Raw genomic sequence first — 57671 nt, 5'->3', positions numbered from 1 at the left:
CAATGTCGGACATGACCCTGCTGCGGATCGGAATCCTGATCGCCGGCCTGATCCTGATTGGCGCGATCGTATTCTTCGGTCGTCCACGCAAACCCGGACAGGGCAGGCGGGTTCCCCGCGATGCCAAAACGACGGGCGAGCGTCGCGAGCCCACCTTGGGCGAGCAACTGGAGGATGAGCTGGCTGGTGAGCCGCCCGCCACCGGTGATGCCACCAGCCAGGCCGAACTGGAGCTGTTTGAGCGCAGCCTGGACGGCACGGCCGATATCGCCAGCGCCGAGCTGGGGCGCCGTGTCAGCGACGAGTTCGACAAGATCGTGACCGTTTACCTGGCGGCCCGCGCCGGCCACAAGCTCCGTGGTCCCGACATCGTGGTGGCGGCCGAGAAGGCCGGCCTGGTGTACGGCCACATGAGCGTGTTCCACCGGCTGCTTGATCAACGACCCGAGCGCGGGCCGGTGTTCAGCGTTGCCAATATCACCAAGTCCGGCAACTTCGACATGGCGAACATCCAGGAGCTGGAAACTCCGGCGATCGCGTTTTTCCTGACCCTGCCGGCACCGATTGCCGCGCTGGACGCCTGGGAGACCATGCTGCCGACCGCGGAGCGCATGGCCGAGTTGCTCGACGGCATCGTGCTGGATGAGCAACGCAACAACCTCGGGCGCCAGCGTATCGGCCATATCCGCGACGAGTTGCGCGCCTACGATCGCCAGCGCGAAGCCCCGCCATTGAGCAAGCCGACGCGCTGGTAAGCCGTGTCCCGGCACCGCCGTCCCGTGCATGAAAGTCATGTCCGCAGCCGCCACCGCTGAAGCCCGAAGCCGCGTCGACGAACTGCGCCGTCAGCTCGATGACGCCAATTTCCGCTACCACGTGCTTGACGATGCGGTGCTGGCGGATGCGCAGTACGACCGGCTGCTGCGCGAGCTGGAGGCATTGGAAGCGGAGTTTCCGGCGCTGGCGAGCGAGGATTCGCCCACCCAGCGTGTCGGGGCGGCACCGTCAGGCGCCTTTGCGCCGGTACGACACGCCGTGCCGATGTTGTCGCTGGCCAATGCCTTTACCGAACAGGAAGTGGCGGACTTCGTGCGCCGGATCGAGCACAAGACCGGCCGGGACAATCCGCTGTTTTCGGTCGAGCCAAAGCTCGATGGCCTGGCAATCAGCTTGCGCTACGAGCACGGCCGCTTCGTCCAGGGCGCGACCCGCGGCGACGGTGCCACCGGCGAGGATGTCACCGCCAACCTGCGCACGGTGAAGGCGATCGCGTTGCAGCTGCGTGGCGCGGGCTGGCCCGACGTGCTGGAAGTGCGCGGTGAGGTCTACATGCCACTGGAAGGCTTCAAGCGCTACAACGAACGCGCACTGGCAGAGGGCGGCAAGGTGCTCGCCAACCCGCGCAATGGCGCTGCCGGCTCGCTGCGCCAGCTGGATCCACGCATCACGGCGCGCCGCCCGCTGGCGTTCTATGCCTATGCGGTGGGCGTGGTGGAAGGCGGCGAACTGCCCGAAACCCACTCGGCGACACTGCAACGATTGCGCGAATGGGGCCTGCCGGTCAGTGCTGAAAGCGCGGTGGTGGCCGGCACCAGCGGCTTGCTCGACTACTACCAGCGACTGGGTGAGCGTCGTGCCGGATTGCCGTTCGATATCGACGGAGTGGTCTACAAACTCGACGATTACGCGGGACAGCGCGAGTTGGGCTTTGTCTCGCGCGCACCACGTTGGGCGATCGCGCACAAGTTCCCCGCCCAGGAGCAGTCGACCGTGCTTGAGGCGATCGATATCAATATCGGCCGCACCGGTGCGGCTACGCCACTGGCGCGCTTGCGGCCGGTGCAGGTCGCCGGCGTGGTGGTCAGCAAGGCGACCTTGCATAACGCCGACCAGATCGCGCGACTGGACGTGCGCATCGGCGATACGGTGATCGTGCGCCGCGCCGGTGATGTGATCCCGGAGATCGTCCGGGTCGTGCCTGACCAGCGCGCGCCCGGTGCGCCGGTATGGGTGATGCCAACCGAGTGCCCGGTCTGCGGCTCGCGGATCGTCCGCGAGGAGGGCGGTGTGGTTTGGCGCTGCTCGGGCGAGTTGACCTGCGCGGCCCAGCGCAAGGAAGCCATCGGGCATTTCGCCTCGCGCCGGGCGATGGACATCGATGGTCTCGGCGAGCGCTACATCGAGTATCTGTCGGATCTGGATTACGTCACGACCGTCGCCGATCTGTACAAGTTGACCCTCGATGACCTGCTGGAGATGAAAAGCCGCGGTGATGCCGCGCAGGACGCGCTGCCGGAAGCGCCGGCGGATGTGTCCGCGGCAAGCAACGGCAAGCCGGCCAAGGTCGCGACCAAATGGGCCGAGAACCTGATCGAGGCGATTGACCGCAGCCGCGACACCACGCTGGAGCGTTTTCTGTTCGGCCTGGGTATCCAGCATGTCGGCGAGAGCACCGCGAAGGCGTTGGCGACCTGGTTCGGCGACCTGGAAATAATCCGTCACTTGCCGTGGCCGTTATTCAAGCGGGTGCCTGATATCGGCGGGGAAGTCGCCCGCTCCATCGGGAACTTCATGGACCAGCCGGGCAACCAGCAGGTCATCGACGAGTTGCTGGCGCGCGGCGTCACCATCAACGATGCCCATGACCCGTCGCCGAAGCTGCGCGATGACCTGGGTTTGGCGACCCTGCTGGTCGACCTGGATATCCCGAAGATCACCCGCATTCGCGCCGAACAGGTGGCAGCGGCATTTCCGCTCGCGGATCAGCCCGCCGCTGCGGTGGCGCGTCTGCTGAAGGCGCCGCAACATGATTTTGTTACCGCCGGTTTGCCGAACGATACCGCGACGGCGCTGTTCGACTGGTTGCAGGATGTCGGCAACGCCGGGCTGCTGTCCGCGTCGGCTGCTGCGGTGGAACGATTGGAGGCGCGGGTTCCGCAGGACGAGACACGCGTTGCCGGTGCGCTGGACGGCCAGACCGTGGTGCTGACGGGGACCTTGTCGTCGATGACCCGCGATGAGGCCAAGGCCCGGCTGGAAGCCCTGGGCGCAAAGTCCGCTGGCAGCGTGTCGAAGAAAACCGGCTTTGTCGTCGCCGGCGAGGCTGCCGGCTCCAAGCTTGCCAAGGCCGAGGAGCTGGGCGTCGCAATCTGGGACGAGGCGAAGCTCATCGCCTTCCTGGCTGCACACGAATGAGATCGACATGACGTCGGACTGGCAGCCGACGGCGAGCTTCGATGCGCTGCGCCTGCGCGCCGCCCTCAACGCCTGCATCCGAACGTTCTTCGCCGAGCGTGACGTCACCGAGGTCGAGACGCCGATGATGTCGGTGGCCGGCAACACCGAGCCCAATATCGCCTCGTTCTCGCTGCAGTTCAGCGGACGCACCGATGGCGCGCCGCGAACGCGATGGTTGCGTACGTCCCCCGAGTACCCGCTCAAGCGCCTGTTGGCGGCCGGCTTTGGTGATTGCTACGAACTGGGCCGGGTGTTTCGCGATGGAGAGGCCGGTGTTCGCCACAATCCGGAATTCACCATGCTGGAGTGGTATCGCCTGGGCTGGGGCCATCGTGCGCTGATTGTGGAAACCGCCGAGGTGATCAATGCCGCACTCGCGCTGGTCGGCCGACAGGTTCCACTGGTCCAGGTTCGCTACCGTGACCTCTACCGCGACCGGCTGGGCCTGGACCCGATGACCGCCAGCGAAGACGAGCTGCGCCAAGCGCTGGGTGAGGCTGTTGTCGATCCGCGCGGGCTGGTGCGTGACGATTGGCTGGACCTGTTGATGACCCACCGGTTGCAGCCGGATTTCCGCGACGACCAGATGCTGGCGATCCACGACTACCCGGCCAGCCAATGCGCGTTGGCGCGGCTGCGCGATGATGGCACTGGCGAGCCACCGGTCGCCGAACGTTTCGAGTTGTATCTGGGGCCGCTGGAGCTTGCCAATGGCTATCACGAGCTGGCCGATGCGGTGGAGCAGACGGCGCGTTTCCAGCGCGACCGGCAGGTGCGTGCGAGTCGTGGGGATATCCTGCCGCAACTGGACCAGCGCTTCCTTGCATCGTTGGCCGCCGGCTTTCCACATTGCGCCGGGGTCGCCCTCGGTGTCGACCGGCTGATGATGGCGATACTGGGCACCGACCGGATCGCCGACGTGCTGGCATTTGACTTCTTCCGAGCTTGAGAACGCCATGACCGATACCCTCGATTTCGACCGTTATGACCGGGTCCGGCCCATCCGCTGGACCAGTGACGCGCTGGAGCTGCTGGACCAGCGCAAGCTTCCCTTCCAGGTGGAATACGTCACCTGCCGCACCAGTGACGAGGTGTTCGACGCGATCCGAACGCTGGTCGTTCGTGGTGCTCCTGCCATTGGAATCGCCGCCGCCTGGGGCCTGGTGCTGGCGGCCCGTGAGATCACCGCGGCCGATGGCTCCGAGGCGGCCGCCAAGCTCACTCCGACCATCGCCCACCTCAATGCGGCCAGGCCCACGGCGGTCAACCTTGCCTGGGCATTGGCGCGGATGCGGCGCGTCCTCACCGGTGCCGGTGAGCAGTGGCGCGGGGCCCTCGCCGCCGAGGCCGAGGCAATCACCCGCGAGGATCTGGCGGCCAATCGCCAGATGGGCGTGCTTGGTGCGGCCCTGATCGCACCCGGCAGCAGTGTCTTGACCCATTGCAACACCGGCTCGCTGGCAACCGCCGGTTTTGGTACCGCGCTGGGGGTGATTCGCGCCGGCGTCGCCCAGGGGCGGGTCGAGCAGGTGTATGCGGGCGAGACCCGTCCGTGGCTGCAAGGCGCACGACTGACTGCGTGGGAGCTGCAGCAGGACGGTATTGCCCCGACCCTGATCGCCGACGCGGCGGCCGCGCACCTGATGAAAACCGGCAAGGTGCAATGGGTCGTGGTGGGGGCGGACCGCATCTGCGCCAACGGCGATGTCGCCAACAAGATCGGTACCTGCCAGCTCGCTATCTCGGCATGGCATTACGGAGTCGGGTTCATGGTGGTGGCACCGTCATCGACAGTGGATATGGACACGGCGTCGGGCGATTTCATCCATATCGAGGAGCGCGACCCCGAAGAGTTGTTCGGCGTCGCCGGGACCCGTACGGCGGCCGATGGTATCCGTGCCTGGAACCCGGTCTTCGACGTCACGGCGCATGATCTGATCACCGCCATCGTTACCGAGCGTGGGGTGATCGAGCGTCCAGACGAGGCCGCGATGCGGCTCGCATTTCCCGATTGAGAGGCGCGAGTCTCCGTCAGCGTCCGATTCGACCGTAAAACCGCGCTAAGTCATTGTTTCCGGGGAAAATAGCGGGGCGTCAGAGCGCGTTTTGTGCTATGATTCAGTGTCTTTTTCATCTGCTTGTCGCGGATCGAGAAATCGCCGCGCAGGAAGAATTGCCTGGGTGGTTTCCGATAGGCGCGGGCAGCGATCGATATCGCTCTAACCCCTGTCAAAACACGGAAACCCGATGGCCGAATTTGCCAAGGAAATCATCCCGGTAAACCTCGAAGACGAGATGCGTCGCAGCTACCTCGATTACGCCATGAGCGTGATCGTCGGACGCGCGCTTCCGGACGTTCGGGACGGGCTCAAGCCGGTGCACCGACGCGTTCTGTACGCGATGAGCGTGTTGGGTGCCCACTCCAACAAGCCGTACTTCAAGTCGGCGCGAATCGTCGGTGACGTGATCGGTAAATACCATCCGCACGGCGACCAGTCGGTCTACGACACGCTGGTGCGCATGGCGCAGCCGTTCTCGCTGCGCTACATGCTGGTGGATGGCCAGGGCAACTTCGGTTCAGTGGATGGCGACTCCGCCGCGGCGATGCGCTACACCGAAGCGCGCATGTCCAAACTCACCCATGAGTTGATGGCGGACATCGAGAAAGACACCGTCGACTTCCAGCCGAACTATGACGAGAAGGAATTCGAGCCGACGGTCATGCCGACCCGGGTCCCGAACCTGCTCATCAATGGTTCGGCCGGTATCGCGGTTGGCATGGCGACCAACATCCCGCCGCACAACCTGTCGGAAATCATCGACGCGACGATCGCGTTGATCGAGAACCCCGAGATCGACATCGATGGGCTGATGGTGCACGTGCCCGGTCCGGATTTCCCGACTGCCGGCATCATCAATGGCACCTCCGGCATCATCAACGCGTACCACACCGGTCGCGGTCGCGTGCGCATGCGCGCGAAGGCGGATATCGAGGTGGCCGACAACGGTCGCGAAGCGATCGCTGTCACCGAAATTCCGTACCAGGTCAACAAGGCGCGGCTGATCGAGAAGATCGCCGAGCTGGTCAAGGAAAAGAAGCTCGAAGGCATCAGCGAGTTGCGAGACGAGTCCGACAAGGACGGCATGCGCATCTACATCGAGATCAAGCGTGGCGACTCGGCCGATGTGGTGCTCAACAACCTCTACCAGCAGACCCAGCTGGAGTCGTCGTTCAGCATCAACATGGTGGCGCTGGTCGATGGCCGGCCGCAGCTGCTGAACCTCAAGCAGATCCTGCAGTCGTTCGTTCGCCATCGCCGCGAAGTGGTGACCCGTCGCACCATCTTCGAGCTGCGCAAGGCTCGCGCACGCGCACATATATTGGAAGGCCTGACTGTCGCGCTGGCCAACATCGACGAGATGATCGAGCTGATCAAGACCTCGGCCAATCCCAACGAAGCCCGCGAGCGCATGCTGGCCAAGACGTGGGAGCCGGGGCTGGTCGGTGCGCTGCTGGGCGCGGTCGGGGCGGAAGACTCGCGTCCGGACGACTTGCCCAAGGGCGTCGGCCTGGTTGACGGCCGATACCAGCTGACTGAAATCCAGGCCCAGCAGATCCTGGAGATGCGCCTGCACCGCCTGACCGGGCTGGAGCAGGAGAAGCTGACCGACGAGTACAAGCTGCTGCTGGAGGCCATCCGTGGCCTGATCGAGATCCTGGTAGACCCCAACGTGCTGCTGGCGGTGATCCGCACCGAGCTGGACAACGTCAAGGTCGAGTTCGGCGATGAGCGCCGCACCGAGATCCGCGAGAGTGAGGAAGACCTCGATATCCTCGACCTGATCGCACCGGAGGACGTGGTAGTGACGCTGTCCCATTCGGGCTATGCCAAGCGCCAGCCGGTCAGCAGTTACCGCGCGCAGAAGCGCGGTGGCCGGGGGCGCAACGCGGCGGCGACCAAGGATGAGGACTTCATCGACAGCCTGTGGCTGGTGAACACCCACGACACCTTGCTGACGTTCACCAGTGCCGGCCGGGTGTTCTGGCTGCCGGTGTACCAACTGCCGGACGCGGGCCCCAACGCCCGCGGGCGGCCGATCATCAACTGGATCCCGCTGGAACCTGACGAGCAGGTCCAGGCGGTAGTTCCGGTGCGTGATTACGATGGTGGCCGGTATGTTTTCTTTGCGACCCGCAATGGCGTCGTCAAGAAGACGCCGCTGACGGAATATGCCTATCGCCTGCAACGCGGCAAGATCGCGATCAACCTTGACGAGGGCGATGCGTTGATCGGTGTCGGCCTTTCCGATGGCAGCTGCGACATCATGCTGTTCTCCAGTGCGGGCAAGGCGGTTCGTTTCGCTGGCAGCAACGTGCGCTCCATGGGGCGTACCGCCCGGGGCGTTCGCGGCATGCGCCTGGGTGAGGATGCCAAGGTGGTCAGTCTGATCGTGGTCGACGGCGATGGCGATATCCTGACCGCCAGTGAGCGTGGCTACGGCAAGCGCACCGAGCTGGAACAGTACCCTTGCAAGGGGCGCGGCACCCAGGGCGTGATTGCACTCAAGACCAGTGAGCGCAACGGCAAACTGGTCGGTGCGATCCAGCTCAGCGAAGACCACGAGGTATTGCTGATATCCGACGGCGGCACCCTGGTGCGTACCCACGCATCGGAGATATCCCAGGTCAGCCGGAACACCCAAGGGGTGACTTTGATGAAGCTGGCGGCCAACGAGACCTTGCAGGCCGTTGAACGTCTGGATGCATCACTGGACGACGAACTCGGTGACGGGACGGTCGACGACGAGGGGATTGCGGCGGCGGTCGACCCATCGTTGGCGGCTGGCGCGCGTGTAGACGATGCGCCTACCCCGGAGTCGCCGGACGGATCGTCGGCTGACTGACCGGCCACGCCGCACGGGTACATTCGCTGCGCGAGCGTGACAAAAAGTAACGCCGCCCCTTGAGGGCGGCGTTATTTTGTGGGTCTACCTACCGGCGCTCACGACTTCGTGCGTTTCAGGCCAGTTGGGAAAGCATGTGCTCGGCGGTGGATACCCGGTACTCACCCGGTGCCTCCACATACAGCTGCTTCACCACGCCGTCTTCGGCATATAGCGCGAAGCGCTTGGAACGCACGCCCATGCCGTAGGAGCTGGCATCGAGTTCCAGACCCAGGGCGCGAGTGAACTCGGCGTTGCCATCGGCCAGCATCATCAGTCCTTCTGGCACGTCCTGGCTTTTTCCCCAGGCTTGCATCACGAACGGGTCGTTGACCGACACACAGGCCACATCGATCCCCTTGTCGCGGAACTGCTGGTAATGCGCGACAAATCCCGGGAGGTGCTTCTCCGAGCAAGTCGGGGTGAAAGCGCCGGGGACGGCGAATATCACCACCTTTTTCTGGTTGAACAGTACCGAGGCATCAACGGTTTCAACGCCATCGGCAATACGTTGCAGCGGAGCTTCCGGGAGGTGTTCTCCCACCTGGATGGTCATCTTGTTTCCTTGTCTGGCGCGCGGATTGGCGCATGTACGCAGTGACAGTGTAGGGCTACGCTTCTAGAATGCACGTCAACGCTCATTGAAATTCATACGCCCCGCAACGCTGCGATCAAGGGCATTTCCGGAGTATTCATGCATTTCAAGGACTATTACCAAACCCTCGGCGTGGAACCCAGCGCGGGCGATGCCGAGATCAAGACCGCCTACCGCAGGATGGCGCGAAAATACCATCCGGACGTCAGCAAGGAGGCGGGTGCGGAGGATACGTTCAAAGCCGTCAACGAAGCTTACGAGGCCTTGCGTGATCCGCAGAAGCGGGCGGCTTACGACCAGTTGCGCACGCGGGGGTATCGTCCGGGCGATGAGGTGCATCAGCCAGCCGGCGGCTTTGGCGGGCAGGGCGGCTCGGGGGTCGATTTCGAGGAGATATTTGCCGGCGGCGGCGCGGGCGGTGGTTTCAGCGACTTCTTCGAGACACTGTTCGGACGCGGTCGTGGACCGGGAGGCCCGGCGGGCGGCAATGGCGGATTCGCCCCGCACCCTGGTGCAAATTCACACGCCGATACCCGTGCCAAGCTCTCGGTTCCACTGGAGACGGTGTACTCCGGTGCAAGCGTCAGGGTCGGTATCAACGGCAAGACCCTGGATGTGCGCGTGCCCAAGGGCATCCGCGAAGGGCAATCGATCCGGTTGGGTGGCCAGGGCAGCAACGGTGGTGCGCTGCTGCTGGAAATCGATTACGCGGCCCATCCACAGTTCGAGGTCGACGGCCGCAATGTGATTCATGTCCTGCCGATCGCGCCGTGGGAGGCGGCGTTGGGCGCGACGATCAGCGTGCCGACCCTGGGTGGGTCAGTGGAATTGAAGATCCCGGCCAACTCCGAAGCCGGCAGCAAGCTTCGGCTGCGCGGCCGCGGCCTGCCGGCCAAGCCGGATGCCGGAGACCAGATCGTGGAGCTGGAAGTGCTGGCGCCGCGACCACATACCGATGCACAGACCGACGCTTATCAGACCATGCGCGACGCGTTCGGCGAGGATTGGCGCCGGGAGTAGCGCTCGGCGCGGGGCTTGCTGCAACCGGGCTTGGTTCAACCCGGCTTGCTTCAACCTGGCTTGCTTCAACCCGGCAATAGCTGGCCGAGCACTTCGGCCAGGTCGGCCTCGCTGAACGGCTTGGTGATGTAGGCCTTCGCTCCCTGGCGCATGCCCCAGACGCGGTCGGTTTGCTGATCCTTGGTGGTAACCAGGATGACCGGGATATGTTTGGTGTCGGCGTCCCTGCAAATCGCCCGGGTTGCCTGGAAACCATTGAGGTTGGGCATCACCACATCCATCAGCACCAGGTCGGGCAGTTCCTGCTTGGCCGCGGCGACCCCGGCGGCGCCGTCTTCGGCAGTCAGGGCTTCGTGGCCCAGTTTCTCGACGATGCGGCGGATGCCCATCAGTTGTGACGGTGAGTCGTCGACGATCAGGATGCGCGCCATGTATTTCCCCCAGGAGATCGGTTTGATTGTAGCTTCGTATGACGTCGCCGCAAATGGCTTATATAGTCACCAGCGTGCGCCCCAGCGAACCGCCGCCGAGCATGTTCGAAAATACCTGCGGCAACTCGGCCAAAGACACTTCGCGGGTGCAGATGCGATCAAGGTGCCTCGGCTTCCAGTCGCTGGCCAGATGTTGCCAGACCGCCTCACGGATAGCACGTGCGGTGCCGGCGGAGGCAACACCAAGCAGTGACACGCCGCGAATGATGAACGGCATCACCGTGGCATCGAGTCCGGCAGACGCGGCCAGCCCGGCGCTGGCGATATTGCCGTACGGCGCGCACTGAGCAAGCAGGCTGGTCAGCATCGGACCGCCGACGTTGTCCAGGCCACCGCCGAACCGCGCCGACTCCATCGGCCGGGTAGTGGCCAACGCGTCACGCCCCAGGACCTGGCTGGCACCAATCTCCCTCAGGTAGGCATGTTGGTCGGCCTTGCCGCTGATGGCATGTACCTCGAAGCCGGCGCGGCTGAAAATATCGACCGCCAGCGAGCCCACGCCGCCGGACGCGCCGGTTACCGCCAGCGGTCCCATATCGGGCCGCTGCCGGTTCTCGGTCATGCGGAACAGCGCCAGTGCCGCGGTAAAACCGGCGGTACCCAGGATCATGCTCTCGCGCAGGTCGAGGCCATCGGGCAACGCGATGGTCCACTTCGCCTCCAACCGGACGTACTGTCCGTAGCCACCGTCGCGGGTTTCGCTCAAGCCGCTGCCGGTCGCCAGCACGGCGTCGCCTTCCTTGAACGACGGATCGGTGGAGGCCACCACATGGCCGGCAACATCGATCCCGCCGACCAGCGGAAATCGCCGCAGGATCTTGCCCTTGCCAGTGCCCGCCAACGCGTCCTTGAAGTTGACCGAGGAATGCACGGCCTTGACCACGACTTCGCCGGGGGCGAGGTCATCCAGCGAGATCGACTCGATGCCGCTGCGATAGCCGGCCTCGTCCTCATGGATGCGAAAGGCGTTGAAGGTGGCCGGGATCGTCATGTGGTTCTTTTCCTTCCGGCAACCGCCGGCTACTGCGTGGGACAGATCTCCCGGATCATATCCCGATGGGGCTAGCGCAAGGCGCTGCGGCGTTTCGCTTCCAGCCACTTCTCTGCATGGGCGGGCGTATAGGCGCGCATCCAGTCCAACATCATGTCGATGTCCTCGCCATGCCACAGGTCCTGTCGCTGCCCGGGGTGGACGAAGCCTTCGGCGACCATGCGATCCATCATGGCGATCAACGGAGCGAAGAACCCATCCACGTCCAGGAAGGCGCATGGCTTGTCGCCAATGCCGAGCTGTCGCCAGGTCAGCATCTCGAACATCTCGTCCATGGTCCCGAAGCCGCCGGGAAGGGCGACGAAAGCATCGGACAGGTCGAACATGCGCTTCTTGCGTTCGTGCATGTTGGCCACGACGTCGAGCCGGGTCAGGCCGCGATGGGCGACCTCCAGGTTGACCAGTTGCTCGGGGATCACCCCGATCACCTCGCCGCCAGCCGCCAGCGCGGCATCGGCGACGATACCCATCAAGCCGACATCGCCACCACCGTATACGACCGTCAGGCCCTGGTTACCCAGTTGGGTGCCCAGCAGTGCGGCGCGCTCGGCATAGATGGGGCGAGCGCCGGGATTGGACCCGCAATAGACGCAGATGGACTGCATGGTGGTAGTTGCTCCGAAGTGGGGGCTTCCAAACCAGAACGGCGCACCTGGGTGCGCCGTTCTGGTTCGCAGATCAATGATGACGCGATCAGTTTGCCTTGTGGATGGCGCGCTTTTCGACCGCCATGGCAGCCTCATGCACGACTTCACTCAGCGCCGGATGCGCGAAGCAGATCCGTGCCAGATCATCGGCCGCGCCATTGAACTCCATCGCGATCACGCCGCTGTGGACCAGCTCGGACACGCTCGGGCCGCACAGGTGCATGCCCAGGATGCGGTCGGTTTCGGCATGGGCGATCACCTTGACCAGGCCGGCGGGTTCATTCATCGCCACGGCGCGGCCGTTGGCGGCAAACGGGAAGCTGCCGGTCTTGTAGGGAATGCCTTCATCCTTGCACTGGGCCTCGGTCTTTCCGACCCAGGCGATTTCCGGCTCGGTGTAGATGACCCACGGCACGGTATCCAGGTTGACATGGCCGGGCAGACCGGCGATCAGCTCGGAGACCGCGATGCCTTCCTCGGACGCCTTGTGCGCCAGCATCGGGCCGCGGATGCAGTCGCCTATCGCCCAGACGCCATCGACGCCGGTGTGGCAATGCTCGTCGACCTCGATCTGGCCGCGCTCGTTGACCTTGACCCCGGTGCCGTCGGCCAACAGGCCCTTGGTTGCAGCGCGGCGGCCAACGGCCACCAGCAGTTTGTCGACCACCAACGACTGCTCTTGCTTGCCGTCGTTGTAGGACAGGTGGACACCATCCTTCTTGATCTCCGCCTTGCTGACCTTCGCGCCGAGCTTGATATCCAGGCCCTGCTTCTTGAATTCACGCGCAGCGACCTTGCTGATGTCGGCGTCGGCGGCCGCCAGGAAGCCGGGCAGGGCTTCCAGGATGGTGACTTCCGAGCCCAACCGCTTCCAGACGCTGCCCAGCTCCAGGCCGATCACACCGGCACCGATCACGCCCAGGCGCTTGGGTACCTTGTCGAAATCCAGGGCTCCGACGTTGTCGACGATCTTGTCGCCGTCGAACTTCGCGAACGGCAGCTCGATGGAGTCCGAACCGGCGGCGATGATGACGTTGGCGGCCTTGAGCTCGACCTCCGACCCGTCGTGCTGCTTCACCTTGACCACATTGCCCTTGTGCAGGGTGCCGAAACCGTAGAACGGGGTGACCTTGTTGGCCTTGAACAGCATCGTGATGCCGCCGGTGAACTGGCTCACGATCTTGTCCTTGCGACCCACCATGACGCCGACATCGATCTTCGGCTTGTCGGCCGAGATGCCGTGGTCGGAAAACATGTGGGTCAGGTTGTGGAACTGGCGCGAGCTGTCCAGCAATGCCTTGGACGGGATGCAACCCACCCTCAGGCAGGTGCCACCCAGCGCGGGCTTGCCGTCCTTGCCCACTCCGGCGTCGATGCACGCGGTCTTCAGGCCGAGCTGCGCGGCGCGGATCGCGGCCACATAGCCGCCGGGACCGGCGCCAATCACCACGACGTCGAAATTCTGTTGTTCGCTCATCTCAAATGATCCTTTTGTTACATGCCCAGCAGCATGCGGTGCGGGTTCTCGAGCTGGTTCTTGATGTCGACCAGGAACAGCACCGCATCCTTGCCATCGACAATGCGGTGGTCGTAGCTCAAGGCGATGTACATCATCGGCGCGGCGATCACCTGGCCGTTCTCCACGATTGCGCGCTCCTTGATGGCATGCATGCCCAGGATGGCGCTTTGTGGCGGGTTGATGATCGGGGTCGAGAACAGCGAGCCGAACGTGCCGCCATTGGTGATGGTGAAGGTGCCGCCCTGGAGGTCCTCCAGCTTCAGGCCACCTTCGCGGGCGGCCGTGGCGTAGCCGTCGATGGCCTGCTCGACCTCGGCGAAGCTCATCGACTCGGCATTGCGAAGCACCGGCGTGACCAGGCCCCGGTCGGTCGACACGGCGATCGAGATATCCGCGTAACCGTGATAGATGATGTCCTTGTCATCCACCGATGCGTTGACCAGCGGATAGCGCTGCAACGCGTTGGCGGCTGCCTTGACGAAGAAGCTCATGAAGCCCAGCTTGATCCCGTAGGCGCTCTTGAACGCTTCGCCCTGGGATTTGCGCATGTCCATGACCGCCTTCATGTTGACCTCGTTGGAGGAGGTCAGCATCGCGGTGGAATTCTTTGATTCCATCAGGCGCTCGGCGATGCGTGCGCGCATCCGGGTCATGGGCACGCGCTCTTCCGGACGCGCACCACCGGCCTTGCCGACGCCGGCATTTTTGGCGTAGTTGAGCAGGTCTTCCTTGGTCACGGCACCACGGCGGCCGGTGCCATCGACATTGGCCGGATCGATGCCTTCCTTGTTCGAGGTGAAGCGCGCACCGGGAGGCAGGTCCGCGGACTTGCCGGCCGCCGCAGGAGCCTTGGCCGCCTTGGGTGCCTCGTCCCTGGGTTGTACCGGTTGGGCCACGTCGGTCGCAGCGGCATCATTCTTGCTGTCGACTTTCGCGGCTTTCTTGTCGCCGACGTCGGCTGCCGGCGCCGCGGCGTCGTCGATGATTGCCAGTACCTGCTCGCTGGTCACCGTCGCGCCCGTGTCGAACTTGATTTCCTTGAGCACGCCGTCAATCGGGGAGGGGACCTCCAATACAACCTTGTCGGTTTCGAGGTCGACCAGGTTCTCATCACGCTTGACCGCATCGCCTGGTTTCTTGTGCCAGGTAGCGATAGTGGCGTCGGAGACGGACTCGGGCAGGACCGGAACTTTGATCTCGGTGCTCATGGAAAGACATCCTGGGTAACTTGAAAGTGGGACGAATGGCGAAGGGTTGAGAGTAGCGGAACAAGCATGCGGTTATTCGGGAGCCGGGTTGCCCTGAGCGGGGTTCACCAACGCGTCGGCGACCAGCTGGGCCTGTTCCGCGAGATGATCGCTCATGTGGCCGACCGCCGGTGAGGGCGAGCGCAGGCGACCGGCATAGTGCAAGGTCTGTTTCGGTGCCAGGCAGAAGGTCAGGTGATGGCCGATCTGATACCACGCGCCCTGGTTCTGCGGTTCCTCCTGGCACCAGATCACTTCCCGGGCCGATGGGAAGCGCTTCAGTTCGGCGGCCAGTGCCTCGCGCGGGAACGGGTACAGCTGCTCCACGCGGATAATGGCCACGTCATCGGCGCCGCGCTTGGTCGCATCTTCCAGCAGGTCGTAATAGACCTTGCCGCCGCACACCACGACCCGCTTGACCTTCTTCGGGTCGGCCTTGGCATCCGGGATCAGGGTCTGGAAGCCACCGGTGGCCAGCTCGTCCAGCGACGATACCGCCAGCTTGTGGCGCAACAGCGACTTGGGCGTCATCACCACCAACGGCTTGCGGGTCTGCATGCGCATCTGGCGACGGATCATGTGGTACGCCTGCGCCGGCGTAGTCGGCGTGCACACCATCATGTTGTCCAGGGCGCACAGTTGCAGGAAGCGTTCAAGCCGTGCCGAGCTGTGCTCCGGGCCTTGGCCCTCGTAGCCATGTGGCAGGAACAGCGCCAGGCCGCACAGCCGGCCCCACTTGGCTTCGCCCGAGGACAGGAACTGGTCGATCACCACCTGGGCGCCGTTGGCGAAGTCGCCGAACTGCGCTTCCCAGATGGCCAGGGTGTCCGGGTCGGCCGTGGCATGGCCGTACTCGAACGCCATCACCGCCTCCTCGCTGAGCAGCGAGTCGATGATTTCCACGTCCAGCGGGTTCTGCACCAGCTCGCGCAGCGGCAGGTAGGACTCGTCGCTGGTCTGCTCGTGCAGGATGGCGTGCCGATGGAAGAATGTGCCGCGCCCGCAATCCTGGCCAACCAGGCGCAGCTTGTAACCCTCGCTGAGCAGTGACGCGTAGGCCAGGTTTTCGGCAAAGCCCCAGTCACCGGCTTGCTCGCCGGCCGACATCTTGCGACGGTCTTCGTAGATCTTGGCCACGCGCGCGTGCAGCTTGACGTCGGCGGGGATGGTGTTGATCCGCTTGGCCAGCTGGTTGAGGTTGTCGCGGTCGAACGTGGTGTCGACGATGTCGGCCAGAGTGCCCTTGAGGAACTTGGTCCAGTCGACGGTGAACTCATCGGGCTTGACGGTGACCAGGTCGGTGGTGACCTCGCCGGCATCGAGCTTGTCGCGGTACTGGTCGACCACGGCTTTGGCATCGTCGGCGCTCAACAGACCTTCGGCAATCAGCTGGTCGGCGTACAGCTCACGCGGTGTCTTGTGCTGGCGGATCGCCTGATACATCACCGGCTGCGTGGCGGCTGGTTCGTCGGCCTCGTTGTGACCGTGGCGGCGGTAGCAGACCAGGTCAATGACCACGTCCTTGGCGAAGGTGTTGCGGAAGTCGAGCGCGAGCTCGGCGCAAAATGCCACCGCCTCGGGATCATCACCGTTCACGTGCAGGACCGGCGCGCCGACCATCTTCGCCACGTCGGTGCAGTACAACGTGGAACGCGCGTCTTCGTGGTCACTGGTAGTGAAGCCGATCTGGTTGTTGATCACGATGTGGACGGTGCCGCCGACTCGGAAACCACGGGCCTGCGACATCTGGAACAGCTCCATCACCACGCCCTGTCCCGCAAACGCGGCGTCGCCGTGGATCAGGATCGGCAACACCTGGGTGCGGCCGGTGTCGCTGCGGCGGGTCTGGCGCGAGCGGACCGAACCGACGACCACCGGGTCAACGATTTCCAGGTGCGACGGGTTGAACGCCAGCGCCAGGTGCACCGGACCGCCGGGAGTCGCGACGTCGGCACTGAAGCCGAGGTGGTACTTCACGTCGCCGGTGTGGGCGAGCTCGACATGGTCGAACTTGCCTTCAAACTCGTCGAACAGCTTGCGCGGGGATTTGCCCAGCGTATTGATCAGCACGTTCAGCCGGCCGCGATGGGCCATGCCGATCACGACGTCCTGGGTGCCTTGCTCGCCGGCACGACGGATGACGGTGTCCATCAGCGGAATCAGCGCGTCGCCACCTTCCAGCGAGAACCGCTTCTGGCCGACGTACTTGGTATGCAGGTAACGCTCCAGCCCGTCGGCGGCGGTCAACCGCTCCAGGATGCGCTTCTTGTCTTCGGTACTGCGGTGGTACTTGCCGGCGGCTTTTTCCAGGCGGCTGTACAGCCAGCGCCGTTGCTCGGCATCGGCGATATGCATGAACTCGCTGCCGATCGAGCCAGTGTAGGTCGCCTGCAGCAGGCTGAGCAGGTCACCCAGCTTCATCCGGTCCTGGCCAGCGACACCGCCGGTGCTGAACTCGTCGGCCAAGTCGCCGCCGGACAGGCCATGGAAGCCGAGGTTCAGATCGGGCGCGTCGGGCTTTTGCAACAAGCCGAGCGGGTCCAGGTTCGCACCCAGGTGGCCGCGCGAGCGATACGCCGTGATCAACTTGCCTACGAAGCGTTCGCGCTCGTCCGCAGTGCCGGTGGCGCTGGACTTGCCGGCGTGTCGGGCGGCCTCGGTGATGCTGGCGATGACGGCCGAATGTGGAACGTCGCCCGCCTGGCGACCCTCAAAGCCGTCGAAATAGGCTTTCCAGCCAGGCTCGATGCTGTCGGGTGAGACCAGGTACTGCTCGTAGAGGTCTTCGATGTAAGCGCCGCTGGCGCCCAGTTGTGATGACTGCGAGAACTGCTTCAGGAGATTGGCCACGATGGCGTCGCGAAACTCGTCAGGGAGGGAAGTTTAGAGCGCCGGATTGGCCTGATTGCGGCTGTTCAGACACCCAAGGCTTCGAATTATAGCCGTTCGAACCCGCGGGGAGGCGCTTGACACGCGCGAAAAAGACGCGGTGTTGCCGATAACGCAGGCTCTGGGTTCGCCCCTGTTCAGTTAGCGAGAGTGACGCGCATCGCCTGATGCTCGATGCCGGCCTCCTGGAACCGCTCGCCATGCGGCAGGAAACCGTGGCGCGCATAGAAATCGATCACCTGTACCTGGGCATGCAATGACAGTTCGCGCCAGCCCAGGCGCCGGCCTTGCTCGATCAGGGCGGATAACAGTGCGTCACCAACGCCGCATCCGCGCCAGTGTTTCAACACCGCCATCCGGCCGATGCAATGATCCGGGGTGAGCCGGCCGGTGCCGATCGGCCTGCCTTCCAGGTCACGGGCGATGACATGGTGGCAGCGCGCGTCCAGCTCGTCCCATTCCAGCGACAGCGGAACGCCCTGTTCGTGCACGAACACGGTTTCCCGGACGGTGCGCAGGTCGGGCAGGCCGCTGGCGTAATCGATCGCCTCGACGTGGAAAGCGGGTGTCGGGCTCACTCGCTTTCATCCTCGTCGAGCGCGAGGTGGTAGTGGCCGGCTTCCATCAGGCCGAGGACGCAGTTGCGACCGTCCTCCGACAGTGCGGCATACGTCGCGCCATCCAGGGCGGTGGTGTTGGCAATCCGGCTTGCATCGGCCGCCGGCAGCGAGTGGCCTTCGCCGTTGGCATGCAGTCGTGCGCCGCCGGTCGCCTTGCGCCAGGCCATGCGCGAGTAGGGGTGCCGATGCAGGGTGGCGCCGTGCTGAAGGTCCCATTCGATCTCGATGCGCGAGCGGGGGAGCTCGCCCGGCGGCAGTTGCGCCGGGACCACGTCGACAGCGTTGCGGTACACGGTGATGAAGTTTCCGAACCAGTCGCCCAGCCGCTCGGGATCGTTGGTGCGCAGTTGGTCAAGCGCCGCCAGTACCCGCGCCATCGCGGTCGCATCGATCTCGCCGGGGTCATCGGCGGGTGCAAGGTCGGGGTCGCGGTAGCGCAGAGACTCGTCCGCATCCACCGTCAACGTGTCGGCCAGGTCGCCCAGCAGCTCCGAGGCCGACGGGGCGCGCATGCCAAACGAAAACGTCAGGCAGGCATCCTCGGCGACGCCGTGATGGGGCACTCCCGGTGGCAGGTAGAGCATGTCGCCGGGGCCAAGTACCCAGTCGTGGTTGGGCGTGAACTGCTGCAACAACCGCAGCTCGACGTCGTCGCGAAAGTCCATCGGCGGGCGCTCGCTCGCATCGATCTGCCAGCGGCGGTGGCCAACTGCCTGCAGCAGGAACACGTCGTACTGATCGACATGCGCGCCCACCGAACCGCCCGGCGCGGCAAACGACACCATCACGTCGTCGATCCGCCAGCGCGGCAGGAAATTGAAGTGGCCGATCAGTTCGGCGACGTCCGCATCCCACTTGTCCACGTCCTGTACCAGCAAGGTCCAGTCCTGGTGCGGCAGGCCCGGGAACATCTCCTCCGGAAATGGCCCGTGGCTGACCGTCCACCGGTCATTGGGCTTGTCGTGGGAGATGAGCCGCGACAAGGCACCGTCCTCGCACGCCAGGCCAGCGAGGTCATCGGGCTGCATCGGCGAGTCGAAATCCGGAAATGCGTTGCGGATCAGCAGCGGCTTCTTCTGCCAGTACTCGCGCAGGAACTTCGCTGGCGGCATACCGAGGAAATGCTTTGCGGTGGCGTGGACTTCGATCATGGGACGCTGTGTTTTCTTTCGTCTTGCAGGCGTTGTTCGAGGTTGGTGCGCGCGTCGCCGGCGTAGCGCTTGCATGCGTCGGCATCCATCAACGGCGCCTTGCCGTCGAAGCGTGCGAACAGGTCGGAGACCAGTGGGTGCGGGGAAATCAGGATGTCGCAGGGCAGTGACGCAACCGTGTCGATGCTGCGGTGGAACGCGGCGAGGTAATCCTTGTGATCGGAAAAACGGTGGGTCTTATCCGAAGCCGCGCTCAAGCTGTCCGCATAAACCATCCGCAGGCAATGCGAGCTCTCGCAGGAAACCCACGTCCAACTGGTGCTGCCCGGTGCGTGGCCAGGGGTGGCGTGTGCGGTCAGCGCAAGATCGCCGATGCGGACGGTCTGGTCGTCGGGCAGCACTTGCACGTTCGCCACCGGCGGGAATTTGTCCAGCACACCGAACTGAGGATCGCCGCGATCGCTCGCTCCGCGTCCCAGCGTCGCAGCGGACGGCTCGCGCGCCAGAACCGACGCATCGGTGACGCGTTGCAGATAGGCGAGGCCGCCAGCGTGGTCGGAATGCTCGTGCGAGTTGATGATGAATTCTATGTCCGCGAGCTTGAAGCCGAGCGCTTCGATGTTCGCGGCAATCGCCGGGCCGCCTGGCTCGGTGGCGCCGTCGAGCAGTATGTGGCCTTGCGACGAAGTCACCAGTAATGCAGTGATGCCGCAGGTTCCGATGTAATACGCGTTTCCGAAAATCTTGCGTGGTGGCGCACGGTCGTTCCAACCGTCCATCACGCCGGCATCGGCGGGGCATTCCGGAACATCGACTGGTGCAACAGCCGGCAGCGCAGGTTCGGCTGCAGGGCGCGGTGAGGAATCTGCGCAGGCGGTCAAAGCGAGCAGCGCAGCAAGGGCGAATGCAATGCGCATGGGTCAGATTTCCCTTGCGAGCTTCTCGGCGTGGCCGATGTAGCTGCCCGGCGTCATGTCCAGCAGGCGTTGCCTGGCATCGGCCGGCAGTTCGAGACCGTCGATGAATTCGCGCATCGAGGCCTCGTTGATGCCGTGGCCGCGGGTGAGCGCCTTCAGCTGTTCGTAGGGATTGGGCAGGCCGTGACGGCGCATCACCGTCTGTACGGCCTCGGCCAGCACTTCCCAGCTCGCATCGAGGTCGGCGGCGAGACGCTCCGGATTGGTGGTCAGCTTGTCGAGGCCGCGCAGCAATGCGTCGTAGCCAATCAGGGCATGGCCGAACGCGGTGCCCAGCGCGCGCAATACGGTCGAGTCGGTCAAGTCGCGCTGGAAGCGGCTGATCGGCAGCTTGACCGCGAAATGCCCGAACAGGGCATTGGCGATGCCGAAATTGCCCTCGGCGTTCTCGAAATCGATCGGGTTGACCTTGTGCGGCATGGTCGAGCTGCCAACTTCGCCGGCCTTCACCGATTGCTTGAAATAGCCCAGCGAGATATAGCCCCAGATGTCGCGGCACAGGTCGATGGCGATGGTGTCGATGCGACGCTGGGCATCGCAGATTTCGGCGATGCCGTCGTGCGGCTCGATCTGGGTCGTGTAAGGCTGCCAATTGAGGCCCAGCGAGTGCACGAAGTGTTGCGAGAACGCGGGCCAGTCGACGTCCGGGTACGCGGCGACGTGGGCGTTGTAGTTGCCGACCGCGCCGTTGATCTTGCCCGGCATCGGCGCGGCAGCGAGAGTTTCGCCCTGGCGTCGCAGGCGGGCGACGACGTTGGCTAACTCCTTGCCAACGGTGGTCGGCGACGCCGTCTGGCCGTGGGTGCGCGAGAGCATCGGCAGCGCCGCGTGTTCGTGCGCCATCGCGCGCAGCTTCTCGATCAACTGGTCAAGCCTGGGTAGCAGCACCGTCTGCCGCGCCTCGTTCAGCATCAGCGCGTAGCTGAGGTTGTTGATGTCCTCGGAGGTGCAGGCGAAGTGCACGAACTCCAGCGCCGGGCCCAGTTCGACGTCGTTCTTCAGTCGCTCCTTGATCAGGTATTCGACCGCCTTGACGTCGTGATTGGTGGTGCGTTCGATTTCCTTGACCCGCGCCGCGTCCTCCACCGAAAGCCCGTCGGCGAGCTCGCGCAGCCGTGCGGTGGCTTCGGCCGAGAACGGCGCGAGTTCCTCGATGCCGGGTTCATTGGCCAGTGCCAGCAGCCATTCCACCTCGACCTTGACCCGTGCCTTGATCAGGCCGAACTCGGAGAATATCGGCCGCAGCGCATCGACCTTGCCGGCGTAACGGCCATCGAGCGGGGACAGGGCGAGCAGCTGGGATTCAACGTTGGCGGGCATGGCTTTGGGGCGTGTGGGAGGCAGTCACGCATTCTAGCGCGAGGCGGGAGTCGCGGCGGCGTATCCTCGGCTTCTCATACGGAGGACGTCATGGCCAAGCAGGATTACCGCATCGAACACGACAGCATGGGTGAGCTCCAGGTGCCCGCCGATGCCTTGTGGGGCGCGCAGACCCAGCGCGCGGTGGAGAACTTTCCGATCTCCGGCCGGCCGATGCCGCGTGGATTCATACGCGCACTGGGGCTGGTCAAGGCGGCGGCGGCGCAGGTCAATGGTGATCTGGGCCTGCTGCCGAAGGGACGTTCGGCGGCGATCCGCAAGGTGGCCCTGTCCGTGGCCGGCGGCGAGTTCGACGCCCAGTTTCCGATCGACGTGTTCCAGACCGGCTCCGGCACTTCCAGCAACATGAATGCCAACGAGGTGATTGCGACGCTCGCCTCGCGTTCGGTGCGTGGCAAGGCGGTGCATCCCAATGATGACGTCAACCTGGGGCAGAGCTCCAACGACGTGATTCCGACCGCGCTGCGGGTCTCGGCGCAGCTGGCCACGGTCGAATCGCTGCTGCCGGCGCTCAAGCACCTGCGACGGGTGATCGACCGCCGCGGCAAGGCGCTGGGCAAGATCACCAAGACCGGTCGCACGCATTTGATGGACGCGATGCCATTGACCTTCGGCCAGGAGTTCGGCGCGTGGTCGGCGCAGCTGGCCTCGGCGCAGGCGCGGATCGAGGACGCACTCAAGCGTCTGCGACGGCTGCCCATCGGTGGCACGGCCATCGGCACCGGCATCAATGCCGATCCGCGCTTCGGCAAGGCGATGGCGAAGGCATTGTCATCACTGAGCAAAACCCGGTTCGAGTCGGCCGAGAACAAGTTCGAAGGGTTGGCATCGCAGGACGATGCGGTGGAATTGTCCGGGCAGCTCAGTGTGCTGGCGGTGGCGGTGATGAAGATCGCCAATGACCTGCGCTGGATGAATTCCGGCCCGCTGGCGGGCCTGGGCGAAGTCGAATTGCCAGCTTTGCAGCCGGGCAGTTCGATCATGCCGGGCAAGGTCAATCCGGTGATCCCGGAAGCGGCCTGCATGGTCTGCGCGCAGGTGATGGGCCACCACACCGCCATCACCGTGGCCGGGCAGAGCGGTAACTTCCAGCTCAACGTGATGCTGCCGCTGATCGCACTGGACTTGCTGGACTCCATCGGGCTGCTGGGCAACACGATGCGGTTGCTGGCCGACAACGTGATCGCCGGCCTGCAGGTGCGTCGCGACGTCGTCGCCGACGCGCTGCAACGCAATCCGATCCTGGTCACCGCGCTCAACCCGGTGATCGGTTACGAAAAAGCGGCGGCCATTGCCAAGCAGGCTTACAAGCAACAGCGTCCGGTGCTGGAGGTGGCGATGGAAGTCACCGGCATGACCGAGCAGGCATTGCGCCGGCTGCTGGATCCGGTTGCGCTGACCCGTGGTGGCATTGCAGAGTGAATGGGCCCGCGGCTAATGGCCTGAGTTTCGACGACGCGCTTGATGGCCTGCTCGGTCGCGCCGTTGAAAACGCTTTTTACCGTTTCGCTTCGCCCATGGACTTCATGGCCAGATCCGCGCCCTGTAGATCGAGATCGTCCGGAGTGCTTTTGGATCTGCAGTCGGCCGCAACCGCATCGGTGATGGTGGCGTAAGGCGCGAATGCAGAGAGCGATTGGGCCAGGGCATCCTGGCTCTCCTGCAAGACGTTGAGGCGTTGGCACAGCGCCATCGCACCGGTCTCGATTTGCTTGGCGTCGGCTTCGATCTTCGTGCCGATGCTGTCCGGATCTCCACTCGCGAGTCCGGATGCCACTGCGCCGATCGCCTTGCCGGCCAGTTTGGCGCTGGATTTGGCGACGGCGACGCCATCGGCTTTCAGGCCCATGGCCTCGGCGCGGTACTGCAAGGTCAGGGCACGTTGCTCAGCAGTCAGCGCTACGTCCTTGCCGTCGATCTGGAGCGATCCGGAGGCATCGATCCAGGCGGTAGTGCCGTCGGGACTATTGGCACCCACGCGATCGCCGTCCACGCGAACGTGCTGCATCACCGAATGATTGTGGACACGGTCGGTCGATTGCTGGCAGCCAACCAGGGTGGCGGCAAGGACCAGTCCGCAAGCGATTGCATGAAGGGGTTTCATCGATGTCTCCTGGAGGTGGGAGGGGTATCAGCGACGTGGGAGGTCGACCGTGCCTTTGACGCCCCGGTGATTGACGTCGCCGCTGCCGATGCTGCGTACGCGCAGGTCGCCGCTGACGGTATCGACGTCCAGGCTGCCCGAACCGATCGTGCCGACCTGGACGTTGCCTTCGACCCGGGCCAGGCCGATGTCGCCGGAACCGATGCTGCCGATCTTGACGTCGCCGGCCACGTCGCTGGCCTCCAGATCGCCCGATCCCACCGACCCGACTTCCAGCGGCCCGATGTCGGCCAACTCGGCATCGCCGGAGCCGACCACCACGCTCACCGACCCGGGAACGCGGCGCACATCGGCATCGCCGGAACCGACCACCAGGTCGAGGCTGGCCACGCCGTCGATGTCGGCATCACCGGAACCGGTGTCGACCTGGACCGCCACATCGTCGGGCAGGGTGGCCGTCAGCTGCATGTAGGCGTAGTTGTTGCCGAACAGGCTGAGCTGCCAACCGTCGCTGTCACCGTTACCGTCACTGTCCATCGACACCACCAGCCGGTCGCCGTGGCGCTGGTGCCGGAACTGCAACTGCTCCAGTTTCTTCGCGCTGGATGCGCAGGCCTTGCCCTGCAGTTGCGCCGACGCGCCGGTCGCGGCCTTGACGTCGAGGTCGAAGGCACCGACCTCGAACACGACCGTCTCGATGCCAGCGAGGTCGGGGCTCAGTTCGAACGCCCGTGTGTGTTCGCACTTCTGTTGGGCGAACGCCACCAGGGGCAGCATCAGCACACAGCCAAGCAGGATCTTGCGCATGATTTTATCCTTTGGAGTCAAAGTGGGGATGGAAGACAGGGCGGGCTTCATTGGGTGCTGAAGTGGCCGTCGCCGTCGCGGCAGTCGTCAATGTCGGCCTGGGTGATGTCGGCGTACGGAGCGAACTCCGGCAGCGACGCGGCCAGTAGCTGCTCGGTCTGCATCAAGGCGGGCATCCGTCCGCACAGCTCGGTCACTGCCTGCTGCGCGATCTTTTCCGCCTTGGCCTCGATTTTGGCCGACACCTTGTCGGTGTTGCCGGACAACACGCTGGCAAAGACCTCGCCGATCGCATCGGTGGCCAGGCTCGCGCCTTGCATGCCGATGGCAGCACCGGTCTCGGCCATGTAGGCAATCTGGCCCCGGTATTCCAGCAGCAATGCGCGCTGCTCGGCGGTGATGTCGACCGGACGGCCGTCGATCAGCAGGTCGCCCTGGGGCGTGATCTCGGCGGGCGTTTCGCCGTTGTCGGCGATGTCGATGTTCTCGGTGGCCATCGCCTCGCGTACTTCCCGGGAGACGCCCTGCATCTCCTTTTGGATCTCCGAGCTGACTTCGGCGAATACGCCGGTCGTGGATTGCGTCGGCTCTTGCGCCGGCTCGTCCTTGCCGCACGCGCTCAACCAGGGCGTGCACGCGAGCAGAACCAGGGTTGGAAGAAGTTTTCTGTTCATGTCAGGTCTCGGCAGGTGATGGATTGCGACGTGTTCATGGTCAGCCTTCATCGCGCCAGCGGCGCAGGCGGATCGCGGCGAAGATCATGACCGCGCCGGCGATCACGCCGATCCACAACCCGGGCATGGACAGGCTGGACAGGACGCTCTGCGCGGAGAAGGCATGCAACAACGCCTGGGCGCCGTCCGGCCCGGAAACATCGAGCACATTGTTGCGATAAGCCAGGTCGATACCGGGGATCGTGCCCAGCAACATGCGGCTCACGATGCTGGACCAGAACCACGAGCTGTCCAGGTCGAACAGTTCCATCAGGTCGAACCAGCTGACGAAGATGCCCGCGAACAGCGGAATCATGATGGCCCACAGGAACGGCTTGGTGCGGGCCCATGCCGAGCACAGCAACAGCCAGCCGACGGTCGGCATCGCCCACAAGGCGTAGACGGGCAGGGCGGCGAACAGGCTTGCGCTGACCGACAACGGGTTGGCCGGTCCCCACAACAGGGTGATCGGGTTTCCGCCGTGCAGCAGCACCAGCGCGCTCACCAGCACCATGAACCCGACCATCGTGGCAAACGCCATCACGATGGCCAGCAGCGGGGCGACGACCGTGGCGCTGACGACTTTGGACAACACTGTCTGGGTGTCGGACAGCGGCAGCGACTTCCAGAACAGGACGCTGCGATCCTTGCGGTCGTCATAAAGCGCGCCCAGGCAGTAGAAGAACACCACGAACGCCAACACGAGGAACGGCCAGAACGACGACAGCAGCAATGACAGGTCCAGTCCTTCGGCCAGTTGTTGCATGTGCCCGGCGTCGAGCTTGCCGGTCAGCGCGCCAATGTCCAGCCCGTTGACGACGATACCGCCGTCAATCGTCAGGTCGCCCCGGCCCAGGGCACGTCGAGCGGCGACCTCGGCGACGATGACCGCCATCAACGTCAACAACAACGAGATGCCACCGGCGATCAGCGGAGCCCAAAGGAATCCGCCCTTGTGTTCCCAGAACTCGCGCCGCAACAACAGCTTGAATTTATGGGTGGTGTGGGACGCCGCTACCGGCGGGTTGGGCCGGGCTGCTTGGGTTTGGACGACAGCGTTCATTCGTAGGTCCCCTTCATGGTGGCGACAAACAGGTCGGCCAGGCCCGGAGTGCGGGTCTCGCCGAGGCCGGCCAACTGCTCGCGTGGTACGCCGTCGAACAGCATCACGGTCTTGCCAAACGGCAGGGAGCGTTCATCCAGCGGCGTCAGCGCGCGGGCCGCATCGGCATGGTCGGCGTTGACCAGCACTTCGGTGAAGCGCTCGCCGACGGCGTCCATTTCGCTGCTCAACACGATCTTGCCGTCACTGATGAACATCACGTCGGTCAGGATGTGCTCGACTTCCTCGACCTGGTGGGTGGTGATCAGGATGGTCTTGTCCTCGTCGAAATAGTCCTCCAGCAAACGCTGGTAGAACTGCTTGCGGTACAGGATGTCCAGGCCCAGGGTCGGCTCGTCCAGGACCAGCAGCTTGGCATCGATCGCCATCACCAGGGCCAGGTGCAGCTGCACGATCATGCCCTTGGACATTTCACGCACGCGCATCTTCGGCGTGAGTTGGGTGCCTTTCAGGAAACGCTGGCAGCGGGCGCGATCGAAGCGCGGATGCACGCCAGCGACAAACTCGATCGCCTCGCGCACCCGGATCCAGCGCGGCAACACGGCAACGTCGGCGATGAAGCAGACATCGCGCATCAACTCGTCACGCGAGGTGCGGGGGTCGCGGCCGAGTACGGTCATCTGCCCCTCGAACGGGATCAGGCCGAGCATCGCCTTGAGTGCGGTGGTCTTGCCGGCGCCGTTGGGGCCGATCAGGCCGACGATGCGTCCGGCCGGGATCTCGAACGTGGTGTCGTCGAGGGCGAGCTTGTTCTTGTAGGCCTTGCGCAGGTTGCGTGCGCTGACCACGGTGCCGGCCGGCGTCGGCTCGGTCGTTGCCACAGTCGGGTGAAGGGATGAGGGGTTCATTGCGCTTTCTCCTTGGACAGACCTGCGCTCAGCAACTCTTCCGCACCCAGTCCCAGGCGCGCGATGCGCTCCAGCACCAGGGGCCATTCTTCGGTAAGAAAGCGATCCCGCTCGCTTGCCAGCAGTTTTTTTGCCGCACCTTCGGTCATGTACATGCCCAGACCCCTGCGTTTTTCGACGAGTGCCTCGTCCACCAACTCCTGGTAGGCGCGCGAGACGGTGATTGGATTGAGCTGGTACTCGGCGGCGACCTGCCTTACCGAGGGCAGGGCGTCGCCGGGCTTGAGCACGCCGTCGAGCATCATTGCCACGACGCGTTCTTTCAGCTGGCGATAGATCGGAGCGCCATCGCTCCATTGGAATGCGGTCATTGGGTCAACCCCGCGGGATAAATGAGAAATAAGGCATTGCGAACATCCGCAGGTGATTGGATTCGGTGGTGCTGGTACGCGACGCATCGCCGTCCGTCTGTACCGTGACGGCGGGATCGGGCGTTGACGTCGCGTTTTCCGACGCCTCCGGCTGCATCACCGGCGCCATGGCAATCAGTCCCGACACCAGCAACGCAGCACTGGCCGTCAGCGCGGGGAGCGTGTTGTGAAGCTTGCGGTTCATGGGACATTGCCTTTGGTCAGTCGGTGTTGTATGCAACTATAACACCAGAACACACCTTGTCAACAATGTTTTTCGGGAGGGGAGCGAGGATCCGTTTATCGTTCACGATTGCGGGTATCGTCTCCGGCCGCGACAATGGCGTCTTTGCGTCGCCACCTTCGCCACCATTCTTGCGATTCGACAGGAGCACACCGGATGACACCCTTCGTACGCGGCGTTGCCGTGTTTTTGACCACAGCGTCGCTGTCCTGTGTTGCGATGGTTTCCGCCACCACCGCCCATGCGCAGGGCGTCTCAACCCAGGATAACGCCGTGCTCAATACCGATCGCGAAAAAGCCAGTTACATGGTTGGCCATGACATTGCCCGCTCCATTACCCCGGCCGCACCGGACATCGACCTGACGGCATTCGAGCGCGCCATTGGCAATGCCTTCCAGGGCAAGGAGCCGCTGATCGACCAGGGCGAGGCGCAGGAGACCGGGCGCGCACTGATGATGCGTATCGCTTCGCGGGCAGGCAAGGCGCCGGCGGATGCGACGATCCCCGAGGTCGACAAGCAGAAGGTGGCGTACCTGGTCGGTGCCGATGTCGGCCGCTCGCTGGTGACGATCAAGGACGAGCTGGACCTGCCGGTGCTGCTGCAGGGCGTGCGCGCCACGTTCTCCGGTGAAACGTTGTTGCTGGACGAGGGCCAGCTCACCGGCGTGCGCGACGCGTTCGCGCAGCGGATGCAAGGTGAGATGGCGGCACGCACGGAGCTACAGGCAGGCGCCAACCAGGCTGACGGCGAGAAGTTTCTGGCCCAGAACAAGCAGGTCAAGGGGGTTTTCAGCACCCCGTCCGGCTTGCAATACATGGTCCTGCGCCAGGGCGCGGGCCCGCGGCCGAAGCCGACCGACCGGGTACAGGTCAACTACGAGGGCAAGCTGCTTGACGGCACGGTATTCGACAGCTCCTACGAGCGCGGCGAGCCGACCCAGTTTGGCCTGAACCAGGTGATTCCGGGTTGGACCGAGGGATTGGGCCTGATGCCGGTGGGTGCGAAGTACCGCTTCTGGATTCCAGGCAACCTGGCTTACGGCAGCCAGGGCACGCCCGGTGGTCCGATCGGCCCGAATGCGACCCTCGTGTTCGATGTCGAGTTGCAGTCGATCCTCGACTAGCGAACCAGGTATGACAACGCGGTTCGTCCGATGGGGCTCGTTCAGCCCCGGGGCGACACAGTACGACGCTTGCGCGCGTCGGCGACAACGCCGCCGGCGCCTTTTGACACCAGGAGTTACGACCCGATGATGCGATTTGCCCGTCCCGCCACAGCCCTGCTGGCCGCCGCCAGCCTGACCCTCGCCATTGCCGCGTGCCAGCCGGAGGACAAGACCACCGCCGAGACCGCTGACAAGGCCGCCGACGGCGCATCGGCTGAGACCCTGGAGATCAAGGGCCTGACCACCCAGAAGGACCAGGTCAGCTACATGATCGGCATGGACATGGCCAAGTCGCTGGAGCAGATCAAGGAAGAGATCGACGTCGACACGCTCGCAAAAGCGATCAAGACCCATCTGGATGGGGGGCAATCGCTGATGACCGATGAGCAGGCAAGTGAGGTTGCCACGGCGTTCGGCGAGCGCCTGCAGACGCAACGTGAGACGGAAGCTGCTGCCGCAGCAGAGAAGAACAAGACCGAGGGCACCGCATTCCTGGCCGCCAACGCCAAGAAGCCGGACGTCAAGACGACCGAGTCGGGCTTGCAGTATCAGGTGTTGACCGAGGGTACGGGTCCGAAACCGACCGTTGATGACCTGGTCAAGGTGCATTACAAGGGCACCTTGCTGGATGGCGAGACTTTCGACAGTTCCTACGATCGTGGTGAGCCGGCCGTCTTCCCGTTGCAGCAGGTGGTGCCGGGTTGGCAGGAGGGGATCGCATTGATGCCGGTGGGCAGCAAGTACCGCTTCTGGATTCCCGGTGAGCTGGGCTATGGCGCTACCGGCACCCCGGGTGGCCCGATTGGCCCGAACGCGGTGCTGGTGTTCGAGGTCGAGCTGCAGGAAATCGTCCAGGCACCGACCGAATAAGATGAGCCACCGCCGCTGCGGCAGCGGTGTCGAACGGGTGCGTATATGAAGATCAGTATTTTCGGGACCGGTTACGTCGGATTGGTAACTGGTACCTGCCTGGCGGAGGTGGGTCACGACGTGGTCTGCGTCGATATCGACCAGGCCAAGGTGGACGGGTTGAACCGCGGCGAGGTATCCATCTTCGAACCGGGCCTGACCCCGATGGTGCAAGCCAACCACGCGGCTGGGCGGCTCCAGTTCACCTCCAACGCGATCGGGGCGATTGCTCATGGCGAGGTGATATTCATCGCCGTGGGCACGCCGCCCGACGAGGATGGCAGCGCGGACCTGCAATACGTCCTGGCTGTGGCGGCGACCATCGGCCAGCACCTGTCGCAGTCGACGTTGGTGGTCGACAAGTCGACCGTCCCGGTAGGCACCGCGGACACCGTGCGCGCGGCGATCGCGGCCGAGTTGGACAAGCGCGGCGTCCGGATCGATTTCGAGGTTGTGTCCAATCCCGAGTTCCTGAAGGAAGGCGATGCCGTCAACGACTTCATGCGGCCGGACCGGATCATCCTGGGTACCGATGATCTCGATGCCGTGGAGAAGATGCGGCACCTGTATGCGCCTTTCGTGCGCAGCCGCGACCGCTTTGTCGTCATGGACGTGCGTTCGGCCGAGCTGACCAAGTACGCCTCCAACGCCATGCTGGCGACCAAGATTTCTTTCATGAACGAGATCGCCCACATCGCCGAACGGGTCGGTGCGGATGTCGAGATGGTGCGCCAGGGGATCGGGTCCGATCCGCGCATCGGCTGGCAGTTCATCTATCCCGGCGCCGGTTACGGCGGCTCGTGCTTTCCCAAGGATGTGCAGGCATTGGCCCGCACTGCCCACCAACATGGTCATGAGCCTCGGCTGCTGAATGCGGTCGAGAAGGTCAACGAGCGCCAGAAAGATCATCTTTTCGAGCTGATGCAGCGTCATTACGGCGATGCATTGGCGGGCAAGACCGTTGCGGTATGGGGATTGGCGTTCAAGCCCAATACCGACGACATGCGCGCCGCGCCCAGCCGTCGATTGCTGGAGCAGCTGTGGTCGGTCGGCGCGAAGGTGCAGGCGTTCGATCCCGAGGCGGCTGCCGAAACCCGCCGCATCTTCGGCGATCGCGAGGATCTGCTGCTGTGCGATTCGGAGTACGCCGCGTTGTCCGGTGCCGATGCGCTCGTGGTGGTGACCGAGTGGAAGCAGTTCCGCAGCCCGGACTTCTCCCGCCTCAGCGAGGAACTTGCCGACGCGGTCATTTTCGACGGACGCAACCTGTATCCGCCCGACGAAGTGGAAACGGCGGGTATCGCCTATTACGGTATCGGTCGTGGCCGCTCGATTCTGGCGGCGGGCGATCATGATGCCGGTCCGGCGGGCAGGGTGCCCCGATGAGCGATCGTCCTGGCACCATCGAGCAACGGCTGGTCGAGCTGGAAACGCGGCTGTCGTTCCAGGAGCACAGCATTGGCGAACTCAGCGATGCCCTCGCGGCGGCTCGCGACGAGGAGGCAGGCAATGCACTGCTATTGCATCGTGCGCTGCAGGAACTGAGGCAATTGCGGGTCTCGGTTGCCGCCAATCCGCTTTCGGCTGATCCGTCCAGCGAACCACCACCACCTCATTATTGAAGGCCGCGTCCCGGCTTCGCGCCGGACCCGACGACCCCTATGAACGACACTCTTCGCGATCAGCTGCTGGGGCTGGGCTTCAAGCCTGCGCCCGAACCCAAGCGTCCTGCGGGCAACCCGCGCGACGGCCGTCCGGATCGAAAAGCATCGGATGCCCGTGGCGGGCGGCACCCAGGTGCGCCGAACCGTTCGGGCACCGCCGCGAACCGGTCTGGGAAGCCGTCCAGTCCGCCTCCTTCCGGAGCAGCTCGTCCGGGAGCAGCCCGTCCGGGGCTTGGCCGGGCAGGGCAATCCCGTGGCGGGCAGGGCAAGCCAGGGCAAGGTAAGCCGGGCAACCCGCGCTCGCGCGAGGACATCGATCTGGCCAAGGCGTATGCGATCCGCGCCCAGCGCGAGAAAAACGAGCGCATCGCAGCGGAAAAAGCCAAGCAGGACGAAGCGCGCCTGCGGCGTGAGGCGCGCGCGAAGCTGGCCGAGTTGGTGAAAGGCAAGGCCCTCAATGCCGAAGCGGCGGACATCGCCCGGCACTTCCCCTACGGCGGCAAGATCAAGCGCATCCACGTCACTGCCGACCAGCTGAAGGCGCTGAATGCCGGTGAGCTGGGGGTGCTGCAGATGGACGGACGTTACCTGCTGGTTACCGCCGAGTTGCTGGCCCAGGCCGAAGAGGTCTTTGCGCCGTCGGTCGCACTGAAGGTCGATCCGGATGCGCCGGTTGCCGACGGTCCCTACGCCGATCCGCAGTACCAGGTGCCTGACGACCTGGTCTGGTGATCCTCCCGGCTGCGATTCGATCCATCTGCGGGGTGGCGGGGGCGCCGGGAACGAATGCCCTTGGGTGTGAATGTCCCCCGGCACCGATGGAGCCGGTGCCTCCTCCTTTATTTCACACCCAAGGGCATTCGCACCCGTCGTTCCAGCGTGGTGGTGGTTCCAGGCGCGCGGGCCCGTCCTCATTCCGGATCGTAGTCTAGGTTCGATGCCAGCCAGCGTTCGGCCTGGGCCAGGTCGACGCCCTTGCGGCGGGCGTAATCGACTGCCTGTTCCTTGGACACCCGGCCGACCACGAAGTACTGGCTGCGCGGGTGGCTGAAGTAGAAGCCAGAGACCGCCGCGGCCGGCGTCATCGCGAAATTTTCGGTCAAGGTCATGCCGGCGTTGGTGGTCGGGTCGAGCAGCCGGAAGATCGTTGCTTTTTCGCTGTGCTCGGGACAGGCCGGGTAGCCGGGGGCGGGGCGGATGCCGAGGTATTTCTCGTCGATCAGCGCCTCGGCATCGAGTGACTCATCCGGCGCGTAGCCCCAGAACTCGGTGCGCACCCGCTGGTGGAGTCGCTCCGCCAGGGTTTCGGCGAGACGATCGGCGAGCGCCTTGAGCAGGATCGCGTTGTAGTCGTCGTGGTCGGCCTCGAAGCGCTGGATATGCGGCTCGATTCCGATCCCGGCGGTCACCGCGAACGCGCCGATCCAGTCCTGCTTGCCGCTGTCTTGCGGGGCGATGAAATCGGCCAGGCAGAAATCCGGGCGCTCAACGGGCTTGTCGACTTGCTGGCGCAGGCAATGGATCGTTTCCGGCTTGCCATCGACCTGGGCGACGATGTCGTCGCCATCACTGTTGGCTGGCCATAGTCCGAACACGGCCTTCGCGGTCAGCCATTTCTCGTCGATGATGCGCTTGAGCATCGCCTGCGCATCGCGGAACAGGTCGCTGGCAGACGCACCGACGACCTCGTCGGTGAGGATGGCCGGGTAGCGGCCCGCGAGTTCCCAAGCCTGGAAGAACGGGGTCCAGTCGATCAACTCAACCAGTTCGGTCAACGGGTAGTCGTCGAATACATGCAGGCCGGGCTGTTTCGGTGCGGGTGGGGTGTAGTCGTCCCAGCCACCCTGGAAACGCTGGCTGCGCGCCTTGTCCAGCGATACCAACCGTTTGCCGCTGCCGCGCTTGCGATGGCGTTCGCGGATCTCCGCGTAATCGGACGCAGTGGTGGCCACGAACGCGTCCCGCTTATCGACGCTGATCATGGTCTGGACCACGCCGACCGCGCGCGAGGCATCCTTCACCCAGATCGTGGCCGGCTTGTAGAACGGGTCGATCTTCAGCGCGGTGTGCGCCCGCGAGGTGGTCGCACCGCCAATCAACAGCGGCATGGTGAAGCCCTGGCGCTGCATCTCGCGGGCGACGTGGCCCATTTCCTCCAGCGACGGGGTGATCAGGCCGGACAGGCCGATCATGTCGGCGTTCTCGGCGATGGCGCGGTCCAGGATGACCTGCGAAGGCACCATCACGCCCAGGTCGATCACCTCGAAGTTGTTGCACGCCAGCACCACGCCGACGATGTTCTTGCCGATGTCGTGGACGTCGCCCTTGACCGTCGCCATCACGATCTTGCCGTTGGTCTTGCCGGTGTCGCCGGTGCGCAGCTTCTCAGCCTCGATGAAGGGCAGCAGATAGGCCACGGCCTTCTTCATCACCCGCGCCGACTTGACCACCTGCGGCAGGAACATCTTGCCGGCGCCGAACAGGTCACCGACCACGTTCATGCCATCCATCAAGGCGCCTTCGATCACGTCCAGCGGGCGAGTGGCTTCGGCGCGCGCCTGTTCGGTGTCCTCGACGATCCACTGGTCGATGCCCTGCACCAGCGAATGGCTCAGCCGCGCGCGCACCGGTTGCTCGCGCCAGGACAGGTCCTCGACCCGCTTCTCGCCCTTCTTGCCGCGATAGCGTTCGGCCAGCGCCAGCAGCGTTTCGGTGGCCTCCGGATTGCGGTTGAGTACCACGTCCTCGACCGCATGACGAAGCTCGGCGTCGAGGGTGTCGTACAGCGGCAGCGCGCCGGCGTTGACGATGCCCATGTCCATGCCGGCCTTGATAGCGTGGTACAGGAACACGACGTGGATGGCCTGGCGCACCAGCTCGTTGCCGCGGAACGAGAAGCTGACGTTGGAGACGCCGCCGGAGATGTGGCTGTATGGGAAACGGCGCTTGATCTCACGGGCGGCTTCGATGAAGGCGACCCCGTAGTCGTTGTGCTCCTCGATGCCGGTGGCGATCGCGAAGACGTTGGGATCGAAGATGATGTCCTCGGGTGGGAATCCGACCTGCTCGGTCAGCAGTTGGTAGGCGCGCGAACAGATATCGACCTTGCGCTGCACGGTGTCGCCCTGACCCTCCTCGTCGAACGCCATTACCACCACGGCCGCGCCGTAGCGACGCACCAGCCGCGCATGGCGCAGGAACTCGTCCTCGCCTTCCTTCATCGAGATCGAGTTGACGATGCCCTTGCCCTGCAGGCACTTCAGGCCGGCCTCGATCACGCTCCATTTGGAGCTGTCGACCATCACCGGGATGCGGGCAATGTCGGGCTCGGCGGCAATCAGGTTGAGGTAGGTGACCATCGCCTGCTCGGAATCCAGCAGGCCCTCGTCCATGTTGACGTCCAGCACCTGGGCGCCGTTTTCGACCTGCTGCCGGGCGACGGCGACCGCCTCGTCGAAGCGGTCGTCCTTGATCAGTTTCTTGAACTGCGCGCTGCCGGTAACGTTGGTGCGTTCACCGACGTTGATGAAGTTGCTTTGCGGCGTGATCGTCAGCGGTTCCAGGCCGCTGAGGCGGGTCTGGCGGGCGATGGTGGGGTTCATTCCAGATGCCTCGTGGGTGGTCATGCCGGGACGGCCGCGTCGGCCAGGCTCGGCAGCCGCCGCGGCGCAACGCCGCGCACGGCCTCGACGATCGCGGCGATGTGGGCCGGCGTGGTGCCGCAACAGCCGCCTACCAGGTTCAACAATCCGGAGCGGGCAAACTCGCCCAGCATCCCGGCCATGTCTTCGGGCGTCTGGTCGTAACCGCCGAACGCATTCGGCAGCCCGGCATTGGGGTGGGCGCTGACGCAGGTGTCTGCGATCCGCGACAAGGTATCGACGTGCGGCCGGAGCTCCTTGGCGCCCAGGGCGCAATTCAAGCCGATGGACAGCGGTTCGGCGTGGCGCAACGAGTACCAGAATGCTTCGGCGGTCTGGCCCGAGAGCGTGCGCCCGGAGGCATCGGTAATCGTGCCCGACACCATCACCGGCAGGCGGGCGCGGCGGGCCTCGAATGCCTCGGCAATCGCAAACAGTGCGGCCTTGGCGTTGAGTGTGTCGAACACCGTTTCCACCATCAATACGTCCGCGCCGCCGTCGATCAGGCCATCGGTGGCTTCGCGATAGGCCATCCGCAGATCGTCGAAGCTGACCGCGCGGAATCCGGGACGATTGACGTCCGGGCTCAATGACGCGGTGCGACTGGTCGGTCCGATTACGCCGATCACGAAGCGGGGCTGGCCCGGTGTCTTCACCTCGGCGGCGTCGCAGGCGTCACGGGCCAGGCGCGCGCCGGTCTCGTTCAGCTCGCGGGCAAGGTGCTGCAGGCCGTAGTCACCCAGCGACGTGGTGGTCGAGTTGAAGGTATTGGTCTCGACCAGGTCGGCGCCGGCGTCGAGGTACTCGACATGGATCGCGCGGATGAGGTCCGGTCGGGTCAGGCTCAGCAGGTCATTGTTGCCGCGTTGGTCGCGAACGCAGCCGCAATCGGGGCTGTGGGCGTGGCTGTCGATCGAGTGATCGCGGTCGAAGCCCTCGACGAAACGCTCGCCGCGGTAGTCGGCTTCCTCCAATCGGTGTTGCTGGATCATCGTCCCCATCGCCCCGTCGATCACCAGGATGCGTTCTTGCAACATCCGTTGCAGGGTTTCAGCGCGGTCGGGGTTGAGCCAGGGCAGGGTTGTCATCGCGTTGTCTCGCTGGGCTGACGTTTGGCGGGCGTGGTGGTTCTGGGCGACTTGGATTTTTTCCCGTCGGCAGGCTTTCGTCCCAGCAACGCAATCACTTCGAAATGTGGCGGGCGGCGCTCTCGGGTCACTGATTCGCAGCTCTCGATCGTGAAGCCGGCCTTGCTCGCGAACCGGCTCAGCTCCTTCTCGCTGAAACCCAGATTGACGTGGCCATAGGCGTCCACCACCGAGCGATGCTCGTGGCTGGCCAGGCTGGTCAGCAACAGCCGACCGTTGGGACGCAGCACCCGCGCGGCCTCGGTGACGGCGTGGGCGGGATGATCGGCGTAGGTCAGTGCGTGCATCAGTACCACCAGGTCGAAGCTGGCATCGGCAAACGGGAGTTCGTGCATGTCGCCTTCCTGCACCTCCACGTTCTCAAGCCTGCGCAGCCTTTCGGAGGCGGCAAGCACCACTTTGGTGCTGGAGTCCAGACAGACGTAGCGATTGGAGTGCGGCGCCAGCAGTTCGGCCAGGACGCCATCGCCGGAAGCGACGTCGAGCACGTCGCCGGGCTCCAGCAGCGGCAACGCGGAACGTGCCATGGCCTCCCAGGTCCGGCCCGGCGAGTAATGGCGCTCCATGTCACCGGCCACGGTATCGGCCCAGTTCTGGTCGGCCGCGCGCATCGCCAGCACATCCGCAACCCGTTCCGCGTCCTGCCGCAGCAGCGGGTCGTCGCTGCCCTCACGCAGGGTCGTCCACAACGCGCGTTGCGCCGGGTCCAAAGCCGGTCCGTCGAACCGGTAATACGCCGACACCCCGGCGCGGCGATCACGCACCAGGCCGGCTTCCTTGAGCTTGGCCAGGTGGGTGGAAACGCGCGGCTGTGCCAGCCGGGTGATGGCCGACAGTTCAGCGACAGTCAGCTCCTCGCTCTCCAGCAGCGCCAGCAGGCGCACCCGGGTGGCGTCGGCAAATACCTTGAGGCGTGATGACCAGCCTTCCAGATCCATACGTATGCACCTATCGCGATATAGCGATAAGTTTGCTTCCGGGGCGGGGCCCGGGTCAAGCACGGCACGCGTCGACGGGTTCGGTCGCGGGTTCGGTTAATTCTCGCGCAGGGCTACAATTGCAGCATTCGTGACCAGCAGAGGTATCAGCGTGGATTTTCGTTTCAGCGAAGAGCAGTTGATGATCCAGGACGTCGCGCGGCGTATCGCCCGCGAAAAGATCGCACCCAGCGCGGAGCACCACGACCGCACCGGCGAATTTCCACTGGACAATATCCGTACCCTCGGCGAGAACGGCCTGATGGGCATTGAGGTGCCAACCGAGTACGGCGGCGCCGGCATGGACCCGATCTCCTATGTGTTGGCGATGATCGAGATCGCCGCAGCCGACGCCGCGCACTCCACCATCGTTTCGGTCAACAACTCGTTGTTCTGCAACGGCATCCTCAAGTTCGGCACCGAGGAGCAGAAGCAGCTCTACGTGCGGGCGATCGCGGAGGGTAAGGAGATCGGCGCGTTCGCGCTCACCGAGCCGCAGTCGGGCTCCGATGCCACGGCGATGCGCTGCAAGGCGACCAGACAGGCCGACGGCAGCTTCGTGGTCAACGGCAAGAAGAGCTGGATCACCTCCGGGCCGGTCGCAAAGTATTTCGTGCTGTTCGCGATGACCGATCCCGACAAGGGCGCGCGAGGCATCACCGCTTTCATGATCGATGGCGAACGTACCGGCTTCCATCGTGGCAAGACCGAGCCGAAGCTGGGCATCCGCGCCTCGGCCACCTGCGAGATCGAGTTCAACGATTACGTAGTCCAGGCCGACGAAGTGCTGGGCGCGGAAGGCGAAGGCTTCAAGATCGCGATGACGGTACTGGACGCCGGTCGCATCGGCATCGCCAGCCAGGCGATCGGTATCGCCCGCGCGGCGTACGAGGCCACCCTGGACTACGTCAAGGAGCGCAAGGCATTCGGCCAGCCGATCGGTGCCTTCCAGATGACCCAGGCGAAGATCGCCGACATGAAATGCAAGCTCGACGCCGCCATGCTGCTGACCTTGCGTGCGGCGTGGCAGAAGGGCGAGTTTGACAACGGCGGGGCGCGTTTCAGCAATGAGGCTGCGATCGCCAAGCTGACCGCGTCCGAGGCGGCGATGTGGATCGCCCACCAGGCGTTGCAGATCCACGGCGGCATGGGCTACTCCAAGGAGATGCCGATCGAGCGTTATTTCCGCGACGCCAAGATCACCGAAATCTACGAGGGCACCAGCGAGATCCAGCGCCTGGTGATTGCGCGCAACGAGACTGGCCTGCGCTGACATGCAGACCCGGCATTTCCATAACTGTCGTTTGATCGCTGCCTTCCATGGGCAGCGCGGCTGCGATCGCCGCGATATCCCGATCGTTGCAGCTGGCAATGGGGTCCGTTTACGGGTCCCGGACGCTGCCTGCATGCCATTTTCTGTCTACTGATTCCCGAGCCTTGGCCCACGCAATTGCGTGGGCCTCACTGCATTTGGACCCAAAGATCGCATGAGCACTCAACGAAAATCCCCCGCGCGCGCCACGCCCGGCAAGACCTCCACCAGCAAGAAGGCCGTCGCGACCAAGACCGCAAAGACCGCGCCGCGCAGCCCCCGCGACAAGAGCGACGGCGTGACGCTGGAGCCCATCCTGGCTGCAATCCGCAAACGCTTGCCCAAGGCGCAACATGCCGAGGGCGAGGCCTTCGCCAAGGCCTTCTACCAGCGAATGGGTGATGACGAGCTGCCCAAACATACTGCTGAGGGCTGGGCGGCACTGGCTGCCGACATGCTCGATTTCGTGCGCAAGCGCAAGCCTGGCGTGGCGTTGGTGCGCCTGTTCAACCCGACCCGGGCCAGTCATGGTTGGGAATCGCCGCACACGGTGCTGCAGATCGCCAATGACGATATGCCGTTCCTGGTCGATTCGGTGACCATGTCATTGGCCGAGCAGAACATCGGCTTGCATGTGCTTGGCCATCCGGTCATCCAGGTCTCCCGTGACAAAACCGGCAAGCTGGTGAAAGTGGGCGAGGGCGAGCCGGAATCAATGATGCACCTGGAGCTCGACCGCCTGCCACCCGAGGCGATGCCGGAGATCGAGAAGGCGGTGCAAGGGGTGCTTGCCGATGTGCGGGCAATCGTCAGCGACTGGGCCGAAATGCACGGCAAGATGGTGTCGGTCGCCGACGACCTGACGGAACGAAAGCTTCCGGTCAGCGAGGCCGGTCGCGAAGAAGGCCAGCAGTTCCTGCGCTGGGCCGCCGACGACCACTTCATTTTCCTGGGTTACCGCGAGTACGACGTGGTCGACCAGGGCGGCGAGGACCTGCTGCGCGCCGTCAAGGGCAGCGGGCTGGGCCTGCTGCGCGGCAAGGACACGGGCAAGCCACGTGCATTGGCCACCCTGGCCGCGCATTACATGCCCCATTCCGGATCGGTCGATGCCCTGATCCTGACCAAGACCAATGCGCGCGCCACCGTGCACCGTCCCGGGTACATGGACTATATCGGCGTGCTGAGCTTCGACGACAACGGCAAGCCGACGCGCGAAGAGCGCTTCCTGGGCCTGTATACCTCCAGCGCGTACACCCGTCGGCCGTGGGACATCCCGCTGGTGCGCGAGCGCCACGAATACGTGATGAAGCAGTCCGGCCTGGCCGAAGACAGCCACAGTGGCAAGGCGCTTCGCCACATCCTGGAAACCCTGCCGCGCGACGAGCTGTTCCAGTCCTCTGGAGAGGAGCTGCTGAAGACCGCCCAGGGCATCCTCGGCTTGCAGGAGCGCGTGCGCAGCAAGCTGTTCCTGCGTCGCGACCGTTACGGCCGGTTCTTCTCCGGACTGGTCTACATTCCGCGCGAGCGCTTCAACACCGATGTGCGCCTGCGCATCGAGGCGATGCTGAAACGCGTCTTGCACGGCGAGCGCGTCGACACTACGGTGCTGCTGGGCGAATCACCGCTGGCCCAGTTGCACTTGCTGGTACGACCGAAGACCGGCCAGTCCGGTCCGGGTGGGATGGTGAAGGTCGATAACGCGGCGATCGAGGTCGAGTTGGCGGAAATCGTGCGCAACTGGCGCGACGACCTGGCCGAGTTGCTGGTGCAGCGCCACGGCGAGGAACGCGGCCTGAGCATCGCCGAGACCTACGGACGAGCGTTGCCGGCAGGCTACATCGAGGACGTGTCGGTGGCGGTCGCGGCGGACGACGTGGAGCACCTGGCCGCGCTGGACGGTCCCGACGACCTGCGCCTGAGCCTGTATCGTCGCAGCCCGGGAGCTGGCGGGTTGCGCTTCAAGTTCTACCGTCAACGCGAGGACATCTCCCTTTCCGATGCCCTGCCGCTGATGGAAAACATGGGCCTGCGGGTGATCTCCGAGCACCCCTACCGGATGTATGCCGGCAGCAACCTGATGTATATCCAGGATTTCGAGGTCGAGACCAGTAACCCCAATACCGATATCGAGGGCGTCGGTGAGAACTTCGAAGATGCATTCGGGCGGATCTGGCGCGGTGATGCCGAGAACGACGGCTTCAACCGCCTGATCCTGGCCGCTGGCCTGACCTGGCGCCAGGTGTCGGTATTGCGTGCCTACAGCAAGTACATCCAGCAAGTGGGCGTGCCGTTCTCACACAGTTACGTGGAAGAGACCTTTGCCCGCTATCCGGCCCTGGCGCGCTTGCTGGTGGAGTTGTTCGAAGCCCGCTTCGATCCTTCCACCGGCCGCGAGTCGAAGGCCGAGGTCAAGGCGGGGATTGAGCGGTTCAAGGACCAGCTCGGACGCCTGTGCGGGAATGACCAGGCCTTGCGCGCCGCGTTGGAGCCGGTTGTCAGCGCACGAAGCGGCAGCCGGGACGTCCAGTTGGACGCCACCAGGACGGCCCTCAAACTGCTGCTGGACCAGGTTTCCAGCCTTGATGAGGACCGCATCCTGCGCAGCTTCATGGGTGTGATCGAAGCAACCCTGCGCACCAGCTATTACCAGGATGGTATTGGCGGCGCCGATTGTGGCTACGTCGCCTACAAGTTCGATTCCGCACTGGTCCCCGACCTGCCCAAGCCGGTTCCGTATCGCGAGATCTTCGTCTACGGTCCGCGCGTGGAAGGCATCCACCTGCGCTTTGGTCCCGTGGCCCGCGGTGGCTTGCGCTGGTCGGACCGTCGCGAAGATTTCCGTACCGAGGTACTGGGCCTGGTCAAGGCGCAGATGGTCAAGAACACCATCATCGTGCCGGTCGGTGCCAAGGGCGGCTTCATCGTCAAGCGTCCGCCGGCCGATCGCGCCGAGCTGCAAGCCGAAGGCGTGGCCTGCTACAAGATGTTCATCAACGGTTTGCTCGACATCACCGACAACCTGGTGGACGGCAAGGTCGTGCATCCCGATGACGTGGTGCGTCACGATGATGACGACCCGTACATGGTGGTCGCCGCCGACAAGGGCACCGCGCGCTTCTCCGATACCGCCAACGCCATCTCCGCCGACCATCACTACTGGATGGGCGATGCATTCGCGTCCGGCGGTTCGGTGGGTTATGACCACAAGGGCATGGGCATCACTGCCCGCGGCGCGTGGGAGTCGGTCAAGCGCCACTTCCGCTCGATCGGGGTCAACACCCAGAAAGAAGACTTCGTCGCGGTGGGTATCGGCGACATGTCAGGTGACGTATTCGGCAACGGCATGCTGCTGTCCAAACACATTCGCCTGGCGGCCGCGTTCGACCATCGCCACATCTTCCTTGATCCGGATCCGGTGGCTGCGACGTCGTTCAAGGAACGCCAGCGTTTGTTCAAGCTGCCCGGCTCCAGTTGGGATGACTACAGCCGGGACCTGATCAGCAAGGGAGGCGGCGTGTTCCCGCGCAGCGCCAAGTCGATTCCGCTGACCGCGCCGGTCAAGGCCGTGCTTGGCATCGACCCGGACGTCGAGGCAATGAGCCCGAACCAGTTGATGAGCGCCATATTGAAGGCGCCGGTCGACCTGCTGTGGAATGGCGGCATCGGCACCTACATCAAGGCCAGCAGCGAGTCGCACGCCGATGTGGGCGACCGCGGCAATAATGGTTTGCGTATCGACGGCCGCGATGTGCGTTGCAAGGTGATCGGCGAGGGCGGCAACCTGGGCATGACCCAACTGGGGCGGATCGAAGCGGCCCATGCCGGCACCCTGCTCAATGCCGACTTCATCGACAACTCGGCCGGGGTGGGTACCTCGGATCGCGAAGTCAATATCAAGATCCTGCTCAATGAGCTGGTGAAGTCGAAGAAGCTGACCCTGCCGGCGCGCAACAAGTTGCTGGCCTCGATGACCGAGGAGCTGGCCGGACTGGTGCTGGTGGACAACTATCGCCAGAACCAGGCGATCAGCCTGATGGAGCGCATGAGCGCGCCGCGGTTGGGCTCCAAGCAGCACTTCATCCAGACCCTGGAGTCGCAAGGCCTGCTGGATCGCCAGATCGAGTACCTGCCTTCGGATGCGGAACTGGCCGAACGCAAGGCCCGCGGACAGGGACTGACCCGGCCCGAGCTGGCCGTACTGTTGTCATACAGCAAGCTGGTGTTGTTCCAGCAACTGGTCGATTCCAGCGTACCGGAAGACAAATACCTGTCCAGGGAACTGCTGCGCTACTTCCCCCAGCCATTGCAGGACAAGTACGCCAAGGCGATGCAGGACCACCGCCTGAAGCGCGAGATCATCGCCACCGCGGTGACCAACTCGATCGTCAACCGCATGGGCGCCACGTTCACCCTGCGCATGCAGGAAGACACCGGCCGTTCCGCCGGCGAGGTGGCCGAGGCTTACAGCATTGCCCGTGAGGCGGTGGATGCGCGGGCGCTGTGGGCGCAGATCGACGCGATGGATGGCAAGGTCCTGGAATCGGTCCAGATCGATGCCTTGCAGACGATCTGGAATTTGCTGCGTTCGGTTTCGCGCTGGCTGCTGTCCCGTCCCGGCCCGATGCCCGAGATCACCACGGCGATGGCACGTTTTGGCGACGGCCTGAAGGCGGTGCATGCGGCATTGCCCGACACCATGTCCCCGGTTCGCCAGGAGGCCTTCAACACCCACCTGGCCGAGTGGAAGGCCAAGGGTGTGCCGGGCGCATTGGCGGCACAGCTGGCGGCGCTGCCGGCACTCGAGTTTGGTTGCGACATCATCGAGATCGCCAACGCACGCAAGTTGTCCCCGGTGGAGGCATCGCAGGCGTACTTCGACCTGGGTGCGGCATTGAACCTGCCCTGGTTGCATGAGCAGATCGATGCGTTGCCAGTGGACGGTCGTTGGCAGGCGCTGGCGCGGGGGGCTTTGCGTGACGAGCTTGCGACCCAGCAACGCGTCCTGGCCAGCCAGATTCTTGCCAGTGGCGGCAAGAAGCCGGCCGCATCGAAAGTGGCGGCCTGGCTGCAACGCGACGACGCCAGCCTGCGCTTTGCCCAGTCGATGCTGGATGAGTTGACTACCCAGAAGACCCTGGATTACCCGACCGTCTCGGTCGCGGTACGTCGGCTGGCGCAGGTAGCCGCAGCCGGCGCGTAAGCGGTTCGTTTGATGATGCACACGCAGCGGCGGCCTCAGGGCCGCCGTTTTTTCTGGTCATGACACCACTCGCGCTATCCTGCAGGCGATCCTTCCGGAGCCGCCGATGACCGCGACATCCCGCATTGCGTTTCTTGCCAGTCCCACCGCCGAGGCGCAAGCGGTGTGCAAACGGCTGGCCGCGATTCACGGCGACCATCCGCCCGAGCAGGCCGACACGCTGGTGGCCCTGGGCGGTGACGGTTTCATGCTGCAGACGCTGCATCGCCACGGCGGACTGGACAAGCCCGTGTACGGGATGAAACTGGGTTCGGTCGGTTTCCTCATGAACCACTGCCAGATGGACGGGCTGATCGAGCGCATCCATGCCGCCGAGCCTGCCGTGCTACGGCCGCTGGAGATGGTGGCGCACACCGAGTCCGGCGTGTCGGTGGGCTCGCTGGCCTACAACGAGGTATCCCTGTTGCGGCAGACCCGGCAAGCCGCGCACCTGTCGATCGAGCTCAATGGACAGATTCGCCTGGAGGAGCTGATCTGCGATGGCGTGCTGGTAGCAACCCCGGCGGGGAGCACCGCCTACAATTTTTCCGCGCTTGGGCCGATCCTTCCGCTGGGGGCGAACGTGATGGCGTTGACCCCGATTGCCGCGTTTCGGCCGCGGCGCTGGCGAGGTGCGGTGCTCAAGGCCGATACCGAGGTTCGCTTCCGGGTGCTGGATCCGTACAAGCGGCCGGTCAGCGCGACCGCAGATTCGCACGAGGTCCGCGACGTGGTGGAGGTCACCATCCGCGAATCGCACGACCGCACCGTCACGCTGCTGTTTGACCCCGAACACAACCTTGAGGAGCGGATGCTGGCCGAGCAGTTCATCAGTGGATGACGGTCTCATCGGCTGCGACGGGGATCGCGCACAATGGCGTCATGCCAGACCATGTTGACCCGTTGATCGTTGCCATCTCCTCGCGGACGCTGTTCGACCTGGAGGATGGCCACGCCTTGTTCGAAAGTCAGGGCCTGGAAGCCTACGCCACGTATCAGCGCAGCCACGAAGACGATCTGCTGGAGCCCGGCGTCGCGTTTCCGCTGGTGCGCAAGCTGCTGGGACTCAACGATGGCTCACCACCGGAGGCGCCGCGGGTCGAGGTGATCCTGATCTCGCGCAATTCGGCCGACACCGGATTGCGGATCTTCAACTCCATTGCGCACCACGGCTTGTCGATCCAGCGTGCGGCATTCAGCAATGGCGCGCCGCCGTTCCCCTATATCCGCCCATTCGGCGCAGATCTTTTCCTGTCCACCCATGCCGAGGATGTGCGCAATGCGCTGGCCGCCGGGGTGGCGGCGGCGACGTTGTTGCCGGCCAAGGCGCTGTTGCAGCGACAGGACCAACTGCGCATCGCGTTTGATGGTGATGCGGTGATCTTCGGTGATGAGGGCGAGCGGGTATCGCGGGAAGGAGGCCTGCTCGCGTTCGCCGAGCATGAGCGCAGCCATGCCGGGGAGCCGTTGTCGGGTGGGCCATTCCGCGGTTTCCTGGATGCCTTGCAGCGCTTGCAGAAGGCCTTTCCGGCGGGAGAAGACGCGCCGATCCGGACCGCACTGGTAACGGCACGCTCGATACCGGCGCACGAACGGGTAATCCGCACCCTGCGCGATTGGGGTATCCGTCTTGACGAAGCCCTGTTCCTGGGTGGTCGCTCGAAAGGACCTTTCCTGGAAGCCTTCGGCGCCGACATTTTCTTCGACGATTCCGAGCACAACATCGAATCTGCGCGTGGACTGGTTACCGCCGGTCACGTCCCGCATGGGGTTGCCAACCCGTACTGACGGCAGTTCGAGCGCGCGAACTGCGTCGTCGTTCAGTAGTGCCGCATTTCCGCGCCGTCCAGGGGCAGGCGGATATCGGTCAGCTTCCAGCGCAGTCCATCCCGGGTGAGGACAAACCGGATGGGCTCGCCGCCGTCTGAGTGGACGGTGGCAGTGAAGCGCGATGGCGACTGGAACCGGTAGCTGGGTTCGCGCAGCGGGTTCGCCGGTGGCTCCGGGGTGAAGGCATTGTCGCCGGTATCGCCGGCGATCCGATGCCAGGTGCTACGGCCTTCAAGCAACGCGGCCAGTCCCGCCGGGCTGACCATGGTGTCGACGGCCACCCCCGCCATGCCGCTGGCCATGCGTGTGGCGACCGCGCCCAGCAGGCTGGACTGCAGGTCCGGTCCGGCCCGACGCACCACGTAATCGTCGATTTGCAGCTTGAGGTTGCCGCGCAGGACCGGGAAGTCGACATGTTTGTCGAGCTTTGCCATGTTTTTGGTCTCCACCGCGTCGCGGATGGCGCTATACGCCAGGTACGGGCCGGCGGCGACATAGCCCAGCAACACAATCGCGAGCAGACCCGCCAATACAAGCAGCTTTCTCATGACTCAGAACTCCAGGTCGACGGCGGCGCACAGGTAATCGGTGAAGCCGGCCAGGCCGGTGAGGTCGGTCTTGAGGGTTTCCAACAGGTCTGGGCCCGTGACCACGCTGTCCTCCAGTGCCCGCGAACCGATGAAATTCTTGCGCCGCAGGTCCTGGGCAGACTCGAACTCGGCGGGGAAACCGCGCGGCATCCGTATCAATATCTCGCTGTCGTCCAAGGTGAATCGCTTGCGGAAGCTTGTACCGTGCGCGGCGGTCTGCCAGCCGGCGGGATTGTCGAGGATAAAATTGCGCACGCGGCGCAAGGTGTCCGACTCGGGGTGCCACAGGCCACTGCCGACGAAGCAGCGGCCGGGCTGTATGTGGATGTGGAACGACGGCGCTTCGATCTGGCGGCTGCGTTCGTGGAACAACTTCACCCCTTGCCAGGTCTTGTAGGGCGACTTGTCACTGGCGAAGCGGGTGTCGCGGTGGATGCGAAACAGCGAGCCGCCGACTTTCCGGCTTTCGGCGCGGTAATGCGGACTGATCTCGGCCAGCACGGGTTGCAGATCGTCCAGCAGGCGCTGGAACGGCTCGCGTACATGCTTCTCGTAACGGGCCTTGTTGGCATGGAACCAGTCGCGTGAGTTGTTGCGTGCCAGACCACGGAAAAACGTGAAGGTGTCGGGACTGAAATAGGCGTTCATGGGGGTGCGGTGGGCGGCGGCGTGCCGGCAGGCGACAAACTGCGTTCGATATCCTGACGCCACTGGTCGATCTGGCCCAGCAACGCCAGTCGAGCTGGATCAGCCGAGTGCTGATCGCGGAGGCTTGCCAGCTCGGCATCAAAACTGGCGAAGCTGTATTCCGACAATCCCGACCCCGATTGCAGGCGAGAGCGGCGATAGTCGTCCCAGCGGATGCGTTCTTCGGCATCGAGATGCTCGGGGAAGTTGCGGGCGCGGTAGCGGAACAGCAATTCCGGCAGACGTGGGTCGCGGAAGTCGAACCTGCGCGCGCCCAGCGCTTCCGGGGCCGTGTTGCGGATGTCGGAGAACAGCCGTTTGTCGGCGCCATCGACAAACCCGGCGTACAGGCTGGCATCGACGTCAGGGGTGTCGAACTCGCGTTCGCGCGAGAACACGGCGCGTACCTTCTCCACCAGGTCCGGGCCGGCGTCGCGCAAACGCCGGGCCCGCTGCTCGGCCAGTTCGCGGTCGATGCCCAGGCGCTCGAAGTCGGTCGGCCGCAGGTGATCCCAGGCCGACAGGGCCGGGCTGCGGTTGAGGTGGATCTCCTTCAGCGCGATGCGCTCCACCCCCTCGGGCAGGTCCGCCGCACGTACATACAGCCGTGCGGCAATCGTGTCCGCATCCAGCGTGAGCAATGGCTCGGGGTCCTGGGTCAGGTCGAATACCAGGACCCGGTTGTCGATATGCGGATGTCGCGCGAGCGGGATCACCGGTGCGGCGCACAGGCGGCTGGCGGGGAAGCGCTGGGATACATTCAACACCGGCGTCATCGCAACCACGTCGAGCAGGCTGGCGGCATGGCGCTTGTCGCGCAAACGCAGTGCGTAGTCCCACAGCCGGGGTTGGGCGGTCTTGAGTTTGCGGGCCAGGCCGATCAACGCGCGCACGTCTGACAGTGCCTCGTGGGCATCACCCTCACGGACATGGTTGGCTTCAGCCAGGTGCTCCAGTTTGAACGAGGTGGCGCCGTCCTCGCGCTTTGGCCAGACCAGGCCTTCGGGGCGAAGTGCGTGGGCGAAGCGGAACACGTCAAGTAGATCCCAGCGCGAATTTCCGCCGCGCCATTCGCGCTCGTAAGCGTCAAAAAAGTTCCGGAAAAAGCCGTGTCGAACGAACTCGTCATCGAAACGCAGCGAGTTGTAGCCGAGCGTGCAGGTTTCCGGGCGCGACATTTCGTCGGAGATCAGTGCCAGCGCATCACATTCGCGCATCCCTTCATGCAGCGCTTGCTGTGGGGTGATGCCGGTGATCAGGGTTGCGATGGGGGAGGGCAGCAGGTCGTCCGCGGGCTTGACGAAGATACTGATCGGCTCTTCGACCGGGTTGAGGTCGGCGTCGGTGCGGATCGCGGCGAACTGGGCGATACGGGTCCTGCGAGGATCGGCGCCGAAGGTTTCCAGGTCGTAGAACAGGAACGTCGCGGGCATCGAGTCAGTCTTCCGGCGGCAGTGGGGGCAGGCGTGCAACGACGGCGGCATCGACGACGTCCCAGTCCAGGCCTTCGAGGTTTTCGCGGCCGCGGGTCAGTTCGACCAGCAATTCGCGTTGCAGGTTGCCGCGTTCCAGGGCCAGTGCGTAGGGCATGTGGCGGAAGGTGACCATCGCGTAGCGGGGCACGAAGCGGGTGGGGTGGCGCTCGGCCAGCCGGTGTTCGAGCTGGCGCTGCAACAGGTAATCCTCATCGTCGACGCGGTCGCGCATCTCCAGATAGTTTTCCAGTGCCATGTGCTGGATCGCGCGGGCATTGGGCAGGCGTTCGGCCTGGAAGCCGGCGAAGGCCTCGGCACGGTCGTCGGTTCCAGTGAGGTGTTGCGCCAGGGACACGCAGTCCTCGAACGCGCAGTTCATGCCCTGGCCGTGGAACGGGACCATGGCGTGGGCGGCGTCACCGATCAGCACCGCTCGGCGGTCCAGATGCCACCGGTCGAGATACAGGGTGCCCAGAACCCCAGTCGGGTTGTTCTCGAAATCGTGTTCCAGCTTCGGAATCAGGGCCGAGGCATCCGGGAAATCACGCTCGAACAACGCCCGGGCATCGGTGCCGGTACGAATGGTGTCGAACCCGGGAACCTCGCTCACCGGGTCGGCCGGGTCGGCGGCAGCGCGGTTAGGCAGGAACAAGGTCACGGTAAACGTGGACTCGCTGTTGGGCAGCGCGATGCACATGTAACGCCCACGCGGCCAGATGTGCAGTGCGTGGGGTTCAATCTGGAAGCCCTGGTCCGGACCGGGCGGGATTTCCAGTTCCTTGTAGGAATGGTCGAGGAACTCGCTGCGCTCGCCCAGGTCGGTGGCAGCAGCCATCGCCTGTCGCAACGATGAGCCGGCTCCATCGGCACCCACCAGGGTCTGGAACGGGATCTCCCGGACGAGGTCACCACGATCGTCGCCAAACCGGGCAACGCGGTTGTCGAAGTCGACGCTGTCGAGCCGATGGTGGAAGTGGATACGGGCGCCGGCCTGCTCGGCGATATTCAGCAGGACCTCGTTGAGCTGGCCACGATGGACCGACCAGATCACCTCGCTGTCGTCGCGACCATAGCGCTGCAGGTCGACGTGACCATCGGCGAAATGGACCATGCGCCCGCGCATCATCACCGTCTGCGCCATTACCGCGTCGTCCGCATCGGCTTGTCGAAGCGCATGGCGTCCGCGCTCGGCCAAGGCGAGGTTGATCGACCGGCCACGCTCGTAGCCCAGTTCGCGCAGGTCGCCGCGCTTCTCGTAGACGTCGACTTGCCAGCCGCGCCGGGCGAGCAGGGTGGCGAGAAGGGCTCCGGCAAGGCCGGCGCCAACAATGCTCAGGTGTCTTGTGGAGTCGGGCTGGTCGAGGTCTGACATTGGGGAATGCTGCCTTTCGAAGCGGTCTGCCGTGATTGAGTCGCGGGGATGGCGAGTTGGATAATGCCGGCCCGGGGTATGGGAAATGCGCTGGTTTTTTTGGTCAGCGTGTTTGCTGCCAGGCGTGCACGCCCTGGGCAAACCGAAAGACGTCCTGATGGGTGTTGTAGAGCGGCGCCGGCGAGATGCGGATCACGTCGGGCTCGCGCCAGTCACCAAGCACTCCGTTGGCGGCCAGATGATCGAACAATGCGCGGCCCTGTTCGCGACCGCCCCGGACCCGGATCGACAACTGGCAGCCGCGCTGCCCGGGCTCGGTGGGCGTCAGTATCTGCAACACGTCGCCAAGGCGCTGGTTGATCAGCGACTCCAGGTAGCCGGTCAATCGCTGCGATTTTTCGCGCAATGCGTGCATGCCGACCCGGTCGAACAGATCCAGCGACGCGCGCAGCGGCGCCAGGGCCAGAATCGGCGGATTGCTCAACTGCCAGCCCTCCGCGCCGGCCGTGGGCACGAACCGCGGACCCATCTGGAAGCGTGTCGAGGCCTCATGGCCCCACCAGCCGGCCATACGCGGAACGCTCGCGTGGGCATGGCGCTCATGGACGAAGCAGCCGCCGACGGCCCCAGGGCCACTGTTGAGGTACTTGTAATGGCACCAGACTGCGAAATCGACCCCGCTGTCGTGCAACGCCAGCTCGACATTGCCGACCGCGTGAGCCAGGTCGACTCCACACATCGCGCCCGCGGCATGGCTGAGGCGGGTGATTTCGCCGATGTCGAAAGCCTGGCCGGTGCGATACTGCACGCCGGGCCACAGCACCAGTGCCAGGCGATGGCCGTGCTGGGTGATCGCCCGCTCAATCGCCGCCATGGAGAACACGCCGCCGGGCTGGTCGGCCTCCAGTTCGATCAGCTCGGTTTCGGGGGCAAATCCGTGCAGCGCAATCTGCGAGGACACCGCATAGCGATCCGATGGAAACGAGCCGGCCTCGATCAGGATTGCCGGTCGCTGCCGCGTTGGTCGGTAGAAGCTGGCCATCATCAGGTGCAGGTTGGCGGTCAGCGAGTTCATCGCGACCACTTCCTCGGGCTGGGCGCCAACGATGCGCGCCAAGGGCTCACGCATCAGCTGGTGGTAGCTCATCCATTGTGAATTGCCGCTAAAATGGCCTTCGACCGCTTCCATCGACCACTTGTCCAGCACGTCATCGACCTGGGCGCGCACGCCTCGCGGCTGCAGGCCAAGTGAGTTGCCCACGAAATAGGCCTGGTCACCGCCTTCGTGCTGCGGGATATGGAACTCGTCGCGCAGGCTCGGCAGCGGATCGGCGGCATCGAGCGCCCGGGCATGGTCCGGGGATTGGATATCGGTCACTTGGTCAGGGTCCTCGAAGAAGGAAGGCGGGCAGCGGCGGTCATGCAAAACGCGACTTGGGCAGTCCCAGCCATTCCAGCGCGGTGCCGTGGTACAGCCGGGCCTGCTGGACTTCATCCAGCCCCAGCGCATCGATGCCCGCGCCCGGTGTTTGCTCGCCCAGCGGGAACGGGTAGTCGGTGCCCAGCATCACCCGGTCTGCGCCGCAGGCGTCGAGCAGATAGCGCAAGGCGGCATCGTCGGCGACCCAGGAATCGAAATACAGCCGGCGCAGGTACTCGCGGGGGTTGCGCGGGTTGTCGGTGGCGACAAGGTCCGGGCGCATGTTGAAGCCGTGCTCGATGCGGCCGATGGTGTACGGAAAGCTGCCGCCGCCGTGCGCCAGGCAGATCTTCAACTTCGGCAGTCGTTCCAGCACGCCCCCAAAGACCAGGCAACAGGCCGCGCGTGATTGCTCCGCCGGCATGCCGACCAGCCACGGCAGCCAGTACTTGGGCATGCTGTCGGTGCCCATCATGTCCCAGGGGTGCACCAGGATGGCCGCACCCAGCTCGCTGGCAGCCTGGAAAAATTCAAACAGCTCCGGCGCGTCCAGGTTCCAGTCGCCCACATGGCTGCCAATCTGCACGCCCTGCAGGCCGAGCTGGTCCATGCATCGCTCCAGTTCCTGGACCGCCAGCCGCGGTGATTGCATCGGTACCGTGCCGATGCCGGCGTAATGCCGCGGATAGTCGTGGCAGGTCAGGGCCATGTGGTCGTTGAGCGCCTGGTGCAGCTCCAGCGCGTGGTGCGGCCGCGCCCAGTAGCAGAACATCACCGGCACCGTGCTCAGTACCTGCACCTGCACATCGAACTTGGCGTAGTCCGCCACGCGCTCCTGCGGATCCCAGGTGTTGGACCAGATCTCGCGGAAAAACTTGCCATCCTTGTAGATACGGTGCCGTCCGTCTTCGGTGTGGTGGATCACCGGAAAACGCAGCTCGCCGTACTTGCGCGCCAGGTCGGGCCAGTCGCGTGGCAGGTAGTGCGCGTGGGTGTCGATCTTGAGCATGGGTCCAGTCTATCCGTGCAGGTCAGGTGTCGGCCATGACGTACTTGTCGGGCGCCGGGTTGAGGTAGCCGCAGTGTTTGCAGCTACGGTGCTCGCGGGAGGCGTAGAAGCGCTCGAAGACCGGCGGAAAATCGGTCTCGATGTCCTCCAGATGGAAGAATTCCTCGTACAACTTGTGGTTGCAGCGTTCGCAGAACCACATCAGGCCGTCGTCCTCGTGGGCCAGGCGCTTGCGCTCCACCACCAGCCCGATGGAGCCGGGCATGCGTTGTGGCGAATGCGGTACCCGCGGCGGCAGCAGGAAGATCTCACCGGCGCGGATCGGGATGTCGCGCACCGCGCACACCCCGTCCGCGCCAGCCTCCTGGATCCGCAGGATCATCTCGCCCTCGATCTGATAGAACCATTCCGGTCCCTCGTCGAAGTGATAGTCGCTGCGTACGTTGGGGCCACCGACCACCATCACGATAAAGTCGCCATCGTGGACCACCTTGTTGCCGACCGGCGGCTTGAGCAGTTGGCGATGCTCCTCGATCCAGGCGTGCAGGTTGAGTGGGTTGGGCAGCATGGCTTACTCCTTCAGGGCAGCAATACACTTCAGTTCGATGGCGATCGGCGTCGGCAAGGAGTTGATACCCACGGTGGTGCGGCATGGCGCGGTATCGATGTCGGGGAAGTACTCGGCCCAGACCGCGTTGTAGCGTGGGAAGTCGGCGACCATGTCGGTCAGGTAGACGGTCACGTCGACCAGATCCTGCCAACGTGCGCCGCTGGACTCCAGTACCGCACGGACGTTGGCGAACACCGCACGGGTCTGGGCGTCGATGTCGTAACTGAGCAGGCGATCTTCGGCATCATGCACGTTGCCGACAATCGCATTGCTGACGGGATCGCGCGGCCCGATGCCCGACAGCAACAGCAGGTGGCCGACACGGCGGGCGTGCGGATACAAGCCAACCGGCCGCGGCGCGGCGGCTGCGCGTATTGCGTCGCTCATCTCATCGATCCTCCCGGTCGGCGCGGATGCGCGCCAACGCTTCGGTATAGATGGAGGACAGGCTCTTGGCTGCGGCTACGTCGACGCCGAGGTCGTGCACGCGGCCATCGCGCAGGGTATAGACCCAGCCGTGTACCGACACCGCCTGGCCGCGTGCCCACGCGTCGCGCACGATGGTGGTGTGGCAGACGTTGACCACCTGTTCCAGTACGTTCAACTCGCACAGGCGGTCGTGCTTGAGCTCGTCGTCGTCGAACGCGAGCAGGCTGGCCTCGTGCTTCTCGGCGACGTCGGCGACGTGTCGCACCCAGTTGTCGGACAGCCCCAGCCGCTGGTCGTGCAGGGCCGCGTGCACGCCCCCGCAACCGTAGTGCCCGACCACCAGGATGTGCTTGACCTTGAGAACGTCGACCGCGAACTGGATCACCGACAGGCAGTTGAGGTCGGTGGTGACGACGACATTGGCGATATTGCGGTGGACGAACACCTCGCCCGGTGAGACGTCGATGATCTGGTTGGCCGGCACCCGCGAATCCGAGCAGCCGATCCAGAGGAATTCCGGCGCCTGCTGGCGCGACAGGCGCTCGAAGAACCCGGGGTCCTCGGCACTGACGCGGTCGGCCCATTCGCGGTTTTTGTGGAGCAGGTCTTTCAGAGAGTTCATGCAGGGTTATCCGATGTGGAGGCCGACGTTTTTGGCGTCGGTGAAAAATTGCATGGCCTCAAAGCCGCCTTCGCGGCCGAGCCCGGAGTTGCCGATGCCGCCGAACGGCGTGCGCAGATCGCGTTGCAGCCAGGTGTTGATCCAGACCATGCCGACCTGCAGCCGGGCGGCCAGGCGATGGGCGCGGTTGAGGTCGCGGGTCCAGAGCGAGGCGGCCAATCCGTAGTCGCCCGCGTTGGCCAGGTCCAATGCCTGCTGGTCATCGTCGAACGTCTGCAGCGTGACGACGGGGCCGAAGATCTCCTCGCGGTTGCTTGTGCAATCGGGTGGCAGGCCTTCGATCACCGTCGGGCTGACGAACCAGCCGGGGCGGTCGAGCGCATGCCCGCCGCACAGGATCGAGCCACCTTCCTGGCGTGCGCATTCGATCGCAGCGACGACCTTGTCGAAATGGGCCTGGGAGACCAGCGGGCCAACCTGGGTGTCCCGGGCAGCCGGTTCGCCGATCCGCAACTGGCTTACACGCTCGACGAAGGCATCGCGAAACTCGTCGTGGATCCCGCGCTCGACCAGTATCCGCGAACCGCACAGGCAGATCTGGCCGGAGTTCTGGAACGCGGAGCGCACCAGCAGGTCCAGGTCCTCGCGCCAGGAGCTGTCGGCGAACACCAGCGTTGCGTTCTTGCCGCCCAACTCCAGTGAGGTCTTCTTCAACAGTGGTCCGGTCAAGCCGGCGAGCCGGCGCCCGACCGCGGTACTGCCGGTGAACGATACGGCCTTGACCCGGGGGTCGATCACCAATGGCTCGCCAACTGCAGTGCCGTGTCCGTGGATGATGTTGAGCACACCCGGAGGAAAGCAGATCTCCGACGCCAGCTCGCCCAGCATGCTGGCCGTGACAGGCGTGATCTCCGAGGGCTTGGCGACCACGGTGTTGCCCGCGGCCAGCGCCGGTGCGATCTTCCAGGTCAGCAGGTACAGCGGCAGGTTCCACGGTGAAATGGTCGCCACCACGCCCAGTGGCGGGCGCAGGGTGTAGTTCAATCCGGCCTGGCCATGGTGGGACTGGCTGGCGAACTGGGTCGCGGCATGCGCAAAGAAGCGCAGATTGCTGATGGCCCGTGGGATTTCCACCTCGCGTGCCAGCGAGATGGGTTTGCCGGCATCGCGTGACTCGGCCAGCGCAAAATCCCCGGCACGCGCTTCCAGTGCGTCGGCGAGCTTTTCCAGCCAGCGCGATCGTTCGGAATTGGGCAGGCCCGCCCAACCGGGGAACGCGGTTTGTGCGGCGCTGACGGCGGTGTCGACCACCGCGCTGTCGCCGCCGGCAACCGTGGCGAAAACCTGTCCCGTTGCCGGATCAAACACATCGATGTCGCCACCGCCAGCAGGGCCGGATGGTTTGCCGTCGATCCAGTGGGTCAGGTGCATCGGGCTAGCTTACCGCCAGCGACAGCCGGGTTACAGGGACCGCGTGCGGCCGCCATCCACGGGCAGGTTGATGCCGGTGATGTAGCTGGCCGCCGGTGAGCACAGGAACGCAATTGCCGCAGCCGTTTCCTCCGGCTTGGCAAAGCGCCCGATCGGGATGGCAGCGACCATGTCGGCGACGATTTCCTCGCGGCGGCGGCCACTACGGGTCGCGGTGGCGTCGATGATCTGCTCGATGCGCGGTGTCTGGGTCGAGCCGGGCAACACGTTGTTCACGGTAATGCCGGACGGTGCCAGCTCACCGGCCAGGGTCTTGGCCCAGCTGGCGACGGCCCAGCGGGTGGTGTTGGATACACCCAGGCCCTTGATCGGTTCCTTTACCGAGGTCGAGATCACGTTGACGATACGGCCGAACCCGTCGCGCTGCATGCCCGGGATCACCGCCTCGGCGAGCACATGGTTGCCGAGCAGGTGTTGGCGCAGTGCCGACTCGAACGCGGCGACGTCGGCGCCATGCACGGCTCCGGGCGGCGGCCCGCCGCTGTTGTTGACCAGGATATGCACCGGCCTGGCGGCAACCAGTGATTCGACCTGGGCGCGCAGTTGCCGGGTCTCGGCGGCGTCGACCGCGATCCAGCCATGCTGCTGGCTGCTGCGAGGCATGGCTAGTTGTGCGGTCAAGTCGCGCAACAATGGCTCGCGGCGCGCCAGCAACGTGACATCGGCGCCCAGCTCCGCCAACGCCTTGGCGGTGGCCCATCCGATGCCCTGGCTGGCACCGCACACCAACGCGTGCTTCCCGCCGAGATCCATGTCCATGTCAGTTCCCCTTTGGTCTGGATGCGAGCGTCTGCACCATCCGCGCGCGCAATTGCCCGTCATCGTCGGCCTGGGGCGCAATCAGCTCGGCAAGCATGAAGCCCCGTGAGTTGGCATCGTCCTCGTCCATGCCGGACAGCTCAGCGAACTCGGCATCCATCAACGTCGATCGGGCGGAGTCCTCACTGTCGAAGGGCAGGGTATTGCCATCGCTGTCGAGTATCTCGGCGGTGCCGGCCTCCAGTACCCGCATCCGGGCCCAGACCACCGTGCGTCCTAGCGTCGCCAGCCACCACTGTCCGGCGCTCATGACGCGGCCTTGGCGATCAGCGTCAACACGCCGGAGCTCAGCAATCCGCCGACGATGGTCAGCAGTGCGATCCGTGCCGGGGTGGCAAGGCCATTGAGGTTGTGGTCGGCGGCCGAGCGATAGTGGCCGCGCAGCAACCACAACCACGCCGGCGGACGGGCAAACGCGTTGGGACCGAGGCTTTCCAGCAGTTCCGGCTGGCGATCACGCATGTGCACCAGCGTCAGCGGCCAGAAGATGACGAACGCGGTTGCGCCGGCGATGGCGACGGCAAGGCAAAGCAGGGCAAAGAACAGGATCACGAATCACCACCTCGACGGGTCATTGGCATTCAGTACTCGGCGTTGCCCGGCGCGCGCGGGAAGGCGATCGCGTCGCGGATGTTGCTCAGTCCGCAGACGTAGACCACCAGCCGCTCGAAGCCGAGCCCGAAGCCGGCGTGCGGCACCGAACCATAACGACGGAAGTCGCGGTACCACTGGTAATGCTCCGGATCCAGCCCGAACTGGCGCATGCGCGCGTCCAGCACGTCCAGCCGTTCCTCGCGCTGGCTGCCGCCGATGATCTCGCCAATGCCCGGCGCCAGCACGTCCATCGCCGCGACCGTCTTGCCGTCGTCGTTCAGGCGCATGTAGAAAGCCTTGATGTGCTCGGGGTAGTTGGTGACGACCACCGGCCGGCCGACGTGTTGCTCGGTCAGCCAGCGCTCGTGCTCGGTCTGCAGGTCCAGGCCCCATTCCACCGGGAACTCGAACTTGTGCCCGGAGTCCTGCAGCAACTTGATTGCGTCGGTGTAATCGATCTGCTCGAACGGCGCGTTGATGAACCCTTCCAGCCGATCCACTGCCCCTTTCTGCACACGCTGGTCGATGAAGGCCATGTCGTCGGCGCGCTCGTCCAGCACCGCGCGGAACAGGTACTTGAGGAAGTCCTCGGCGACCCGGGCGTTCTCCATCAGGTCGGCAAACGCGATCTCCGGTTCGACCATCC

General features: G+C 64.6%; 50 protein-coding genes and 1 pseudogene (1 of these 51 running past the window's edge). 16 read left to right on the top strand and 35 right to left on the bottom strand.

Annotated elements, in window-relative coordinates; all coding sequences use genetic code 11:
* The first annotated feature begins 2 nt into the window (after positions 1 to 2).
* From zipA to gyrA, 5 genes are all read left to right on the top strand, one after another.
* The gene (zipA, locus tag ACW7G6_RS03880) at positions 3 to 755 is read left to right on the top strand and encodes a cell division protein ZipA (protein WP_456979553.1); all 753 of its coding nucleotides are present in this window, start codon (positions 3 to 5) and stop codon (positions 753 to 755) included.
* 37 nt (positions 756 to 792) lie between these two features.
* A complete protein-coding gene (gene ligA / locus ACW7G6_RS03875; RefSeq protein WP_456997577.1) occupies positions 793 to 3195 on the top strand; it encodes an NAD-dependent DNA ligase LigA in 2403 nt (800 codons plus the stop codon).
* Positions 3196 to 3202: 7 nt separating this feature from the next.
* On the top strand, positions 3203 to 4186 hold the full coding sequence (gene epmA / locus ACW7G6_RS03870; protein ID WP_456997576.1) for an EF-P lysine aminoacylase EpmA: 984 nt from the start codon (positions 3203 to 3205) through the stop codon (positions 4184 to 4186).
* Positions 4187 to 4193: 7 nt separating this feature from the next.
* Entirely contained in the window at positions 4194 to 5252 is a 1059-nt protein-coding gene (gene mtnA / locus ACW7G6_RS03865) for an S-methyl-5-thioribose-1-phosphate isomerase (protein WP_456997575.1), read from the top strand.
* Positions 5253 to 5484: 232 nt separating this feature from the next.
* Positions 5485 to 8142 (top strand): DNA gyrase subunit A, encoded by a 2658-nt coding sequence (gene gyrA / locus ACW7G6_RS03860; protein ID WP_456997574.1) that lies wholly within the window; start codon positions 5485 to 5487, stop codon positions 8140 to 8142.
* Between the two features lie 115 nt (positions 8143 to 8257).
* Here gyrA and ACW7G6_RS03855 read toward each other — a convergent pair whose 3' ends face one another.
* The gene (locus tag ACW7G6_RS03855) at positions 8258 to 8737 is read right to left on the bottom strand and encodes a redoxin family protein (protein WP_456979548.1); all 480 of its coding nucleotides are present in this window, start codon (positions 8735 to 8737) and stop codon (positions 8258 to 8260) included.
* Between the two features lie 138 nt (positions 8738 to 8875).
* Here ACW7G6_RS03855 and ACW7G6_RS03850 point away from each other — a divergent pair, with 138 nt between their 5' ends.
* Positions 8876 to 9796 (top strand): DnaJ C-terminal domain-containing protein, encoded by a 921-nt coding sequence (locus tag ACW7G6_RS03850; RefSeq protein WP_456979547.1) that lies wholly within the window; start codon positions 8876 to 8878, stop codon positions 9794 to 9796.
* 65 nt (positions 9797 to 9861) lie between these two features.
* Here ACW7G6_RS03850 and ACW7G6_RS03845 read toward each other — a convergent pair whose 3' ends face one another.
* From ACW7G6_RS03845 to purB, 10 genes and pseudogenes are all read right to left on the bottom strand, one after another.
* Positions 9862 to 10227 carry a response regulator gene (locus ACW7G6_RS03845; protein ID WP_456979546.1) on the bottom strand — a complete coding sequence of 122 codons (366 nt, stop codon included), beginning with the start codon at positions 10225 to 10227 and terminating at the stop codon, positions 9862 to 9864.
* A 58-nt stretch (positions 10228 to 10285) separates the two neighbouring features.
* On the bottom strand, positions 10286 to 11278 hold the full coding sequence (locus ACW7G6_RS03840; protein WP_456979545.1) for a YhdH/YhfP family quinone oxidoreductase: 993 nt from the start codon (positions 11276 to 11278) through the stop codon (positions 10286 to 10288).
* Positions 11279 to 11349: 71 nt separating this feature from the next.
* Positions 11350 to 11943: an LOG family protein gene (locus ACW7G6_RS03835; RefSeq protein WP_456979544.1), complete on the bottom strand. Its 594-nt coding sequence runs from the start codon at positions 11941 to 11943 to the stop codon at positions 11350 to 11352.
* Positions 11944 to 12031: 88 nt separating this feature from the next.
* Positions 12032 to 13462 carry a dihydrolipoyl dehydrogenase gene (lpdA, locus tag ACW7G6_RS03830; protein ID WP_456997573.1) on the bottom strand — a complete coding sequence of 477 codons (1431 nt, stop codon included), beginning with the start codon at positions 13460 to 13462 and terminating at the stop codon, positions 12032 to 12034.
* Between the two features lie 17 nt (positions 13463 to 13479).
* Positions 13480 to 14712 (bottom strand): dihydrolipoyllysine-residue succinyltransferase, encoded by a 1233-nt coding sequence (sucB, locus tag ACW7G6_RS03825; protein ID WP_456997572.1) that lies wholly within the window; start codon positions 14710 to 14712, stop codon positions 13480 to 13482.
* A 72-nt stretch (positions 14713 to 14784) separates the two neighbouring features.
* Positions 14785 to 17601, bottom strand: a complete 2817-nt coding sequence (locus ACW7G6_RS03820; protein ID WP_456997571.1) for a 2-oxoglutarate dehydrogenase E1 component — start codon at positions 17599 to 17601, stop codon at positions 14785 to 14787.
* A 176-nt stretch (positions 17602 to 17777) separates the two neighbouring features.
* Entirely contained in the window at positions 17778 to 18218 is a 441-nt protein-coding gene (locus ACW7G6_RS03815) for a GNAT family N-acetyltransferase (protein WP_456979540.1), read from the bottom strand.
* Positions 18218 to 19411, bottom strand: a pseudogene (locus tag ACW7G6_RS03810) (JmjC domain-containing protein); the annotation flags it as partial. The pseudogene ACW7G6_RS03810 and the gene ACW7G6_RS03815, both read right to left, overlap by 1 nt.
* Entirely contained in the window at positions 19408 to 20328 is a 921-nt protein-coding gene (gene bla, locus ACW7G6_RS03805) for a subclass B3 metallo-beta-lactamase (RefSeq protein WP_456997570.1), read from the bottom strand. The pseudogene ACW7G6_RS03810 and the gene bla, both read right to left, overlap by 4 nt.
* Positions 20329 to 20331: 3 nt before the next feature.
* Complete coding sequence (purB, locus tag ACW7G6_RS03800) at positions 20332 to 21708, bottom strand: adenylosuccinate lyase (RefSeq protein WP_456997569.1); 1377 nt, start codon at positions 21706 to 21708, stop codon at positions 20332 to 20334.
* Positions 21709 to 21798: 90 nt separating this feature from the next.
* Between purB and ACW7G6_RS03795 the strand changes: the two genes are divergently transcribed.
* The gene (locus tag ACW7G6_RS03795; RefSeq protein WP_456997568.1) at positions 21799 to 23190 is read left to right on the top strand and encodes a class II fumarate hydratase; all 1392 of its coding nucleotides are present in this window, start codon (positions 21799 to 21801) and stop codon (positions 23188 to 23190) included.
* 76 nt (positions 23191 to 23266) lie between these two features.
* On the opposite strand, the gene ACW7G6_RS03790 is transcribed toward ACW7G6_RS03795, so the two are convergent.
* Genes ACW7G6_RS03790 through ACW7G6_RS03760 form a run of 7 tightly spaced genes read right to left on the bottom strand, consistent with a single transcriptional unit; the run spans position 23267 to position 27978 of the window.
* The gene (locus tag ACW7G6_RS03790) at positions 23267 to 23872 is read right to left on the bottom strand and encodes a DUF2884 family protein (protein ID WP_456997567.1); all 606 of its coding nucleotides are present in this window, start codon (positions 23870 to 23872) and stop codon (positions 23267 to 23269) included.
* A 27-nt stretch (positions 23873 to 23899) separates the two neighbouring features.
* Complete coding sequence (locus ACW7G6_RS03785; protein WP_456997566.1) at positions 23900 to 24679, bottom strand: DUF4097 family beta strand repeat-containing protein; 780 nt, start codon at positions 24677 to 24679, stop codon at positions 23900 to 23902.
* A 47-nt stretch (positions 24680 to 24726) separates the two neighbouring features.
* On the bottom strand, positions 24727 to 25353 hold the full coding sequence (locus ACW7G6_RS03780; protein WP_456997565.1) for a DUF2884 family protein: 627 nt from the start codon (positions 25351 to 25353) through the stop codon (positions 24727 to 24729).
* A gap of 40 nt (positions 25354 to 25393) precedes the next feature.
* Complete coding sequence (locus ACW7G6_RS03775; RefSeq protein ID WP_456979533.1) at positions 25394 to 26455, bottom strand: hypothetical protein; 1062 nt, start codon at positions 26453 to 26455, stop codon at positions 25394 to 25396.
* Positions 26452 to 27363, bottom strand: coding sequence for an ABC transporter ATP-binding protein (locus ACW7G6_RS03770; protein WP_456997564.1), 912 nt, complete (start codon positions 27361 to 27363; stop codon positions 26452 to 26454). Before ACW7G6_RS03770 ends, ACW7G6_RS03775 begins: the two co-directional genes overlap by 4 nt.
* Positions 27360 to 27734: a GntR family transcriptional regulator gene (locus ACW7G6_RS03765; RefSeq protein WP_456979531.1), complete on the bottom strand. Its 375-nt coding sequence runs from the start codon at positions 27732 to 27734 to the stop codon at positions 27360 to 27362. The genes ACW7G6_RS03770 and ACW7G6_RS03765 overlap by 4 nt, the downstream gene beginning before the upstream one ends.
* A 4-nt stretch (positions 27735 to 27738) precedes the next feature.
* On the bottom strand, positions 27739 to 27978 hold the full coding sequence (locus ACW7G6_RS03760) for a hypothetical protein (protein ID WP_456979530.1): 240 nt from the start codon (positions 27976 to 27978) through the stop codon (positions 27739 to 27741).
* Positions 27979 to 28173: 195 nt separating this feature from the next.
* Here ACW7G6_RS03760 and ACW7G6_RS03755 point away from each other — a divergent pair, with 195 nt between their 5' ends.
* The 5 genes from ACW7G6_RS03755 (at position 28174) to ACW7G6_RS03735 (ending at position 32489) form a co-directional block, all read left to right on the top strand.
* Positions 28174 to 29142, top strand: a complete 969-nt coding sequence (locus ACW7G6_RS03755; protein ID WP_456997563.1) for an FKBP-type peptidyl-prolyl cis-trans isomerase N-terminal domain-containing protein — start codon at positions 28174 to 28176, stop codon at positions 29140 to 29142.
* Positions 29143 to 29268: 126 nt separating this feature from the next.
* On the top strand, positions 29269 to 30054 hold the full coding sequence (locus ACW7G6_RS03750; RefSeq protein ID WP_456997562.1) for an FKBP-type peptidyl-prolyl cis-trans isomerase: 786 nt from the start codon (positions 29269 to 29271) through the stop codon (positions 30052 to 30054).
* A 45-nt stretch (positions 30055 to 30099) separates the two neighbouring features.
* A complete protein-coding gene (locus ACW7G6_RS03745; RefSeq protein ID WP_456997561.1) occupies positions 30100 to 31479 on the top strand; it encodes a UDP-glucose dehydrogenase family protein in 1380 nt (459 codons plus the stop codon).
* Positions 31476 to 31715 (top strand): SlyX family protein, encoded by a 240-nt coding sequence (locus tag ACW7G6_RS03740; RefSeq protein ID WP_456997560.1) that lies wholly within the window; start codon positions 31476 to 31478, stop codon positions 31713 to 31715. Before ACW7G6_RS03745 ends, ACW7G6_RS03740 begins: the two co-directional genes overlap by 4 nt.
* 39 nt (positions 31716 to 31754) lie before the next feature.
* Entirely contained in the window at positions 31755 to 32489 is a 735-nt protein-coding gene (locus ACW7G6_RS03735) for a DUF2058 domain-containing protein (RefSeq protein WP_456997559.1), read from the top strand.
* 179 nt (positions 32490 to 32668) lie between these two features.
* Here ACW7G6_RS03735 and metH read toward each other — a convergent pair whose 3' ends face one another.
* Genes metH through ACW7G6_RS03720 form a run of 3 tightly spaced genes read right to left on the bottom strand, consistent with a single transcriptional unit; the run spans position 32669 to position 37484 of the window.
* Complete coding sequence (gene metH, locus ACW7G6_RS03730; RefSeq protein ID WP_456997558.1) at positions 32669 to 35359, bottom strand: methionine synthase; 2691 nt, start codon at positions 35357 to 35359, stop codon at positions 32669 to 32671.
* A 20-nt stretch (positions 35360 to 35379) separates the two neighbouring features.
* Positions 35380 to 36486 carry a homocysteine S-methyltransferase family protein gene (locus ACW7G6_RS03725; protein WP_456997557.1) on the bottom strand — a complete coding sequence of 369 codons (1107 nt, stop codon included), beginning with the start codon at positions 36484 to 36486 and terminating at the stop codon, positions 35380 to 35382.
* Positions 36483 to 37484 (bottom strand): ArsR/SmtB family transcription factor, encoded by a 1002-nt coding sequence (locus ACW7G6_RS03720; protein ID WP_456979523.1) that lies wholly within the window; start codon positions 37482 to 37484, stop codon positions 36483 to 36485. The genes ACW7G6_RS03725 and ACW7G6_RS03720 overlap by 4 nt, the downstream gene beginning before the upstream one ends.
* 130 nt (positions 37485 to 37614) lie before the next feature.
* Between ACW7G6_RS03720 and ACW7G6_RS03715 the strand changes: the two genes are divergently transcribed.
* From ACW7G6_RS03715 to ACW7G6_RS03700, 4 genes are all read left to right on the top strand, one after another.
* Positions 37615 to 38796, top strand: a complete 1182-nt coding sequence (locus ACW7G6_RS03715) for an acyl-CoA dehydrogenase family protein (RefSeq protein WP_456979522.1) — start codon at positions 37615 to 37617, stop codon at positions 38794 to 38796.
* A gap of 214 nt (positions 38797 to 39010) precedes the next feature.
* Positions 39011 to 44038: an NAD-glutamate dehydrogenase gene (locus tag ACW7G6_RS03710; protein WP_456997556.1), complete on the top strand. Its 5028-nt coding sequence runs from the start codon at positions 39011 to 39013 to the stop codon at positions 44036 to 44038.
* 106 nt (positions 44039 to 44144) lie between these two features.
* Entirely contained in the window at positions 44145 to 44918 is a 774-nt protein-coding gene (locus tag ACW7G6_RS03705) for an NAD kinase (RefSeq protein ID WP_456997555.1), read from the top strand.
* A gap of 41 nt (positions 44919 to 44959) precedes the next feature.
* Positions 44960 to 45865 carry a 5'-nucleotidase gene (locus ACW7G6_RS03700; RefSeq protein WP_456997554.1) on the top strand — a complete coding sequence of 302 codons (906 nt, stop codon included), beginning with the start codon at positions 44960 to 44962 and terminating at the stop codon, positions 45863 to 45865.
* Positions 45866 to 45897: 32 nt separating this feature from the next.
* Here the strand turns inward: ACW7G6_RS03700 and ACW7G6_RS03695 are convergent, their stop codons facing one another.
* The 14 genes from ACW7G6_RS03695 to asnS form a co-directional block, all read right to left on the bottom strand.
* Positions 45898 to 46455 (bottom strand): DUF2939 domain-containing protein, encoded by a 558-nt coding sequence (locus ACW7G6_RS03695; RefSeq protein ID WP_456997553.1) that lies wholly within the window; start codon positions 46453 to 46455, stop codon positions 45898 to 45900.
* Between the two features lie 3 nt (positions 46456 to 46458).
* Positions 46459 to 47145, bottom strand: coding sequence for a DUF2461 domain-containing protein (locus ACW7G6_RS03690; RefSeq protein ID WP_456997552.1), 687 nt, complete (start codon positions 47143 to 47145; stop codon positions 46459 to 46461).
* Complete coding sequence (gene sbcB / locus ACW7G6_RS03685) at positions 47142 to 48617, bottom strand: exodeoxyribonuclease I (protein WP_456979516.1); 1476 nt, start codon at positions 48615 to 48617, stop codon at positions 47142 to 47144. The genes ACW7G6_RS03690 and sbcB overlap by 4 nt, the downstream gene beginning before the upstream one ends.
* Positions 48618 to 48621: 4 nt before the next feature.
* Complete coding sequence (locus ACW7G6_RS03680; protein ID WP_456979515.1) at positions 48622 to 50031, bottom strand: FAD-dependent oxidoreductase; 1410 nt, start codon at positions 50029 to 50031, stop codon at positions 48622 to 48624.
* A gap of 103 nt (positions 50032 to 50134) precedes the next feature.
* Positions 50135 to 51409 (bottom strand): kynureninase, encoded by a 1275-nt coding sequence (gene kynU / locus ACW7G6_RS03675; RefSeq protein WP_456997551.1) that lies wholly within the window; start codon positions 51407 to 51409, stop codon positions 50135 to 50137.
* A 40-nt stretch (positions 51410 to 51449) separates the two neighbouring features.
* Positions 51450 to 52460: an amidohydrolase family protein gene (locus tag ACW7G6_RS03670; protein ID WP_456997550.1), complete on the bottom strand. Its 1011-nt coding sequence runs from the start codon at positions 52458 to 52460 to the stop codon at positions 51450 to 51452.
* A 22-nt stretch (positions 52461 to 52482) separates the two neighbouring features.
* Positions 52483 to 53028, bottom strand: coding sequence for a 3-hydroxyanthranilate 3,4-dioxygenase (locus ACW7G6_RS03665; RefSeq protein WP_456997549.1), 546 nt, complete (start codon positions 53026 to 53028; stop codon positions 52483 to 52485).
* Positions 53029 to 53031: 3 nt separating this feature from the next.
* Positions 53032 to 53457: a RidA family protein gene (locus ACW7G6_RS03660; RefSeq protein WP_456997548.1), complete on the bottom strand. Its 426-nt coding sequence runs from the start codon at positions 53455 to 53457 to the stop codon at positions 53032 to 53034.
* Between the two features lies 1 nt (position 53458).
* Positions 53459 to 54121, bottom strand: a complete 663-nt coding sequence (can, locus tag ACW7G6_RS03655) for a carbonate dehydratase (protein ID WP_456979510.1) — start codon at positions 54119 to 54121, stop codon at positions 53459 to 53461.
* Between the two features lie 6 nt (positions 54122 to 54127).
* Positions 54128 to 55552, bottom strand: a complete 1425-nt coding sequence (locus ACW7G6_RS03650; protein WP_456997547.1) for an aldehyde dehydrogenase — start codon at positions 55550 to 55552, stop codon at positions 54128 to 54130.
* Positions 55553 to 55582: 30 nt separating this feature from the next.
* Entirely contained in the window at positions 55583 to 56371 is a 789-nt protein-coding gene (locus tag ACW7G6_RS03645; protein ID WP_456997546.1) for an SDR family oxidoreductase, read from the bottom strand.
* Position 56372: 1 nt separating this feature from the next.
* Positions 56373 to 56681 (bottom strand): hypothetical protein, encoded by a 309-nt coding sequence (locus ACW7G6_RS03640; RefSeq protein ID WP_456997545.1) that lies wholly within the window; start codon positions 56679 to 56681, stop codon positions 56373 to 56375.
* Positions 56678 to 56983 (bottom strand): hypothetical protein, encoded by a 306-nt coding sequence (locus tag ACW7G6_RS03635; RefSeq protein ID WP_456979506.1) that lies wholly within the window; start codon positions 56981 to 56983, stop codon positions 56678 to 56680. The genes ACW7G6_RS03640 and ACW7G6_RS03635 overlap by 4 nt, the downstream gene beginning before the upstream one ends.
* Before the next feature lie 29 nt (positions 56984 to 57012).
* Positions 57013 to 57671, bottom strand: partial view of an asparagine--tRNA ligase gene (asnS, locus tag ACW7G6_RS03630; protein ID WP_456979505.1) — the 3' end only. It continues 742 nt past the right edge of the window; only the last 659 of its 1401 coding nucleotides appear in the window; the start codon falls outside the window, past its right edge — the gene reads right to left on this strand; its stop codon occupies positions 57013 to 57015.

Source organism: Lysobacter sp. A421 (genome assembly GCF_054052145.1).
Note: the sequence above shows the minus strand (reverse complement) of the source record. Positions and strands in the feature narration are given on the sequence as shown.

Coding starts and splice junctions, on each gene's coding strand:
- ACW7G6_RS03720 (WP_456979523.1), bottom strand. CDS start 37,484: ATGGATCTGGAAGGCTGGTCATCACGCCTCAAGGTATTTGCCGACGCC.
- sbcB (WP_456979516.1), bottom strand. CDS start 48,617: ATGCCCGCGACGTTCCTGTTCTACGACCTGGAAACCTTCGGCGCCGAT.
- ACW7G6_RS03670 (WP_456997550.1), bottom strand. CDS start 52,460: ATGCTCAAGATCGACACCCACGCGCACTACCTGCCACGCGACTGGCCC.
- ACW7G6_RS03690 (WP_456997552.1), bottom strand. CDS start 47,145: ATGAACGCCTATTTCAGTCCCGACACCTTCACGTTTTTCCGTGGTCTG.
- ACW7G6_RS03695 (WP_456997553.1), bottom strand. CDS start 46,455: ATGAGAAAGCTGCTTGTATTGGCGGGTCTGCTCGCGATTGTGTTGCTG.
- gyrA (WP_456997574.1), top strand. CDS start 5,485: ATGGCCGAATTTGCCAAGGAAATCATCCCGGTAAACCTCGAAGACGAG.
- ACW7G6_RS03785 (WP_456997566.1), bottom strand. CDS start 24,679: ATGCGCAAGATCCTGCTTGGCTGTGTGCTGATGCTGCCCCTGGTGGCG.
- ligA (WP_456997577.1), top strand. CDS start 793: ATGTCCGCAGCCGCCACCGCTGAAGCCCGAAGCCGCGTCGACGAACTG.
- lpdA (WP_456997573.1), bottom strand. CDS start 13,462: ATGAGCGAACAACAGAATTTCGACGTCGTGGTGATTGGCGCCGGTCCC.
- bla (WP_456997570.1), bottom strand. CDS start 20,328: ATGCGCATTGCATTCGCCCTTGCTGCGCTGCTCGCTTTGACCGCCTGC.
- ACW7G6_RS03665 (WP_456997549.1), bottom strand. CDS start 53,028: ATGCTGCCCAACCCACTCAACCTGCACGCCTGGATCGAGGAGCATCGC.
- ACW7G6_RS03765 (WP_456979531.1), bottom strand. CDS start 27,734: ATGACCGCATTCCAATGGAGCGATGGCGCTCCGATCTATCGCCAGCTG.
- epmA (WP_456997576.1), top strand. CDS start 3,203: ATGACGTCGGACTGGCAGCCGACGGCGAGCTTCGATGCGCTGCGCCTG.
- ACW7G6_RS03790 (WP_456997567.1), bottom strand. CDS start 23,872: ATGAAACCCCTTCATGCAATCGCTTGCGGACTGGTCCTTGCCGCCACC.
- ACW7G6_RS03760 (WP_456979530.1), bottom strand. CDS start 27,978: ATGAACCGCAAGCTTCACAACACGCTCCCCGCGCTGACGGCCAGTGCT.
- ACW7G6_RS03740 (WP_456997560.1), top strand. CDS start 31,476: ATGAGCGATCGTCCTGGCACCATCGAGCAACGGCTGGTCGAGCTGGAA.
- ACW7G6_RS03700 (WP_456997554.1), top strand. CDS start 44,960: ATGCCAGACCATGTTGACCCGTTGATCGTTGCCATCTCCTCGCGGACG.
- ACW7G6_RS03855 (WP_456979548.1), bottom strand. CDS start 8,737: ATGACCATCCAGGTGGGAGAACACCTCCCGGAAGCTCCGCTGCAACGT.
- ACW7G6_RS03735 (WP_456997559.1), top strand. CDS start 31,755: ATGAACGACACTCTTCGCGATCAGCTGCTGGGGCTGGGCTTCAAGCCT.
- ACW7G6_RS03780 (WP_456997565.1), bottom strand. CDS start 25,353: ATGAACAGAAAACTTCTTCCAACCCTGGTTCTGCTCGCGTGCACGCCC.
- ACW7G6_RS03750 (WP_456997562.1), top strand. CDS start 29,269: ATGATGCGATTTGCCCGTCCCGCCACAGCCCTGCTGGCCGCCGCCAGC.
- ACW7G6_RS03795 (WP_456997568.1), top strand. CDS start 21,799: ATGGCCAAGCAGGATTACCGCATCGAACACGACAGCATGGGTGAGCTC.
- zipA (WP_456979553.1), top strand. CDS start 3: ATGTCGGACATGACCCTGCTGCGGATCGGAATCCTGATCGCCGGCCTG.
- ACW7G6_RS03840 (WP_456979545.1), bottom strand. CDS start 11,278: ATGACGATCCCGGCCACCTTCAACGCCTTTCGCATCCATGAGGACGAG.
- ACW7G6_RS03650 (WP_456997547.1), bottom strand. CDS start 55,552: ATGCACCTGACCCACTGGATCGACGGCAAACCATCCGGCCCTGCTGGC.
- ACW7G6_RS03645 (WP_456997546.1), bottom strand. CDS start 56,371: ATGGACATGGATCTCGGCGGGAAGCACGCGTTGGTGTGCGGTGCCAGC.
- purB (WP_456997569.1), bottom strand. CDS start 21,708: ATGCCCGCCAACGTTGAATCCCAGCTGCTCGCCCTGTCCCCGCTCGAT.
- sucB (WP_456997572.1), bottom strand. CDS start 14,712: ATGAGCACCGAGATCAAAGTTCCGGTCCTGCCCGAGTCCGTCTCCGAC.
- ACW7G6_RS03775 (WP_456979533.1), bottom strand. CDS start 26,455: ATGAACGCTGTCGTCCAAACCCAAGCAGCCCGGCCCAACCCGCCGGTA.
- ACW7G6_RS03770 (WP_456997564.1), bottom strand. CDS start 27,363: ATGAACCCCTCATCCCTTCACCCGACTGTGGCAACGACCGAGCCGACG.
- ACW7G6_RS03745 (WP_456997561.1), top strand. CDS start 30,100: ATGAAGATCAGTATTTTCGGGACCGGTTACGTCGGATTGGTAACTGGT.
- ACW7G6_RS03755 (WP_456997563.1), top strand. CDS start 28,174: ATGACACCCTTCGTACGCGGCGTTGCCGTGTTTTTGACCACAGCGTCG.
- ACW7G6_RS03710 (WP_456997556.1), top strand. CDS start 39,011: ATGAGCACTCAACGAAAATCCCCCGCGCGCGCCACGCCCGGCAAGACC.
- mtnA (WP_456997575.1), top strand. CDS start 4,194: ATGACCGATACCCTCGATTTCGACCGTTATGACCGGGTCCGGCCCATC.
- ACW7G6_RS03640 (WP_456997545.1), bottom strand. CDS start 56,681: ATGAGCGCCGGACAGTGGTGGCTGGCGACGCTAGGACGCACGGTGGTC.
- ACW7G6_RS03660 (WP_456997548.1), bottom strand. CDS start 53,457: ATGAGCGACGCAATACGCGCAGCCGCCGCGCCGCGGCCGGTTGGCTTG.
- metH (WP_456997558.1), bottom strand. CDS start 35,359: ATGAACCCCACCATCGCCCGCCAGACCCGCCTCAGCGGCCTGGAACCG.
- ACW7G6_RS03835 (WP_456979544.1), bottom strand. CDS start 11,943: ATGCAGTCCATCTGCGTCTATTGCGGGTCCAATCCCGGCGCTCGCCCC.
- ACW7G6_RS03845 (WP_456979546.1), bottom strand. CDS start 10,227: ATGGCGCGCATCCTGATCGTCGACGACTCACCGTCACAACTGATGGGC.
- ACW7G6_RS03705 (WP_456997555.1), top strand. CDS start 44,145: ATGACCGCGACATCCCGCATTGCGTTTCTTGCCAGTCCCACCGCCGAG.
- ACW7G6_RS03725 (WP_456997557.1), bottom strand. CDS start 36,486: ATGACAACCCTGCCCTGGCTCAACCCCGACCGCGCTGAAACCCTGCAA.
- ACW7G6_RS03680 (WP_456979515.1), bottom strand. CDS start 50,031: ATGTCAGACCTCGACCAGCCCGACTCCACAAGACACCTGAGCATTGTT.
- can (WP_456979510.1), bottom strand. CDS start 54,121: ATGAACTCTCTGAAAGACCTGCTCCACAAAAACCGCGAATGGGCCGAC.
- ACW7G6_RS03850 (WP_456979547.1), top strand. CDS start 8,876: ATGCATTTCAAGGACTATTACCAAACCCTCGGCGTGGAACCCAGCGCG.